Source organism: Streptomyces sp. UG1, from assembly GCF_049974585.1.
Classification (GTDB): Bacteria; Actinomycetota; Actinomycetes; order Streptomycetales; family Streptomycetaceae; genus Streptomyces.
Genome location: NZ_JBNGGG010000065.1, coordinates 1 through 41,020, shown reverse-complemented (window position 1 = coordinate 41,020; position 41,020 = coordinate 1). Strand labels below are relative to the sequence as shown.

Here is a 41,020-nt window from a genome sequence, read left to right as displayed (position 1 = left end):
GGTCCGCTACGAAGCGACCGTGCTGGTCGCAGCCATCAACGAGTGGCTGTGACCAGCACTTTCACAACAGGCCCTAGACCGGAATCCTCGATGACGGCTTGCAGCGCCTTTTCGAAGGCGTGCCGTTCGGCAGCCACCCGGGCCACGCGGGGGTCATCGACGGCGATCGTGTCGTCGAGTGCCTCTTCGGCGGCATCGACACGGTCAGATTCTTCCCGCAGAGCCGGGTGGGTGGCCAGGGCGACGAAGCGGGTGGCCTGGACGGCCGCTCCGAGCGGGCCGAAGATCCGCTCGGTGACCAGCAGGCTGTCCAGGTCCGCCTGGCGCAGGGAGCCCTCCGGCAGGCTCTTGAGGCGGCTGGTGACGACGCCGGAGAGCAGACCCATCCTGCTTCCCTCGGTACGCATGCGCTGCACGACAGTCCGTTGCCGCCGCAGTTCTGCCTCCTGGGCGAGAAGGGTTTCCTCCAGCCGCTCCAGGATGCCCGCGATACCGTCGTCGCTGTCGGCACCGGCGGAAGCCGTGTCGGCGAAGGCCTCACGGATGTCGTCCAGGGCGATCCCGGCGTCGGCCATCTTGCGGATCCACAGCAGAAGGATCATGTCTTCGTAGCCGTAGCGGCGGCGGTCGTCGCCGCCCCGCACGGGCTCGGGGACCAGGCCGATCTCGTGGTAGTGACGGATCGCCCGCGGTGTGGTGCCGACGAAGGCCGCCGCGTCACCGATCTTGACCTGGCGCGGCGGGATGAAGGACGAATACATGAGCAGGGGCCTTCCTCAATGGGGCGGACGTGAGTACACCGGACCACATACCGCTACGGAAGGTGCAACCCGAGATGCTCCGCCCGGCATCCATGCCAGGAGAAGCCCTCCGGCTCCGTAACGATCGGCCCGCCTGTCAGGACAACCGCAGGAGAGCAGGCGGGGTCACAGCCACTGTTGTATCGCTGCGACCTGGACGTCGCCTCAAACCGCACTGCGAGTTTGTCGACGGTCGAAAGCGGGTGTACGGCCACCGCTACGGCCCCGGCGCCTGCGACTGCGCCTGCGACTGCGGACCTGATCGGCCCGCTCGGGAATCGTGCACCTGATGCCGCGTCTGCGCAGGTAAGCGCGATTCGCGCGCGAGGAGTACGCCCTGCCTCCCCGCGCCCACAGTGGTCGGCACCTTGGCCTGCCCACACCGTGCCAGGGCGCCCCGATCGCGTCCAGGACCGGTGCGAACTGTGGGCTCTCACCGCGCTGCCCCGCTGTGATCAGCAAGGACAACGGCTTCTGTCCTTGTTCACACGCCAGTTGGAACTTCATCGTGAACCCGCCTCGCGACCTGCCCAGCCCGTGGTCCGCGGTTCTTCGCGCACACCACCCGGCGGTTCCTTCTGCAGAGCACCGTTCCGACGGGCACCCGTGCCATGCTGATGCGCACGGCAGACCGTCGAGTCGACACTGACTTCCCAGAGGATCAATGAGGCCTGGAACGGATCACTGCGCGCCGTGCGGAACTGGACGAGCTCGAAGAACAGCTGGCCGAACAGCTGGCGGAGGTACGAGCCGAGCGGGACGAACTCGCCGTCGCCGAACGTGTCCTTGACCGGGTGAGCGAGCGGCTCGCCGACGAACGCTCCTCGGCCGCGCCGGCGCCCGGGCAGGTGGGCGGCCGGGCGGTGATGCCGATCCCGCACCGGACGCCGGATGTGGAGGAGACCATGCTCCCGCCGGACTACCAGCGCATCCTGACTGCCGTGCGGAACGCACCTTGGAGGCCTGGTCCGTACACAGGGACGACGAAGTGACATACGACCAGTACACCGCGGAGCTTGCCGTGGGTGCGAGCTCCATGGGAGTTCGTCCGGCCACTGCTGCCTCGTTCAGAGCTGACAGGAAGCGGCTGGACGAGCGAGGAAGCCGATAGGCACGCTGAGCGACGGTGGGCTGGTCAGAGTTGGCCGCTGACGGACTGCAGCACGATGCTCGTCGCGCTGACCGCGATCCACAGGACCGCGCCGAGCAGCAGTGGTCGCACTCCCGAAGCGCGGATGAGGGACCAGTCGAGTGTCAGGCCAATACCGGTCAGGGACACGGTGATCAGGTAAAGGCCAGCCGCCGAAAATGCCGGGGCCCAGGCTGGGGGGATGATCTGGAAAGTGGCGAGGGCCGATGCCGCCAGGAAGCCCGCGATGAAAAGCGGAAACGCCCGCCGGACGGTCAGGAGCACCTTCCGCTCCGGCTGCTCGGCGCCGCCGCGCCGGGACTGACGGACCGCCAGCACCACGCAGATCGGCACGATCATGAGACTGCGGGTCAGCTTGACGACGACCGCGTGGTTTCCCGCAGCGGTTCCGTAACCGTACGCGGCGGCGGCGACCGAGGAGGTGTCGTTGATCGCGGTGCCGCTCCACAGTCCGAAGGCCTGCTGCGAGAGCCCCAGCAGGTGGCCGAGCGCGGGGAAAACCAGTACCGCGGCGATGTTGAACGTGAAGATGGTGCCCACCGCGTACGCCACGCGGGCTTCCGCCGCGCCCACTACAGCGGTGACGGCGCCGATCGCCGAGGCTCCGCAGATGCCCGTGCCCACCCCGATCAGCAGTCGGGATTCCGGATGGACGTTCAGGAAGCGGCCGATGAGCCAGGCGCCGCCCAGTGCCACGGCCAGAGTGCCGAGCATGACCGGCAGCGAACCCACCCCCACGCGCAGTACGTCCCCCAGCGGCAGCCCCGCTCCGAGGACGACGATGGACGCCTGCAACACCTGTCTGCCCGCCACCCGGTAGCCGGGGGTCAGACGCGCGGCGAACCGCGCGGACAGCGCCCCCCGCAGCACAGGGGCGGTGAGCGCACCGGCCAGGATGCCGAACACCGGGCCGCCCACGGTCGGCAGCAGACGTCCCAGCAGAGCAGCGGGCACGGCCAGCAGCGCGACCACGGCCAGGCCGGGCAGAACGGTGCCCGCCGCCTGCCACCGGCGCCGGAGGAAACCGGGGACACGGTGGCCCGGGAGCGTCGTGGGTGTGGGTATCGGCGCCTTGACCCGGGCCACACGGGGCGATTCCATGATCTCTCCTTCGCTGGACTCCCTTCCGCACGATCGCCGCGCCCGGCCGGTCTCGGGTAGAGACCGATTTCCGAGGAGGTCATAAGTGGTGCTGATGGGTCTGCCTCCGGGCACTCCGGAGCTGAAGGTGCTGGACCTGCTGGTATCGGTCGCCGAGACCGGGAGTCTGGGGCAGGCCGCGCTGCGGCACGGGATCAGCCAGCCGGCGGCGAGCATGCGGATCAGCGCGCTGGAACGGCAGCTGCGCCTGGTGCTGCTCGAGCGCGGCCCCAGTGGATCCCGGCTGACCCCGGCCGGTGCCGCTGTCGTGGACTGGGCCCGGCCGGTGCTGGACGCTGCCCGGGCGTTGCTCAGCGGGGTCGCCGCGCTCCACGCCGACCAGGAGGGGCGATTGCGGGTGGCCGCGTCGATGACGATCGCGGATCACCTCGTACCCGGGTGGCTGATCACCCTGCGGACCCGGGCCCCGCAGGTCAGGGTCGCTCTGCGGGTCGGCAACTCCGAGCAGGTCGCCGAGATGGTGCGGTGCCGTGAGGCCGAGCTGGGTTTCGTCGAGGGGCCTCGTGCTCCGAGCGGCCTGCGCTGTCGCGCGATCGGCGGCGACGAACTGGCTGTGGTGGTCGCACCGGGCCACCCGTGGGCACGGCGTCACCGAGCGCTGCCCCTGGGGGCCTTGGCCGCCACTCCCCTGATCGTGCGGGAACAGGGCTCGGGGACCCGCGACACGGTCTGGGAGCTGCTCCGCACGGCAGGTGAACCCGCCGCGCCCGCCGCCGAACTCGGCTCTACGACCGCCATCAAGGCCGCCGTCACGGCCGGCGGCGCGCCCGCGGCCCTGAGCCGCCTCGCGATCTCCGCCGAACTGCACGACGGGCGGCTGATCGACGTACCGCTGGCCGAACCCGGCCTGTTGCGCCGCACGTTCCGCGCCGTCTGGCTCGCCGAGACACCGCCGACGGGTCCGGTCGCCGGCCTCCTCGGCATCGCCGCTCGGCGCCGCTGAGCGCGTCGCCGGAAGTGCGGTACCCACATCTGCGGGCCGTCTGTGGCTGGTCGCGTCGGCCGTGTCCCGCGGTGTGCTGCAGCCATCCGGACGGCCTGCGGCAGGGCGGCGCGGCCGGGCTTCCCGTGCCGCTGCGCGAACCGGTCGCGGCGGCGTGACCCGGGAGGTTCTCGGATGCCGGGCCGATCACCGCCGCCACCTGCGGCATCGCGGAAGCCCGGCTGCAGCACCCGGCGGGACGCCGCTCGGGGGGCGGTGGCCGCATGTCGTATGCCGCCCCGCGGCCCTCTTCGGTGACGCCCGTTCAGCAGCGGACTTGGATGCAGGGGGTCCGGTCCGGAAGCGGCGGGCCGTCGCAACGCCGTGGCCGTCCATAGCACCGGTCCGGCGGTCTCGCGCCGTACGGGTCGCGTCACCGCACCCGTCCCGGCCGACCACCGCCCACCCGTCCCGCACAACCGCCGTCGCACCCTTCACGTACGCGATCGTTGTCGCACCCTTCCGTACGCGGCCGCCACCGCGCCCCATCGCGTCACGCGCGCCGCGGCAAGCGCCATGCCCCTGGCGATATGACCGCAGTCCGCCCCATCGCCCCAGGTCAACTGCTCTCTCAGCCATTCCGGAACTGGCGTAACCGGTGCGAAATGCAGCGCAACGGGTCGGCGTAACAGATCATTCCCAGCATTCCGGCCATGACAGGGACCATCACGGGCGGCGGGGCCGCAGGCAGCCGTATCGCGCCGGTACGGCGCATCCGCGACGTGCTGCGGACGCGCATTCTGGCGGGCGTGTACGGCACCCGGCCGCTGCCCTCCGAGGCGCAGCTGGCGGCCGAGTTCCGGGCCAGCCGCAACATCGTCCGGGACGTCCTGACCCTCCTGCGCACGGAAGGTCTGGTCGACCGGATCCCCGGCGTCGGCACCTTCGTGGTGTCCGGCAAGGCCGTGCACGGGCTGGACCGGCTGCGCGGGCTCGCCGAGAGTTTCGGCACCGGCCCCGCCCGCGTGGTCAATCAGGTACTGCTGGCGGATGCGGTACCCGCCACACCCGCGGTCGCCGAGCGCCTGGAAGTCGAGGCCGGCACCGAGGTGATCGCCCTGGAACGGGTGCGGATGCTCGACGGGGAGCCGCTGTCCCTGGACGCCAGCTACCTGCCGGCCGACGTGGGCCGACCGCTGCTGGAGATGGACCTCGCGCGCAACGACGTCTTCGTTCTGCTCGAGCAGGAACTCGGGCTGCCCTTGGGGGCCGCCGAGCTCTCCATCGAGGCGATCGCCGCCGACCGCACGGTGGCCGACCTGCTGCGCGTGCGCGACGGATTTCCGCTGCTGTTCATCGAGCGGCTGACCTACACGGACTCGGGCCGCCCGATCGATTTGGAGTTCGTCCGCTTCCGCGGCGACCGGATGTCCCTGGCGGGCTGGCTGCACCGCACCCCCGACCCGCTGCCGAACCACTCCTCGCCCGAAAGGGGCTGACCGACGTGCAGATCCCACCCGTGTCGCAACGCCGGGAACTCGCCTGCGACGTCCTCATCGTCGGAGGCGGCACCGCCGGCACCATGGCCGCGCTGACGGCCGCCTCCCACGGCGCCGACGTGCTGCTGCTGGAGAAGGCGCATGTGCGCCACTCCGGGGCGCTCGCCATGGGCATGGACGGGGTGAACAACGCCGTCGTCCCCGGCAAGGCCACCCCCGAGGACTACGTCGCCGACATCACCCTCGCCAACGACGGCATCGTCAATCAGCGCACCGTCTACCAGACGGCGACCCGCGGCTTCGGCATGGTGCAGCGGCTGGAAAGCTACGGCGTCAAGTTCGAGAAGGACGAGCACAACGAGTACGCGGTCCGCAAGGTGCACCGCTCCGGCAGCTACGTCCTGCCGATGCCCGAGGGCCGGGATGTGAAGAAGGTCCTCTACCGCACGCTGCGCGCCCGCCATGTGCGCTCGAAGGTCACCATCGAGAACCGGGTCATGCCGGTACGGGTCCTGGTGCACGGCGGCCGGGCCGTCGGGATCGTCGGATTCGACACCCGCTCCGGGGAGTTCGTCACGGTGTCCGCCGGCGCGGTGATCCTGGCGGCGGGCGCCTGCGGACGGCTGGGGCTGCCGGCCAGCGGGTACCTGTACGGCACGTACGAGAACCCCACCAACGCGGGCGACGGCTACGCGATGGCGTACCACGCCGGGGCGGAGCTGTCGGGGATCGAGTGCTTCCAGATCAACCCGCTCATCAAGGACTACAACGGCCCCGCCTGCGCGTACGTCGCCAACCCCTTCGGCGGCTACCAGGTCAACGCCGAGGGCAACCGGTTCGTCGACTGCGACTACTGGTCCGGCCAGATGATGGCGGAAGTCAAGCGGGAGCTGGACAGCGCCCGAGGACCCATCTACCTCAAGCTGAGCCATCTGCCGGACGCCACCGTCAAGCAGATCGAGGGCATCCTGCACACTACAGAGCGGCCCACCCGGGGCACCTTCCACTCCGGGCGCGGACACGACTACCGCACCCGCGACATCGAGATGCACATCTCCGAGATCGGACTGTGCAGCGGCCATTCCGCCTCGGGCGTGTGGGTGGACGAGCACGCGGCGACCACGGTGCCGGGCCTGTACGCGGCCGGCGACATGGCCTGCGTGCCGCACAACTACATGATCGGCGCCTTCGTCTACGGGGACATCGCGGGCGAGCACGCCGCCGGCTTCGCGGCCTCGGCCGCCCGGCCCGCGCTGCCCGAGGAGCAGATCGCCGCGGCGCACGAGCTGATCTACCGCCCGCTGTCCCACCCGGACGGCCCGCCGCAGCCGCAGGTGGAGTACAAGCTGCGCCGCTTCGTCAACGACTACCTGCAGCCGCCCAAGACGGAGCGCTACCTCACCCTCGGGCTGGAGGCGTTCGGGCGGATGGAGCGGGAGATCGCGGGCATGGGCGCCCGCACCCCGCACGAGCTGATGCGCTGCGCCGAGGTCACCTTCATCCGGGACTGCGCCGAGATGGCCGCCCGCGCCTCGCTGGCCCGCACCGAGAGCCGCTGGGGGCTGTACCACCAACGCGCCGACCGGCCCGAACAGGACGACGCCAACTGGTTCCGCCATCTCAACCTGTGCAAGAGCGAGGCAGGCGAGATGGAGACGCTGACCCGCCCGGTCGCCCCTTACATCGTGCCGGTGCCCGGCTTCACCCGCCCGGACGGGGTGCCCGACCAGCCCGCTCCGGCCGGCGCCGACCTCGCGGCGGTGTGGGGATGAGCGCGACCGGCAAGCCCACGCAGCGGTCGCACCGCATCCTCGCGCTGCTGGAACTGGCGGACGAGGCGCCGACCACCGACGAACTCCGGGAATTCCTCACCGACCCCGAGCCCGACGTGCGCCGTACGGCACTGACCGTCCTCAGCGAGGCCGCCGACACCTGGGAGGAGCCCTCGGCGGTGTTCGCCCGGTCTCTCCTCGACCCGGACGAGGCGGTCCGCCGCACCGCCGCCGACCTCCTCGGCGAGCTGCGCGAAGTACTCGTCGTCGGCGAGGAGTTCGAACGGTCCCTGCGCGAGGCGAGCCGGCACCCGGCCGCCGATGTCCGCATCGCCGGCACCGGCGCCCTGTGGCGCCACCGGCTCACCACCGTCGACGAGTTGACGTCGCTGCTCGCGGACGCGGACGAGACGGTGCGCTGCGAGGTGGTGCTGGGGCTGGTGTCCCTGGACGCGCTCGACGCGCTGGCCGTCGGCGCCGCCGACCCCGTGCCCGCGGTACGCCTGGCCGTCGCCCGGGGCTTGGGCTCCATCGGGGACCCGCGCGGCGCCAGCACCCTCATCGTCCTGGCCGGGGACGACGAACTCCTGGTGCGCGCCGCCGCATTGAGCGCCATGGCGCACACCGGCTGCGCCGACCAGGCGGCGGCCCTCGCCACCGCCGCGCTGACCGACCCGGCCTGGGAGGTCCGCCAGGGCGCGGCGGTGGCGCTGTCCGCCGCCGCGCCGGAGGTGGCGGTCGACGCCCTGATCACGGCGACCCGGGACGCCAACCTCGATGTACGCAAGGCGGCGGTACGGGCCCTCGGGCGCCGTACGACCGACGTCCCGGAGATCCGGGCCGCGCTTCGGGCCGCACTGGACGACGTGGACGCCGATGTCCGCGCCTTCGCCCGGATGAGCCTCGCCGAGTCCCACGGCGCCTGACACACCCGCCCCCGCAACTCCCCGACCCCCGCCGGTAACCCCCCACTTCCCATGACACGCGACCCATGACGGCAGACGACCGCCGAAGGAGACCCTCAGATGGCGCAAGCAGCGAACCGGGTGGATGTACCGGTCACGATCGACGAATCCAAGTGCATCGACGGATGCACCCTGTGCGTGGACATGTGCCCGCTGGACTCCCTGGCCATCCACCCCGACACCGGCAAGGCCTACATGCACGTCGACGAGTGCTGGTACTGCGGGCCGTGCGCGGCCCGCTGCCCGGTCGACGCCGTGACGGTCGACATCCCGTTCCTGCTGCGCTGAGGGGATCCCGCCATGCCCATCGCCTCCTCTCCCGCCGTCCGCAGAGCGGTCGCCCTGCTGGCCGTGCTCGGGCTCGGCTCGTCCGCCGCGGCCTGCGGCACCGGCACGGCGGCGGACGGCTCCACCGTCGTCGTCAACATCGGCTACCAGTCCAAGACCATCAACACCATCACCGCCGGCACCCTGCTGCGCGACCGGAAGACCTTCGAGCAAAGACTCGCCGCCCTCGGCGAGAAGAAAGGGGTGACCTACAAGGTCGTCTGGCAGGACTTCCCCTCCGGTCCCCCGCTGACCGCCCAGATGATCGCCGGAAAGGTCGACATCGGCTCCATGGGCGACTACCCGACCCTGGTCAACGGGTCGAAGTCCGCCGCCTTCGCGGACGCGAAATCGGAGATGGTCGCGGTCACCGGATACAGCCTGCGCGGCTCGCTCAACCAGGTCGTGGTGCCCACCGGTTCCTCCGCGAAGACCCTGAGCGATCTGCGCGGCAAGGTGGTCTCGACCAGCCTCGGTTCGGCCGGCCACGGCATGCTGGTGAAGGCGCTGGACAAGAACGGCATGAGTCCGGACGACGTCAAGCTCCTCAACCAGGAGCCCTCGGTCGGCGCCTCCGCCCTGGAGGGCGAGCAGGTGGCCGCGCTGTCCCAGTTCGTGCCCTGGCCGCAGCTGATGGTCTTCCGCAAGCAGGGGCGCCTGCTCTACGACGGCGGCAGCAACGGCGTCGCCACCTTCCACTCCGTCATCACCCGCTCGGCCTTCGCCGAGGCCCACCCCGAGGTGATGCGGGCCTTCCTGGAGTCGGTGCGGGACACGGCCGACCACCTGAACAAGAACCCGCTGCCGGCCGCACAGCGCATCGCGGAGATCACCGGCATCGAACCCGAGGTGGTCTACCTCTACAACGGGCCGAACGGCCTGGTGACCTTCGACCCCACCATCAAGCAGCCCCTGGTCGAGGCGCTCGCCACCGACCTGCCGTTCCTGAAGGACCTCGGCTCGGTCAAGGACCTGGACCTGAAGAAGTTCGTCAACGACAGCCACCTGCGCGAGATCTACGGCTCCTCCTACGACACGGCCAGTGCGAGCCTGACCAATCCGAACCGGCTCAGCGGCCGGGACCCCGTCTGTGACACCGAGGTCAGCGACCCGCGGACCGCCTCCGAGGTGTGGTTCAAGGGCGCGTCGTCGACCGGTGTCGCCGCCACCCCCACCTGCCTGCTGAAGCAGATCGCCGCCCACGACGGCGCCGAACGCGCCGCCTATGTCCCCGACGCGAAGAGCGGTACCCGGATGTTCGCCACCGCCGCCACCTGGGTGCTCGACCCGGACCGCCCCGAGCGGTCCCGGCTGCTTCCGTTCGCGGTCGCCGCCGACGCGGACGCCTACCTCAAGAGCCATGCGGGTGCCCGCGCACTCGACTACACCGCGGCCCTCGCCGCCGCTTCCTGAGGAGGAAGAGGACGCATGACAACGACCCCCGTCTCCCCTGGGCCCCTGACCCGCCCGGACGACCCCGCGGCCACCCCGCCACACCCGCGCCGCGCGGGCAACCGTCCGCCGGCCGCCGGCCGCGTACGGCTGGGCCGCCCTGCCACCGCCGTGCTGTCCGCCGTACCACTCGGCGCAGCCGTGGGCCTGTGGTACCTGCTCACGGCCAACGACGTCGTGCTGTGGCTGCGCTTCGACAAACTCCCCGGTCCCGTCGAGGTGTTCGACACACTGCGCGCCCAGCTCACCTCCGGCGCCTACTACCGGGACCTGCTGGCCAGTCTGCGCCGCATCCTGCTCGGGTTCGGGCTGGCCGCCGTCAGCGGGGTCGCCATCGGCATCGCGGTGGGCCGCTCCCGGATCGTGCAGGCGCTCGTCCGGCCGCTCATCGAGGTGGCCCGGCCGATCCCGGCGATCGCGCTGGTGCCGCTGGCCATCCTGATGTTCCCCACCGGCGAGCAGGGCATCGTGTTCATCACCTTCTTCGCGGCGTTCTTCCCCGTCGCGGTGAGCACCATCCACGCCATGAAGACCCTGCCCAAGGTGTGGGAGGAGGCGGCGCGCACCATGGGCGCCGGCCAGCTGTCGATCCTCGCGCACGTGATCCTGCCGGGTGCGATGCCCGGCCTGTTCTCCGGACTGTCCGTCGCCATGGGCGTGGCCTGGATCTGCGTGATCAGCGCCGAGATGATCTCCGGTCAGTTCGGCATCGGCTACTACACCTGGCAGTCCTACGGGCTGCTCGACTACGCCGGCGTCGTGGTCGGCATGCTGTCGATCGGCGCCCTGGGCTGGGGCACGGCCTGGCTGGTGGAACGGATCGGGCTCCGCGTCAACCGCTGGCTGCCGAGGGCCGAGCGGTGAGCGTCGGAGCACGGGTCCGGCTGGACGGGCTGAAGCTCGCCTTCGGCGCCATGCCCGCCGCCGAGGTCGACCTCGAGGTGAGCCCCGGCGAGATCGTCGTCCTGCTCGGTCCCTCGGGCTGCGGGAAGTCCACCATCCTGCGGGCGCTGGCCGGGCTGCTGCGCCCGGCCGCCGGCCGGGCCGACGTGGACGGCAGGCCCGTCGGGGCCTCCGGCACCGGGTGCGCGATGGTGTTCCAGGAGGACGCGCTGCTGCCTTGGCGGACGGCGAGCCGGAACGTGGAGTACGCGCTGAAGCTGCGCGGGGTGCCGCGCGGTGAGCGCCGGAAGGAGGCCGGGGACCTGCTCGCCCAGGTCGGCCTGGAGGGGTTCGCCGGGCATCTGCCCGGTCAGTTGTCGGGCGGCATGCGCCAGCGCGTGCAGCTGGCCCGGACCCTCGCCACCCGCCCGCGGGTGATGCTCATGGACGAGCCGTTCGGCGCGCTCGACGCCCAGACCCGCTCGGAGATGCAGCAACTGCTGGTGTCGGTCTGGCGCCAGTACCGCACCACGATCCTGTTCGTCACCCACGACGTCGACGAGGCACTGCTGCTGGCCGACCGCGTCGTCCTGCTCACCCCCCGCCCGGCAAGGATCGCCCGCACCGTCGAGATCCCCAATCCCCGGCGCCCGGGCGCCCAGTTCGAACCGGAGTTCGCCCGCCGCCGCTACGAGATCCTCGCCTCGATGGGCGAGGTGCCGCAGGCCGAACCGGCCGCCTCCTCCGCCGCCAACGGCCCGGCGGACACCAGAGCCCTCACCGGGCCCTCACAGGGGCCCTCAGGAACGGAGTAGCCCGTCATGACCTTCGTCATCGGCGCCGCCTGCGTCGACGTCATGGACCGCGCGTGCGTCGACGAATGCCCCGCCGACTGCATCTACGTCGGCGAGCGCATGGCCTACATCAACCCGGCCGAGTGCATCGACTGCAGCGCCTGCGAGCCCGTCTGCCCGGTCGAGGCGATCACCACCGAGGAGGACGTCGCCCCGGAGGAAGCCGTGTTCGTCACCGAGAACGCGCGCTTCTTCACCGAGGCACTGCCCGGCCGCACCGAACCCCTCGGTGCGCCCGGCGGTGCCGCCGCAGTCGGCCCCCTCGGCGTGGACACCCCCTTCATACAGAACTACACCGCCCCATGAGCCACCCGGCCGCCGCCCCTGCCCTTGACGCCGTACTCGCGGCCAGGACCGTACCGGGCACGGCAGTCCTCGTCGTCGTCCTGCGCGGCGGCCACTGGCCCTACTCCTGCGGACTCGCCCGTACGGTCCGCGCCATGGCCCCGCGTCTGGCGGCCGCCGGCGCCGAAGTACTGCTGCTCGCCGCAGAACCGGCCGCACGCCGGCGAGCCGTATCCGCCGCATGGCGGCTGCCCTTCCGGTGGCTGCCGGAAGCGGTGACCGAACCGGTCGCCCGGGAGCTGGGCACCTGGGATCCGGCCTCCGGCCGGGCACTCGACGCCCTCGGGCTGCTGAGCCCAGACGGCAAGTGGCTGAGGCACCAGAGCTACGACGACCCCGGGGCCGGCGACCCGCCCGAAGCCTTCCTCACCGCACCGCGCCAGGCCGCCCTGCCACCCGCCCCGGTCGGTCGAGCCGTGACCGCATCACACGCCGACCCGTCCGTCATCACCCTCGGACAAGCCGCCGGAACCCTGCTCAGAGCCCTGACCGCAGCCGACCGTCTGGCCCGCCGACTGCCCCCGTCCTCCCCCGCCGCCGAACGGGCCGAGCGAACCCGGGCCCGTCTCGCGCAGTTCCTCGACGCGGTGACGGACGGCACCCCGCCCCGCCGCGAAGGAGGCAGCACCGCACCATGACCGACACCCGCACCCCACCACCCCGGCGCCTCGACCGGGTCGTCATCCGGTTCGCCGGGGACTCCGGCGACGGCATGCAGCTCACCGGCGACCGGTTCACCTCGGCGACGGCGGCCTTCGGCAACGACCTGGCCACCATGCCCAGCTTCCCGGCCGAGATCCGCGCCCCGCAGGGCACCGTCCCCGGCGTCTCCTCCTTCCAACTGCACTTCGCCGACTACGACATCCTGACCGCCGGCGACCGCCCGGACGTCCTGGTGGCGATGAACCCGGCCGCGCTCAAGGCCAACCTGCCGGACGTCCCGCCGGGCGGGACGGTGATCGTCAACAGCGACGAGTTCACCGCCCGCAACCTCAACCGGGCCGGATACCGCACCGATCCCCTGGCCGACGGCACTCTGGACTCCCTCCAGGTGCACCGGGTGGCGATGACGACGCTGACCCTCGGCGCCCTGGAAGCCACCGGCCTGGGCAAGAAGGACGCCGAACGCGCGAAGAACATGTTCGCCCTCGGACTGCTGTCCTGGATGTACCACCGGCCGACGCAGGGCACCGAGCGGTTCCTGCGCGAGAAGTTCGCCCGCAGACCCGACATCGCGCAGGCGAACATCCTGGCCTTCCGCGCCGGCTGGAACTACGGCGAGACCACCGAGGCGTTCGCCGCGACCTTCGAGGTCGCCCCGGCCACCGCCCTCCCGCCCGGCGAGTACCGGCAGATCAGCGGCAACACCGCGCTGGCGTACGCGATCGTGGCCGCCGGAGTCCGCTCCGGGCTGCCCGTCGTACTGGGCAGCTATCCCATCACCCCCGCCAGCGACATCCTGCACGAGGTCTCCCGGCACAAGAACCTCGGCGTGACCACGGTCCAGGCCGAGGACGAGATCGCCGCCATCGGCATCGCCCTCGGCGCGGCCTATGGCGGGGCGCTGGGCGTCACCACCACCTCCGGGCCGGGCCTCGCCCTCAAGAGCGAGACCATCGGCCTGGCCGTGATGACCGAACTCCCCCTCCTGATAGTCGACGTCCAGCGCGGCGGCCCCTCCACCGGCCTGCCCACCAAGACCGAGCAGGCCGACCTGCTGCAGGCGCTGCACGGCCGCAACGGCGAGTGCCCGGTACCCGTCCTCGCCCCGGCCACCCCGGCGGACTGCTTCGACACCGCCCTCGACGCGGTACGCATCGCACTCACCTACCGCACCCCCGTACTGCTGCTGTCCGACGGCCAGATCGCCAACGGATCCGAGCCCTGGCTCGTCCCCCAGGCCACCGAACTGCCGGACCTGCACGTGCAGTTCGCCACCGAGCCCAACGCACCCGACGGCTCCGGCGCCTTCTGGCCGTACCTGCGCGACCCCGACACCCTCGCCCGGCCGTGGGCGGTGCCCGGCACGCCCGGCCTGGAGCACCGGATCGGCGGGCTGGAGAAGGCCGACGGCACCGGCGACATCTCGTACGACCCCGACAACCACGACCGCATGGTGCGGCTGCGCCAGGCCAGGATCGACGGCATCACCATGCCCGACGCCCAGGTCGACGATCCCTCGGGCACGGCCGACGTCCTCGTGGTCGGCTGGGGCTCCTCGTACGGCCCGGTCGGCGCCGCCGTACGCCGCGTACGCCGCACCGGGCGGGCCCTCGCCCACCTGCACCTGCGGCACCTCAACCCGCTCCCGCGCAACCTCGGCGGGATCCTCGCCCGCTACGAACGGGTCGTGGTCCCGGAGATGAACCTCGGCCAACTCGCCGGGCTGCTGCGCGCGAAGTACCTCACCGACACCGTCTCCCACACCAAGGTCGCCGGCCTGCCCTTCACCGCTGAGGAACTGCAGAGCGTGTTCACCGACGTCATCGAAGGAGTCCGCACATGACCGCGATCGACCTCGGGCTGCCCGGCGTGCGCCTGCCCGGCCCCGGTGGCCAGGCACTGGTGCCCGCCGCCGACACGCCGCTGTCCCCGAAGGACTTCCGGTCCGGCCAGGAGGTGCGCTGGTGCCCCGGATGCGGGGACTACGCGGTGCTGGCCGCCGTGCAGGGCTTCCTGCCGCGCCTCGGGGTGCGGCAGGAGAACACCGTCTTCGTCTCCGGCATCGGCTGCTCCAGCCGCTTCCCGTACTACATGAACACCTACGGCATGCACTCCATCCACGGCCGGGCCCCGGCCATCGCCACCGGACTGGCCGTGACCCGGCCCGAGTTGTCCGTCTGGGTGGTCACCGGCGACGGGGACGCCCTGTCGATCGGCGGCAACCACCTGATCCACACCCTGCGGCGCAACGTGAACCTGACCATCCTGCTCTTCAACAACCGGATCTACGGACTCACCAAGGGCCAGTACTCACCCACCTCCGAAACCGGCAAGGTCACCAAGTCCACCCCAGTGGGCTCCGTGGACACCCCTTTCAATCCGGTCTCGCTGGCCCTGGGAGCGGAGGCCACCTTCGTCGCCCGCGTCCTGGACTCGGACCGGGCCGGACTCACCGAGGTGCTCGCCGCCGCGGCGGAACACCGCGGCACCGCGCTTGTCGAGATCTACCAGAACTGCCCGATCTTCAACGACGGCGCCTTCGACGTCCTGCGCCGACCCGATGAGCGGGAACGGCGCCTCATCCGCATCCGGCACGAAGAGCCCATCCGCTTCGGCGTGAACGGGGAGTTCGGGGTGGTACGGGATGGCAGGGGCCGGCTCACGACGGCCCGCGTGTCCGACGTGGGCGAGCAGGCCCTGGTAGTGCACGACGCCACCGAGGAGGACCCGTCGTACGCCTTCGCACTGTCCCGGCTGTCCTCCCAGGACCTCCGTCTCTGCGTCACCGGCGTCTTCCGCTCCGTCAGCCGCCCGGCCTACGACGACCAGGTCCGCGCCCAGACCGAACGCGCCAAGGCCATGACACCGGCCGATCTGCAGTCCCTGCTCACCGGCAAGGACACCTGGACCGTCACCGGCTGACTGCCGCCCGTGCAACACGACCACCCGCACACCACAGGGGAGCCCACCCGCGATGACCGCCCACGCCCATCCGCACGCGCCCACCACCCGCACCGATGACGTGCACCGCGCACTGTCCGGCGTCCTCGACCCGGAGATCCAGCGCCCGATCACCGACCTGGGCATGGTCAAGGACGTCACCGTGGACGCCGACGGCACCGTCACCGTCGTCATCCGGCTGACGGTGGCGGGCTGCCCGCTGCGCGACCGGATCACCGCGGACGTCACCACCGCCGTGGCCGCGCTGCACGGCGTCCGCTCGGTCCGCGTGGAACTGGACGTCATGACCGACGAGCAGCGCACCGAACTGCGCCGGCGGCTGCGCGGTGACTCGGGCGAACCGGTGGTCCCGTTCCGTCGGCCGGGATCCCTGACCCGGATCTACGGCGTCGCCTCCGGCAAGGGCGGGGTCGGCAAGTCCAGCGTCACGGTCAACCTGGCCGCCGCGTTGGCCGCTCGCGGCCTGTCCGTGGGAGTGGTGGACGCCGACATCCACGGCCATTCGGTGCCGCGGCTGCTGGGTGTGACAGCGAGTCCCACCCAGGTCGAGAAGATGATCATGCCGCCACGGGCCGGCGGCGTGAAGGTCATCTCGATCGGGATGTTCACACCCGGCAACGCCCCCGTGGTCTGGCGCGGCCCCATGCTCCACCGCGCCCTGGAGCAGTTCCTCACCGACGTGTACTGGGGCGACCTGGACATCCTGCTGCTCGACCTGCCGCCCGGCACCGGGGACATCGCCATCTCTGTCGCCCAGTTGCTGCCGCACGCCGAGATCCTCGTGGTGACCACCCCGCAGGCCGCCGCGGCCGAGGTCGCGGAACGGGCGGGCGCCATCGCCGTCCAGACCCGACAGCGGGTGGCCGGAGTGATCGAGAACATGGCGGGGATGCGCCTGCCGGACGGCTCGACGATGGACGTCTTCGGATCCGGCGGTGGCCGCCGCGTCGCCGACTCGCTGTCGAGAGCGGTCGGCGCCGGGGTACCCCTGCTGGGGCAGATCCCACTCGATCCCCTCCTGCGCGAAGCCGGCGACGCCGGCACCCCCCTGGTGCTCCGGAATCCGCAGGCCCCCGCCGCCACCGCCCTCCAGGCCGTAGCCGAGAAGCTCGTTGTACGGCCACGAACCCTCGCCGGCTGCCGGATCCCCGTCGGTCTCTCCCCAACCCCGAAGCCGACCGGGACCTGAACGGGTATCTCGAGTAGACACCAACAGCGTCCTCTCACATATGCCTTCGGTCTGCGTCCGGTTCTGCATTGTTTGCACGGACCAAAGCCACCAGCTGTCTCGACCGGTCCGCACCGATCCGCAATTCCTTGCGCAGCGACTCAGCCGAGACCGGGCGCTGATGCAGTTCCCGATGTCGAGCGTCCAGCCGCCGAGCACGCTCCAGCAGCGGATCACCGTCGACACGATCACGAACGCCATTGCTCTCGACGCCCTCGTCAGCGTCGCGCTCCGTCTGCTTCCGGACCGTAGGCCGGTGAGCCAACAGCTCCACTGAAAGCCCGCCCACCACGCCCCGACGGCTTCAGCAGGCCAACCGTCGCCAGCAACAGCAACCCGTCAACCGACAGCGGCCACAACGCCGCGCTCACCTCATCCGCGCCACCCTGCAGGGCAAAATCCCGCTGATGGACGTACCAGGCATACGCCGCAACCCCCGCGACCACCAGCGCACAGCCACATCGCAGCCAGGCATCAAGATCAGGCGACTCGCCCCCCACCGCCCGGCGCGGACCTTCGCTCGGGACAACCCCCACGTCCGAGTCGCCCATCACGCCGACCCATCCCACGCCGCAGGACGGAACCGCCCCTCCACCACCAGCCGCCCAACAAGAAACCGCTGGTCAGCCCTGCAACCATCTGCATGGGGCCCCGCCGGGGGCACTCCGGAATAGGCTCCTGGCCTGCAGAAATACAGGTCCGGAGTTGTACTCGCATGCCAAAGCGCACACGGTCCCCTGCCATCGGCCACGAAGGACAACGCTGCGGACACTCTCATTTCGCCGGTCAATTCGCACAACGAGTGGGACCCGCTGGAGGAGATCATCGTCGGGCGTCTCGACGGCGCAGCGATCCCCTCCAGGCATCCGGTGGTGGCCTGCAACATCCCTCCATGGGCGGCGCGGGCGCAGGGGCTGGTCTCCGGTTTCAAGTATCCGCGAGTCCTGGTCGAGCGGGCGCAGCGAGAACTCGATCAGTTCATCGCTCTCTTGCGGTCCCTCGGCATCACGGTCACGCGGCCGGACCCCGTCGACCACCGGAAACGCTTCGGCACCCCCGACTGGTCATCGCGGGGTTTCTGCAACACCTGTCCGCGCGACAGCATGCTCGTGATCGGCGACGAGATCATCGAAACCCCGATGGCATGGCCGTGCCGGTACTTCGAGACCCACTCCTACCGGCCGATCCTCAAGGACTACTTCCGGCGCGGGGCGCGCTGGACAGCGGTACCGAAGCCGCAGCTCACCGACGAGCTCTTCGAGCCGGAATTCTGCGTTCCCAAGCCCGGCGAGCCCATGCGCTACATCCTCACCGAGTTCGAGCCCGTATTCGACGCGGCGGATTTCGTACGGGCGGGACGCGACCTCTTCGTCACACGGAGCAATGTCACCAATCGGATGGGCATCGAATGGCTGCGTCGCCATCTCGGGCCCGGCTATCGCATCCACGGGATCGAGAGTCTCTGCCGTACGCCCATGCACATCGACAGACGTTCCTCCCGCTCGCCCCCGGCAAGGTCCTCGTCAACCCCGAGTACGTCGACGTCGACCACCTGCCCGACGTCCTGGACTCGTGGGACGTCCTGGTCGCCCCCGAGCCCGACCCGATCGACGAGCGGCTGCTCAGGATCACCTCGATGTGCGGCAAATGGCTCAGCATGAACGTGCTCATGGTCGACGAGAAGCGGGTGATCGCGGAGCGGCACCACACCGGCATGCTGCGCGCGCTGGAGAAGTGGGGGTTCGAGCCGATCCCGTGCGACCTGCTGCACTACGCGCCGTTCGGCGGCTCCTTCCACTGTGCGACGCTCGACGTCCGGCGTCGCGGCTCGCTCGCATCCTATTTCGACTGATCGGCTCACCCGGCGGACCAGGCAGCCGCACCGACCGCGTCTGCACGGTCCTCGCCGACAGTGCACGGTGAGCGGGACGCGGACTGAGCGCCCCCCTCCACCCGGTCCTGCGGCGCTGTCACTGCCCGTCAGTGTGCTCCGGCTCCTCCAGGTACTCGGGGCAGTCGGGGTTGCGGCAGGGGCCCGGACCCCAGACGGGCACAACAACGCCCAAGGTCTTGTGCCGTCTCTTGATGGTCATATCCAGGGGACGCCTGCAGACCGGGCACAGCAGCGTCCCCTGAGGGCCGGTCTCATGCTCGGGTTTACTCATTCTTTAACGATAGGTTGCCTGGTCCGGGAAGGAGACAGGTCGCATGGTCAGTCATCGTCCGCGCGATCGGTACGCCCCGCCGGACCGCTCCACTGCCCCGGCTCTTCGGCAGGTGTCGGCTGGGGTGGCGCGGGTCGCCGCAGACTGAGTACGACGGATACGGCCAGTACGACGACGATGACCGCGAGGCTGATCGGCGAGGGAATCTCCGGGACACTGGGGCTGATCGTCTTGTGGGCCGCTTGGAAGACCAGCTTGACACCGATGAAGCCCAGGATGACCGCCAGGCCCATGTTCAGGTAGTGGAAACGGTCCAGCAGTCCGGCAAGGAGGAAATACAGCGCACGCAGGCCCAGAATGGCGAACGCGTTACTGGTGTAGACGATGAACAGGTCGTGGCTGACGGCGAGAACGGCGGGAACACTGTCGACGGCGAAGACCAGGTCTGCTGCCTCGATCGCGGCGACCACCGCGAGCAGCGGGGTGGCCACGCGTTTGCCGGCCTCCTTGACGAAGAACTTCATGCCCGCGTACTCGTTCCGCACCGGGATGACCTTGCGGAGCAGCCGCAGGGCGAAGCTCTTGCCGGGATCGAAGCCCTCCTCGTCGCCCTTGAGGAGCTTGTAGGTGCTGTAGAAGAGCACCGCCGCGAAGGCGAACAGCACCGCGGTGAAGCGGCTGACCACGGCGACGCCGAGGGTGAGGAAGATCCCGCGGAAGACGAGGGCGCCCATCACGCCGAAGAACAGGACGCGGTGCTGATAGGCACGGGGCACCCTGAAGTAGGCGAAGATCACGGCGAAGACGAAGAGGTTGTCCACCGACAGGCTTTTCTCCAGCAGCCATGCGGTGGTGTATTCGGTGCCGGCCGTCGTGCCGAGTACGAGGAAGACAACCGCGCCGAAGACCAGAGCAAGGCCCACCCACAGGGCGCTCCAGGCGGCAGCCTCCTTGAAGCCGATGACGTGTGCGGCGCGGTGGGCCAGCAGGTCCACCGCCAGCGAAACCACCACGGTCGCGGCGAACGCCACCCACAACCAGAGCGGGACCTCGAGCACGCCGGTCACCTCCCCGCGGCCCACACCGACGCAGGCCCTCAAACAGGAGTCTCCGGCATCGCAGTGCACAGGGCGATCCCCGGGAAGCCGACGGGAGTGGCGCTCCTTGTCCGGGCCTGGTCAGCGGGGGACGGCCCGGCTGGTGATCGCTGCGGGCACCTCCACGACCGCCTGTCGAGCATCGGGCGCAGGAACCGATGGCATGCGCTTGAACAGGACGGTCAGGCCACGGGCCCTGGTGTGCCGGTGGCGATACACCCTCCCCAACGCCGACGCCGTCCGTGACGTCATCGGCGTTTTCGTCGTCCAACACCTCCGGGCACGACGGTGGCGGGTCGATCGGCGGACGAGACCCGATTCTGCAAGGAAAGGCCGGCCTCGCCCGGAGTGCAGCGGCCGGACACCGGCACCACAGTTCCATCGAGAACTCCCAGGTCGGGCCTCTTCCGCGCCCAAGTCACCGAGCTGCGATCGGCGCCGATCGACCACCCGCTCTCTCACGGCGGGAGGTCTCAGGGGGTGCGGTTCCCAACCAAGCTCCGCCTGGCGTACGAGATGATCGCCGCTGCACTGGAGTATCAGCCGTTGGCTTCCTCGTCGCCGCCGGCCTGCCGGTGATCGGCGGCGTAGGCGGCGAATACGCTACGCCGCTCCCCGCCGATGCGCAGATGCCGCTGGTCAAGGGTTCCAGCCAGGTCGTCCAAAGCGGCGGACAGCACACCGGCCGTCAGTCGGTGACCCACCATGGCGGCCAGCGACATGCGGTCCTCGTCTTCCTGGAAGTAGTACGTCTCCGGACATTGGGCGAAGTCGAGGCGAGCATGCACCACTTCGGCGGCGAGACTGTCCAGCGTGGTCGCGCCCGCGGATGATTCCAGAAGGCGCAGATCCGGGTCGGCGCGCCGGAGCAGGGAGAGGCGAACCGCCAGGGCCCTCCTGCGGGCCAGAGCCGGGTAGAGCCCCAGGACCCATGCCACGGTGACCGACAGCAGGACGAACCCGACCAGAGCCTCCCAGCACGAGGGCAAGCGCCCAGGTGCCCACAACAGCGGCCATGCCGAGCGGTCCGACCAGCCCTGCCGTCCACTCTCGCCCAGGGAGCCGGTGGGACAGCCGCCACATCGCGGTCATGATCAGCCGGCCGAGGCCGCCCCGGCGAGTGAGGTGCCAGATCGTTGCCTCGGCTGCTCGGCGCAGACGATTCAGGCGGGGGGCGACCGCCGCGGCGATGCAGACACGGACCATATGGTCCCGTCCTCGTAAGCTGCCCGACCCATCGCGGTCATGGCACTCCACAGTCCGGTGGCGCAGCCATGAATTCATGCCTTCGGCAGGTGTCCGGGAGCGGACATCAGTCCTGCCCGGCCGCCTTTCCCTACTACGTTGGTCTCCGGCTGCGGGTGGCTTGCCCCGGGGAATGCAACCACGATGGAGGGATGCGAGGGCTGTCGTGCGGCGCGAGGTGGCTGCATCCGACGGCCTGGGTGGTGGCGGTGCTGTGCCTGGCCGTCCTGACTGCCGCGGCCACTGTGCGGAGCACCGTGCTCAACGCCGGCTTCTACGGCAGGGTCCTGGAGGAGGAACGGGTCTACGAGCGTCTCTACGACGAGGTACTCGTCGCCCGGCAGAGCGCGACCCTCACCCGGGACCTGCTGGCCCGCCTGCCCGTCCCCGAATCCGCGGCGACCTCCAACCTGAAGATCGTGCTTCCTCCCGAGACGCTGCGGGCCATGGTGAACCAGCAGATCACCGAGGTGATCGCCTACCTCGAAGGCGATCGGGGCTCCTTGCGTCTGAGGGTGGATGTCAGACCACTCGCCGAGAACGTCGGCAGAATCGCCCAGACCTATTTCGGCGACGCGATCGCCTCGATACAGCAGCGGTCCGAGCCCGACTTCCAGGCGTTCGCCAAGCGCCTGGAGCAGACGGTGGCCGAGCTGGTCGCCGGAGAGCGCCCCCAAGGGCTGCCCTCACTGGCCCTCTCCCCCGATCAGGCGGAGCGGGCCACCGCCGTGCTGCTGAGAGTCGCACCGAAGGCAGACCGACGGGAACTCGAGCCGGAGATCCGCACCGCGCTGGAGGGCGGGGATGTGGCCTCCGCACTGGCCGCCGTCGCGCCGGCCGCCGTTTCCGAACGCACGCGTGCCGCTGCCGCCGCGGTACTGCGTGAGGCGGACGGGGGCACGTGGGTCATCACCACCGATCTTCAGGTCTCGGACAAGGTCCTGGATCCGCTCGATCGCATGCGGCTGGCCACCCGTCTGCTGCAGGAGGTGGTGGAGCCGCTCGCCGCCGGAGTGGGTCTCGCCGCTCTGGCCCTGATGTGGTGCTCCGGTCCGCCGGGCATCGCGCGGCGGCTGATGCCGCTTGGCTGGGCGCTGGCCACGGCCGGTCTGTTGATCGCACTGGCGGCTGCCCTCGTCGGCCTGGCGGCGAGCGGCTCGCCGGTCGATGCTCCCTCGTCCTGGCCGCCTGCCGTGGCCCGGCTCATCGACGATGTGCAGAGCACGGCAATCGAGCGACTGCTCACCACGGCCACCTCGGTCGCCACACTTCCGCCGGCCGTGGGAGCCCTGCTCGTCGCCGTGAGCTGGGTCTGGCAGACCCGACCTGTCCTGCCGTCCCTCGCCGCTCCCCGCCTGCGCCGGGCGCTGCCGGGCGCTGCGGTGGCCGCAGCGGTCGCGGTCAGTGTGGTCCTGGCCGTGCAGACGATCCCCCAGTCGGCCCCGCGTATCTGCCAGGGCAGCGCCCGCCTGTGCGACATGCGGTACGACGAGGTCGCCCACCTCACGTCGCACAACGCGATGGCCACGACGGCGCATCAGTTCATCGGCCCCGCGCAGGACCCCGACATCACGGGTCAGCTGAACGCCGGGGTGCGCGCGCTGCAGATCGACACCCATCACTGGGAGCAGCCCAAGGAGGTCGCCGACCGTCTGAGCACCTCGGATTTCTCGCCGCGCCTGCGGCAACAGCTCACCCGCACGCTCGAACAGGTGAACCCGCCTCGAGAGGGCCTGTGGCTGTGCCACTCGGTCTGCGGCGCCGGCGCGGTGGAACTGGTACCCACCCTGCGGGAGATCGGGGACTGGCTGCGAACGCATTCGACGGAGATCGTCACGCTGATCGTGCAGGACGGGATCACCCCTGAGGAGACAGAGGGGGCCTTCGAACAGGCGGGACTGTCGGACTTGCTGTACGAGCCTGCCCCGGACCCCTCCCGTCCGTGGCCGACGCTGGGCGACATGATCGACAGGGGTCGGCGGCTGATCGTCTTCGCCGAACAGGCGGACGGCCCCGCGCCCTGGTACCGCAACTTCTACCGCTACGGCATGGAGACGCCGTTCGCATTCCGCAGCCCAGAGGAGATGACGTGCCGGCCGAACCGTGGCGGCACTGACGGGCAACTGTTCCTGCTCAACCACTTCGTCGCGGTCGGCGGCTCGAACCGGCTGGACGCCGGCCGGGTCAACTCCCGGGAGCATGTGCTGGAAAGGGTGCGGGCGTGCGAGCGGCAGCGCGGAAGGCCAGTCACCTTCATCGCGGTCGACTTCGCGACGGTCGGAGACACACGCGAAGCGGTGGACGTCCTCAACACGCAACGGAGCGAACGGTGACGGCAACCGATTGCGCGCAGGTGCGGCGGTCGCCGACAGCAGGGCTCATGGGGATTCCTCCGCTGCCCGGCACACCGGGCAGGTCAGCCGGCGCGCCGCTCGGTCGTGGATCACCTTGCCCGGGTGCGCGGGCCCGCGCAGCATCTCGCTCTCGGAGCGCACGTGATCGGTGCACACGCCCGCTCCGCAGACGCTGCACACGGCGACCGCGGTTGCCGTACGACCTTGCTGGACACATTCGTGGCAGTCCATGGCCAGGGCCTTTCCTTCGACCGGGAGAGCGAAGGATCAGATGATGCGTCCAGGGCTCTCCCGGGCCGCTGAGACGGCGCTTGTCGAGATTTGTGATTCGTACACTTGAAGGACATGTGGGGACCTGCCTCGGGAGGTACCTCATGGCCCGTAGCCACCGTTTTCACCTGGGACTGAGGCCGACGGTCCTGTGCCCGAGCCGACGGGCGGGGGCTGCCACGGGGCCGGGCCGGCGCGGTGTCCACCCGCTGACGGTCTCACTCGCCAGGGGCGGACGGCCGAAGGTGTGGATCTTCTGAGCACGGGGCTCCCCTTTCGGGTGTGGACGCGGTGCCTAAGTCGCCGCCGTGCCGGGGCCCGTCCTCGCTGGGACTGTCCGGGTCGGCGTTGTGACGCTGGTAGATGTCGGGGATGCCGTCGGCGTTGACGTCGAGGTTCTCCTCTTCGTAGAGCCGCCGGTACTTGCTGTTCCGTGCCCTCAGCAGCACGCACGCCAGGAGGGCGGAGGTCAGGGAGCCGAGGAGGACGGCGGCCTTGATGTGCTCGAGGTCCGCCGGGTCGGGGTAGGCGAGTTCGCCGATCAGCAGTGAGACGGTGAAGCCGATCCCGGCCAGCATGGCCACGGCGACCACGTCCGCCCAGGCGAGTTCCCGGCTCAGGCGGGCTCCGGTGAAGCGGACGGCGAGGTAGGAGCCGCCGAAGATGCCGAGAACCTTGCCGGCGGCCAGGCCAAGGGCCACGCCCAGCGGCTCCGCGCCGGTGATCACGTCCCCGAGCGTGTCGCCGGACACGGTGACGCCGGCCGCGAACAGGGCGAACAGCGGGACGGCCACCCCGGCGGAGACCGGGCGGACGAGGTGCGCGATGTGCTCGGCCGGACGCCGGCCTTCCTCACCGTCCCTCGCCACCCGTAGCAGCAGTCCCATGGCGACTCCGGCCACCGTGGCATGCACGCCGCTTGCGTACGTCAGGCCCCAGATCACCAGCGCGAGGGGCAGGTACCAGTACCAGCCGTGCACACGCCGTCGGTCGTGCAGATGGAAGAACAGCGCCAGCCCGAGTACCGCGCCGATGAGGGCGGGGAAGTTGATCGTCGAGGTGAAGAAGAGCGCGATGACGATGATGGCGCCCAGGTCGTCGACGATCGCGAGCGTGAGGAGGAAGGCGCGCAGCGCGGCGGGCAGATGGGTGTCGATGACCGCGAGTACGCCCAGCGCGAAGGCGATGTCGGTGGCCATGGGTACCGCCCAGCCGTTCCACGTTCCTCCCATGGAGGTGGCGACCAGTCCGTAGACCAGGGCCGGTACGACCATGCCGCAGACCGCCGCGATCACGGGCAGTGCCGCTGTGTGCCGGTGGCGCAGTTCGCCGACCACCAACTCGCGTTTGAGTTCCGCGCCGGCCACGAAGAAGAAGATCGCCAGCAGTCCGTCGGCCGTCCAGTGCGCCACGGAGAGGTCCAGCCCGAGTGCGTCGATGCCGAAGTGGAAGTCCCGTACGGACTCGTATGCATCGCTCAGCGGGCTGTTGGCCCACACCAGCGCCACGGCGGCCGCCGCCAGCAGCACCATGCCCCCGACGGTCTCGGCGCGCAGGGCGTCCAGCATGAACGCACGCTCGGGCAGTGGGAGACGGCCGAGGAAGGTGCGGTTCTTGCGGTTGCCACCGGGCATGGGGTCGGCCCTTCAGTGGTCGAGCAGGGCGTGCCGGTACTTCTCGCCGGCCGTGCTCCTCACGCCTGGAGGAGCCGTTCCAGCAGGTGGTTGGCCGTGACGACGCCGAGGAGGCGGCCGGAGCCTTCGGCACCCCCTTCGACGACAGCGATGAGGGGACTTCGGGTCCGGGCCATCAGCTCGGCCAGTTCCATGGCCGAGCCATCGGGAGCGGCGGCGGGCAGGAAGGGCCGCTCCCTGGGGAGGAGTCCGGCGAGCCTGCGTCCCGCCAGTGCGCGGCACAGGCGATCGGCATGCGGTTCGTCGATCACGGCAGCGAGCACCGGGTCCTCCTGGATGCAGCCGGGGACCAGCGTCCTGACCACATCGCTGGCCGGAAGAATCGCGAACGGCCGACCGGCCGGGTCGACGACGAGCAGTCCCGGCAGCCCGTGGTCGACGAGCAGTCTCACCGCTTCCAGGGCATCGGTATCCGTGGGGACCGATCCGTACGGTTGCGTGAGATCACCTGCATGCATAGGTCTCCCTCCTCGGGAGCACGGTCGCCGACGCCCGTTGCTCGGGCAGCGTCGAAGGGTTGCCTGTCCGGGCCCGGGAGCTGCTGCGCTGGGTGTGGACAGCCACGGCCGGAGCGAGGCCCCTCGCCGGTGGCTCCTGGTTGTCGTCGGCCGGGGGCCGCTTGGTGAAGAACGCCGCGAGGAGCAGGCCCACCAGCGCAGCGGTGATCAGTGCCACAACCAGCCTGCGGCACAGGTCGGACCGTCCGCTGTTGTCCTTGAGTCGGTCCGCGTCATCCGGTTCGTGGGGAAACTGGCGGCTCAGCGCGTCCATCAGCGAGACGAGCCCGGGATCCTCCTGGGCGAGATGACGCTCGATCCCGGCGAGGCGCCGGTCGTCCATCGAGGAGGCCATACCGATCACCTGCCTCCCTTCCGAGCTGAGGACTCCCCGCAGAGTGCGTGGCCGCCGGCAAGGGTCTCGGCCAAGCGGTGCGGGCACCGTTCTGCGCGACTTCGGCAGCGGAAGCATGTCGACCAGGCGCGGCACCTCCATCGGCAGCGGGACCACGAGGATGGGTGAGGCACACCAGGTACCCCTTTGCTCACGTCGGTCTCCAGCAGGCTTTTTACTCACGGGATTACCCTTGCGGCCAGGTCGGACGCCTGCCGAGTTCGAGCAAACAAGGACGTCTCGAACCCCTCCTTTTGCCACCTACCGGCAAAATTGGGAGCATGCCGATGCGAAAGCGCCGCGAGAAGTCGCACACGGCGACACCAGATGCCACCGCGCCCGCACCGCGGGCCGCACCTGCCACCGCAAGCAAGCCTCCGGCTTCTAGGGTGGATGTCAACGATCTCCTGGAGCGCATTTCAGGGGTCGCTCTCCGCAAGCAGCGGCTACGGCCGGAGGAGCTCCAGGCCCTGCAACAGCTCGCCACCGCCGCGGCCGACCGTGGTACAGCTCTGCGGCTCCTGGTCGCCGAATGCGTGGAGTCTGTCTGCCACACCTGGAACGACCTCCCCGGTGGCGGGCGGGCCACAGAGCCTCAGGACCTCAAAGAGGTGGCCTCCGCCATGATCCGGGCGATCGGTGACGCGACGGTGGCGCTGACCGAGGGCTATGAGACCGCCCACCTGGCAGCCATCCGCGGCGAAGAGGCGACGCGTCGGGAATTCATCGGCGACCTCCTTGACGGCCGCACCGACCTCGGCCGGCTCGCCGAGCGGGCGGAACGATTCGGGCTGCGGCTGGTCGGACCGCACCGGGTGACCGTCGCGCGTGCCGAGAGCCCGTTCGAGGCGGGCGACGACACCACCCGCTATGTCGAGGAAGCCCTGACCGCCCGGTTCCGATCGCGGGACGTGCTCATCACCACCAAGGACGGCCTGCTCGTATGCGTGTCACCCGGCGCAGCCCCGGACGTCTCCGACTGCTTCGCCGCCAAGGTGGGCGACGCCGTTGACGAGCCGTACCGGATCGCCGTCAGCCGACCCCGGCCCGGCCCCAGTGGCATCGTCCGCTCCTACCAGGAAGCCCGCAGCACCCTCGACCTCGCCGACCTGCTCGGCCGGACCGCTCCCCTCGTGCATGCCTCGGACCTGCTGGTCTTCCAGGTGCTTGGCAGAGACCGCGCGGCCATCACCGACCTGGTGACCACCGTCCTCGGCGGCCTCCAAGGAGCACGCGGCGGCCCCAAGGCACTCCTGGACACCCTGACCACGTACTTCGCCAGCGGCTGCATGAACACCACCACGGCGCGCCACCTCGGGGTGAGCGTACGCACGGTCACCTACCGACTCACCCGCATCCGCGAGCTCACCGGGCACGACCCCACCGATCCCGAGCAGCGGTACATCCTGCAGACCGCCGCGCTCGGCGCCCGCCTCCTCAACTGGCCCTCACACCCGCTGCAGCCCGCCGAATGATCCGCTTCCCCACCGCACAGGTGAGACCTGAGCGATTGGCCCCCGGTAGCCCAGGAGCCAACGGCCGACGCCGCTTACGCCTCCGGGGCAATGATTGAAGAGCGTTCAAGGCCGGTCGATCCATGCACACGCCTCAAAACCAGGCCACAAGGTGCCCCCAAGCAAAGCCTGCGCCAATCATCGCGAGGGGACCGCCATGACGCAGACCACGAATCGCACCGACACCCCTCCGGGGCGACGCGGGAACACCAGCATCGCGGACGGTGTCGTAGCCAAGATCGCGGGCATGGCCGCGCGCGAGATCCCCGAGATCCACAACCTGGGAGGCGGGATGGCCAGGGCGTTCGGGGCGGTGCGCGACCGCGTACCCGGCGGGGGAAGCGGTGTCACTCAGGGAGTGACAGTAGAGGGCGGGGAGCGCCAGGCAGCCATCTATCTGGACGTGGTCGTCGAGTACGGCGCTTCGATCACGGACGCAGCGGGGGGCGTGCGCACCCATGTCATCTAGGCGGTGGAACAGATGACTGGCCTGGAAGTCGTGGAGGTGAATATCGCCGTGGACGATGTCCACCCTGCCGGACGAGGAAGAAGAGTCGGAGCCCAGCGAGAGGCGGTGGCATGATCAGGCCGTCCTCGCACGCGCTGGAGAACCGGCCGGACAGTCACGGCGTAATGGGACTCGACGACCGAGAGGCCCAGGCCGAGTCGTCATAGCGGGTGTCGACGACGCTGCCGACACGACAGCCGGCCTCCCGCGTTCGGCCCAGCCTCGGGTTCCGGCTTCACCCGGAGCACTGGCGGTCAGCTTGCCTTGCCGCTCGGACGGACCATCCCTGGAGCGGCACGCTGGCTGAGTGGCTGAACCCGTGCGGGTGCGTGGATTGCCTGGCAGTCCCGGGCACAGCCGGCCTGCCCCCTTGAGAGGCGGAGTTCAGGGGGGGCCGGCTTCCTGGCCGGAGTCGGCCGGCTTGGGGGGATGGGCGCGCAGGGAGCCGGGATGGGCCTTGGCGGTCGGGTCGCGTCTGGTCTTCAGCAGGCTTGCCACGGTGACGACCGCGAGGACGAGGGCGATCACGGCGAGGCTGATCGGGGTGGGGATCTCGGGGACTGCCTCGTGCAGGTCGACATGGGCCCAATGCAGGATGAGCTTGACGCCGATGAAGGCGAGGATCAGCGCGAGCCCGACCGACAGATATACCAGCCGGTCCAGCAGTCCTTTGACGAGGAAGAACAGGGCGCGCAGGCCGAGCAGGGCGAAGGCGTTGGCGGTGAAGACGATGTAGGGCTCCTGGGTGACGCCGAACACCGCGGGGATGGAGTCGAGCGCAAAGAGCAGATCGATGCTGCCGATGGCGAGCAGGACGATGAACAGCGGGGTGACCACCCGCCGCCCCTCGACGCGGGTGGTGAGCTTGCCGCCGATGTAGTCATCGCTGATGGGCAGGACCCGGCGGGCGGCCTTGACCATGACGTTGTCCTCGATGTCGGGGTCCTCGTCGCGGTGCCGGAACAACTGCACGGCGGTGTAGATCAGCAGCAGCCCGAACAGCAGGAACATGAACGAGAACAGCGCCAGCAGGGTGGCGCCGAGCGCGATGAAGATCGCGCGCATGACCAGGGCGAGCACGATGCCGAAGGTGAGCGCCTTGTGCTGGTGTTCCGCCGGCACGGCGAAGGTGGCCATGATGATCACGAAGACGAACAGATTGTCCACCGACAGGCTTTTCTCGACGATGTAGCCCGCGAAGTACTCGGTGCCGAACTCTCCGCCGTATCGCGCGGCGAACCAGACGCCGAAGCCCACCGCGACGAGGATGTAGAACACCGACCACGCGGTGGCCTCACCGAAGCCGACCCGGTGCGGGCGCGCGGCGGCCAGGATCAGGTCGACAGCGAGCAGGGCGAGAATCAGGCCGACGGTGACGGCCCAGGTCAGGGCGCCGATGTCCAGCACCGGTCCTCCATTCAGTCGTCGGGCGGGGCCTCGTTCGGCGGGGACGATGTGGTGGTGGCGTCGGTGCCGACCCTAGCGGTGGACCGCAGAACTGGAGGGCGTTTTCCACGTGCGGGAACGCCCGCAGCAGGCAAGCCACCACAGCCGCCATGCGTCTGATCGCACCAGCCACGGCTTCTGTCGCCCTCCTGCGTCCACGAGCGCCGTGGCGTTCGCGATGGCGATGTACTCCTTTTTCGTCGACTCTCACAGAGATGACCCCGAGGCGCAGCTCGCTCCGGGCGTACCTGGGGAACGTTCGTCGACCTCTGCCACCAATGAACGCCCGAGACCTTGCCGACGGCCCGGACAAGCAGCGCAAGGAAAGCAGCATCAACCGGAAGTAAGGGGGAACTGGATGAAAGCTACCAACTTAGGCGCGGTGGCATGGCGGAAGGAGGTCAGGATGGCTCTGTTGCTGTTCCTCATCCTCGTGGCAGTGGTCCTGGGCCTCATCGGTGCCGTGGTCGAGGGGTTGCTGTACCTGCTCGCGATCGGCGTGGTCGTCTTCGCTTGTGCACTCGCCTATGCCGCGATGCGGTTCCGCCGGGGAGGCCGCCGGTACCGCTGAACGCCCGCACGACTCCTTTCGGGCCCTCCGCGAGCCTGGGCCTCCATCACGACGCACCGATCAGCACGACGACCAGCACGACGATCGGTGGCAGACGAACGGCCTTGCCAAGGACGAGAGGCGAGACGACTGGCTCTCGGCCTGCTGTACGGCCACGATGACCAGGGCGGCCCACAGTGCCTGGAGAGGACTTCCGGTCAGCAGGGCGACGGCAACGGCCAGGACGCCGCCGGCGACAGGACCGATGAAGGGGACCGTTGTCGCCCCACCAGTCGGAGACGACGGTGAACGTCGCGACGCGACCGAGGAGGGCGAGTTCAGCGCTGAGGTCAAAGGGTCCGGCTCCGCCACACGGAAGAGGAGCTGAGCCAGGAGGTGACCCGGCTGATGTCGGAGGAGGTGACGATGCCGGCCAGGCGCTTCCCCTCCAGTACGAGCGCACGGTGGGTGGAGTTGGCCTGCAGCTCGGGCACGAGCCGCGCCAGCGGGTCGTCGGGGTGAGGCGTCGGCACGTCGCCGACCGGCACCATCACACGTTCGACGGTGGTGGTCGCTCGCTCGGTCTCCGGGACGTTGTCCGCGCCCTTCAGGGTGACCAGGCCCAGCACGTCCCCGTCGTCGACGACGGGAAAGGCCGAATGGCGGTATCGGTAGCGCGGGTCGGTGAGGAACTCGCTGACCGTGGTGGTGCCCGGGACGGTCACCGGGTCGGGCGTCATCGCGTCGCTGACCGGGATGCCGCTCAGCATTTCGCGAAGTCTCGCCTGCCCGCCTTCCGCCGTGGCCACCGCGATGACGAACCAGCCGATGACGGCCAGCCAGATCCCGCTGAATACAGCCCCGGCGAGGACGAGGTACAAGCCGACAGCGACAAGCACCCACCCCAGTACCCGGCCTGCGGTAGTGGCCACGGCGGTGGCTCGCAGCGGGCTGCCGGTCTTCCACCACACGATCGCCCGCAGCAGCCGGCCGCCGTCCAGCGGGGCGGCGGGCAAGGCGTTGAAGACGGCCAAGAGGATGTTGATCCCCGCCAGCCAGGCCAGCGCCCCCACGACGAGCCCGGCCTCGGTGAATCCCGCCAGAAGGCCGGCCGCCAGGGCGAACAGCACCCCCAGTACCAGGCTGACCAGTGGCCCCACACCGGCGATGCGCAGTTCCGCCCCGGGGGTGGCTGCTTCGCTCTTGAGCCGGGCCAGCCCGCCGAGCAGCCACAGGGTGATGTCGTCCACGGACACACCGTTGCGGCGGGCCACGAGCGCGTGGCTGATCTCATGAGCCAGCAGCGACAACAGGAAGACCACCGCGGTCACTCCTGAGGCAAGCCAGTACTGCCAGGCAGGGCGGTCCGGATGAGCGTCCCGGAAGCCGCCCCCGGCCAGCCCCACCAGGATCACGACGAAAATGACCAGGACGCTCCAGTGCACGCCCACTCGAATACCGGCCACACGACCCAGTGAGAACGTCGCCCGCACAGCAGCCACCTCCCTCGTTCGTCCCCAACGGGTCAGCCCCAGGCTGGTGAGAACGCCGGATCGGGCACACAGACGCGGTCAGGACCCCGCGTACGCGGAGCAGTGCTCCGGTGCCCGGGCTCTGTCAGGCGAGCCCGAGATCGCCCAGGCGGCCCCACAGACGCGGCGGCGCCCCATCGTCGCCCGCGGCGAGGTCCGCCGGCGCCTGTACGCCTTCTTCACACGTCGTCAAGCCGATGCCATCTCGTGCGCCGCCGGGTACCCGGGACCGTCTCCACCGACACGCGGACCGCCGCGCAAGGGGAGCTCCGGCGCAGGCCATGCACTCCACCGGTCGCAGCGATCAAGGCACGGCCACCCACATCACCACCCGGCATGCCTCCGACTGCTGGCCGGCATGAGGCGGACGATGAGGAAGGCGCGGCCGTTCGGGGCCGGCATTCGGGCGCGCTCTGGTGCGTCTGACGCGGACCACCGATCACAAGGTGGTGACCGCGTTCGGCTTCTTCCTCCTGGCCGGCGTGACGGCGATGCTGATGCGGGCGGAACTCGCCCGCCCCGGTGTTCAGTTGGTCACCCTCCACCAGTACAACCAGCTGTTCACCATGCACGGCACGATCATGATGCTGCTGTTCGCGACTCCCATGTTTCGCGGGCTTCGCGAACGCCGTGATGCCGCTACAGATCGGGGCACCCGATGTGGCCTTCCCCCGGGTGAACGCGCTGTCGTACTGGATGTCCTGTTCGGCGGGTTGATGGTCGTCAGCGGCTTCCTGCTGCCGGGCGGGGCGGCCGACTTGCACAGCCCCAGCGAGGGCGGAGGTCTGTGGACCATGGGACTGGTGGTCACCGGGGTCAGCACCACCTTGGGGGCGGTCAACTTCATCACCACCACCCTGTGTCTGCGCGCCCCCGAAATGACGATGTTCCGGATGCCGATCTTCACCTTCCCCGTGCTCACGGCCGCGCTGCTGGTCCTGGAGGCAGAGTTGATCTGGGCGAGCCCGCCGAGCAGTGCCAGCACCCCGAAGACCATGAAGAACAGCCCGCTCGAGGCTGTGGCGAACTGCGGGAGCATCGGCTTGCCGACCACGTTGCGGTTCGTTCGCCCCGGACCCGCCCGCTGCATGATGCCCTGGGCGATCCGCAGGCCGGTCCCGGACAGCAGATCGTCCGGCAGCGAGTAGCCGGCGAAGCCTTCCGCGATGGCGAGCAGGAACAGGGCGACGCCGATCACCCAGTTCCCTTCGCGGGGCTTGCGGAAGGCGCCCGTGGAGAAGATCCGCAGCATGTCTGACGGACCAGCAGCCCGTCGCGCACATCGAAGCTGATGTCCAGGGTAGAAGGACCAGTGGCTGGGGAATGCCTTGCGCACCAGCCCGCCGGCCTCGCTGGCCAGCAACCTGCCGTCGAGTCCTGCGGCGACGCTCCCCGCCGACCGCCGGATCTCGCCTCTCACTGCGTGCGCCTTCAGACGAGTCCGCCGGAGGAAGATCACAGGCAGCCCTCGCTCTCGCGGTTCATGATCAACGATAGGGAGAGCAAGCGGGCATGGGAGCCGGACGCGCCATTGCCCACCGTTGAGGAACCGCCGACGCCCTGCGCCGCCAGGACGCCGGCGGGCGGGATCCGAAGTGTCCACCCGATGAGGCCGGGTACTCACGACGGGCATGGACGCGCTCACAGTCACCCCCGGACACCGCGACTCGCTCCGCCTCGACACCCTCCGTGACCGCACCCCCGGCCCCGGTGAGCTCCTGGTGGAGGGAATCGCGGTGGGGGTGTGCGGTACCGATCTGGAGATCGTCGACGGGACCCACGGACATCCGCCGGAGGGCCGCGACCGTCTCGTGATCGGCCACGAGTCCCTCGGCCGGGTGCTGCGAGCTCCCCCCGGCTCCGGCTTCCGGCCCGGTGACCTGGTGACCGGGGTGGTCCGCCGCCCTGATCCGGTGCCTTGCGGAGCCTGCGCACACGGTCACTTCGACATGTGCCGCAACGGCCGCTACACCGAGCGGGGCATCAAGGAACTCGACGGATTCGCGAGCACCTTGTGGACGGTGGAGGCGGACTACGCGGTACGCCTGGACGCCGTGCCGGCGGGTGTCGGTGTGCTGCTGGAGCCCGCCAGCGTGGCGACCAAGGCGTGGGACCAGATCACGTGTGTCCAGGCCCGTTCCTGGGCCGAACCACGGTCGGTACTCGTCACCGGTGCCGGTCCGATAGGGCTTCTGGCGGCACTGATCGGCGTGCAGCGGGGCCTGGACGTCCACGTCCTGGATCGCGTCACGAATGGGCCCAAACCAAGCCTCGTACGAACACTCGGCGCCGAGTACCACAGCAGCGGGGTCGACCGTGCCATGGACATGACGCGGCCGGACATCGTGATCGAGGCGACCGGAGCCGCCGCCGTGGCGTTCGGGGCCATGGCCGCCATCGGGCCCTACGGCGTGCTGTGCCCGACCGGCCTGTCGCCGGTGGGGCGGACCCTCGAGGTGGACGCAGGTCACCTCAACCGCACCATGGTCATGGACAACGCCGCGGTGATCGGGTCGGTCAACGCCAATCGGGACCACTACGCCCAGGCCGCCACGGTGCTCGCCGCAGCGGATCACGAGTGGCTGGACGGGCTCATCACCCGCAGGCTGCCGCTGTCCCGCTTCCGCGACGCATTCGAACGAGAGCCCGGCGACGTCAAGACCGTGCTGGAACTCGGTCACGGCGGAGGATCGGCCGACGGCTGAGATCCGGGATACGCGGGGCACCGACACGCCTGGCGACTGACCAAACCGTCACCTTTCGGGCGAACTACCGTGTCCTGGGCTTCCGACGGCGCCACGTTTGCTCTCGGGGCGGATGGGGACCCATTGAGGCACCGTCCGCGATGAGTCGAAAGAGCGCCGCCATGCCTCCTTTCAAGGGTCTCACCGGCGGCTGGGCGGCGCTGTGCCTCGCAACCGCACTCGTGGCGGGATGTGCCGATCCCTCGACCGGTTCCGGCACGCCGTCGCCCGACGCGACCGACACCCGCCGGATCCCTCTCACGGTCGTCGAACGCGCCGGCCAGACCATGGCCCTCATACCCGTCACCATCGAAGGCGAGGGTCCTTACACCTTCGTACTGGACACCGGCGCCTCCGCGAGTGTCGTGGACGACGACATCGCCCGGAAGCTGAACCTGCCCAGAACCGGAGAACGGCGGCCCATCAGCGGCGTCATCGGCACCGACCGCGCGCCCGTGGTCGAGGTGCGCGAGTGGCAGGCCGGACAAGTTGCCCTCGATCCGGCCGACATCGTCGTCGTCGACATGCCGGGAGCATCACGGACTCAGCCCTTTGAGGGCCTGCTCGGCTCCGACGTCCTCAGCGGCTTCGGGCGCATCACCATCGACTACGCCGACGAGGCACTGCTGCTCCCCGCAGAGTGAGACAGCCTCGCTGTGGACAGTGTGCGGACCGGCGAGGGTGACCGTGCGGGAGATCCAGCTCTCCGAACGGTCACGCTGTCGCCCCTGGCTTCCGCCTCTCCGCCTATCCGTCCTTCGCCGGTCTCGGCACCACGGCGACGGGACACAGGGCCGTATGCAGCACCTCGCCGCTCACCGAGCCGAGCAGCAGCCTGCGCAGTCCTGTTCTGCCCTGTGATCCGACGACCAGCAGGTCGGCGTCCCTGGACAGCTCCACCAGGGCCGTCGCCGGATGCACCCCCCAGTCGACCCGCAAGCCGACAGGGACTGCCGGGTACCGTCTGGCGAACTCGGTGATCCGCTGCATGAGAAACTGCCGTGCCCTGCTCTCGGACTCCCTCTCCGTCGGCTCGGCCATGCCGCTCCGGCCGGGGAGCAGCGGGGTGCGGTACAGGGCGTGCACCACTTCCAGGTGGGCGGTGCGGCGGGCGGCCTCCGCGAACGCGAACCGAAGTGCCTCCTGCTGGAAATGAACGATGTCGACACCGACGACGACGTTCCTCTTCGGCAGGTCGGCGTCTGCGCCCGGCCGGGTCACCAGCACGGGGCACTCGGCGTGGGTAGCCACCTGGAGGCTCACCGATCCCAGAGGGAGGCGCGGGAAGCCGCCACCGCCGCGATGCCCCAGCACCACGAGTGACGCCTCCGCGGAACGTTTGACCAAGGTTCCGGCCGGGTCACCGAGGGTCAGTTCTCCGGCGGTGCCGATATCGGGACACGCAGACCGGGCAACGGCCTCAAGCCGGTCCACCAGGGCCGCGCCCCGCCGCACGGCCGCACGTGCTTCGGCGTTTTTGGCTGCCGCGTCGCCGAAGGGACTGGGCTGTGGGACGGCATGCACCACATGAAGCGGGGTCGCGTGCAGTGCCGCTTGACGGGCGGCGTACCGTACGAGGGCGTCTTGGTCCTCGGCGTGGTCGACGCCGACGATGACCGGCTGGGTGTCCGTCATCTCGACTCCTCTCGCGGGCGCTACGGCATGTCTGACCAGGTCTGTTCTCCGTTGACGTCAACGGCCGCGGGCGGCGCCAGCCCGTGTGGCTGCGGCGGCTGCTGGTTGCCACCGGGTGCCGACAGGATCGCTGTGAGCAGCAGTCCGAGGATGGCCACGGCAGTGAGTACCACCGCGATCACGGTGGTCCATGAGCGCTCACCACCGTCTTCGGGCTGGTCGGCGAGGTGTTCCTCGGCGGCTCGGTCTGCGGCCGGGCCGTCGGTGTGGTCCAGGAGCCGCTCGTCGGTCTGCGCCGTGAACCGTTCGTCGGCCCGGTCGGTGAACTGGCTGTTGATGGCGTTGATGCGCTGTGCCAGTTCGGGGTCCTCACGCGCGAGACACCGTTCGATCCTGGCGAACGCGTGCTTTTCGTTCATCGGGGAGTTCATCGGTCACCTCGGGGTTCAGAGAAGGGCCAAGCCGCAGGCCGCCCGCCTCCTGGGGCGTGTTCACGAGGATTTCGTCGTGGTGACGGGGGTCTCTTCGGATGGGCGGAGCATGTCGACGAGGCGCAGCACCTCCATGGGGAGCGGGAAGATGAGGGTGGAGTTCCGTTCGCTGGTGATCTCGGCCATGGTGGACAGGATCCGCAGGTGCATGGCCGCGGGGTGGCCTTCGAGGCGGTCGGCGGCGTCGGCCAGGGTTTCGGCGGCCTCGTATTCACCCTTGGCGTGGATGACCTTGGCGCGCCGGTCGCGCTCGGACTCGGCCTGGCGGGCCATGGCGCGGCGCATGGGTTGGGGCAACTCGACGTCCTTGACCTCGACCAGGGTGACCTTGACGCCCCAGGGGTTGGTGACGCGGTCGATGATCTCCTGGAGGCGCTGGTTGGTCTCGTCCCGGTTGATCAGCAGCTCGTCGAGGTCGACCTGGCCGAGGATGCTGCGCAGGGTGGTCTGGGCGACTTGTGAGGTGCCTTTGATGTGGTCCTCGATGGCGACCACGGAGCGGTTGGGGTCGACGACGTTGAAGTAGGTGACGGCGTTGACCCGTACGGTGACGTTGTCCTTGGTGATGACGTCCTGCGGCGGGATGTCCATCGTGATGGTCCGCAGCGAGACACGGATCATGCGGTCGACGAAGGGAATGATCACGAAGAGGCCGGGCCCCTTGGCTCCGATGATGCGGCCGAGACGGAAGATCACCCCGCGTTCGTACTCGGGAACGATCTTGATGGCCATGAGCAGGAGCAGCAGCGCGACGGCCGCCGCGACGATGATGCCGGTCAGTGCACCGTTCATGTTTCCTCCTCCGTGGGCCCCCGCCCCTCACCGGGGCCGGGTGCGTCTTCGACGATGAGCTCGATTCCCTCACGGCCCACCACGCGCACGCGGCTTCCCTCCCCCACCGGGCCGTCGCGTCCGCGCACCGTCCACCACGCCCCGTCGAGCAGAACCTGACCGGCGCCCCCCTCGGCGCGCGTGACCACGCCCTCCCGCCCCACCAGCGCATCCTCGCCGCCCAGGGTGGGAGCGCGGCGTGCCCGCCAGGCGAGGCGGCCCGCAATGAGTGCTCCGCCTCCGACGACCAGTGCGGTGGGCCAGAGCACCGCGGGATCGACGCCGAGCTCCCCCCGGAACAGCAGGATCCCGGCCATCACCAACGACACGGTGCCCCCGGCGGCGAACACGCCGACTCCCGGGGTGAGGACCTCGCCGGCGAACAGCCCGGCGGCCAGCAGAAGCAGCAGCAGCCCGCCGACGTTAAACGGCAGCACACTCAGCGCCACGAACCCGAGCACCAGCATGATGCCGCCGGCGATGCCGGCGAAGCCGATGCCCGGGGCGGCCAGCTCGTACAGCACGGCCAGGGTTCCGATCGACAGGAACAGGAAGGCCAGTTCCGGGCTCGCCAGCCACTGCCGCAGGTTGCCGAAGAACCCCAGGTCGTGCTCGACCACCCGGGCGTCCGCGGTGCGCAACTCCACCTCGCGGGCCGCGTCCTGCGGTCCCACGACGACCGTGCGTCCGTCCAGGTCGTCGAGGAGGGAATCCCGGGAGGGGGTCACCAGGTCGACGACGTTGTCCCGCAGGGCCTGCCGGTCGGCGACCGACGTTCCTTCGCGCACCATGCTCTCGGCGAACTCGGTGTTCCGATCGCGGCGTTCGGCGATCGACACGGCGAACGCGGCCGAGTCGTTGATCACTTTGTCGCTCGCTTCCTCCCCCTGCCCGGTCACCGGTGTTCCCGCGCCGATGTGCGTGCCGGGCGCCATCGCGGCGATGTGCGCGGACATCGTGATGTAGGCGCCGGCCGACGCGGCCCTTGCACCCGAGGGCGTCACGTAAGAGATGACCGGCACAGGCGAGGACAGAAAGTCCTGCACGATCTCCCTGGTGGACACCAACAGTCCCCCCGGTGTGTCGATCTCCACCACGTACGCTGCGTAACCGTCCCGCTCCGCGGTACGCAGCCCCTCCTCCAAGTGGTCCGCGATGACCGGCGTGATCGTGTCGTCCACCCGCGTCACGAGCACCCGCGACTCCTGCGCCGCGCCGGCGGCGGGCAGCCCGAGCACGCACGCCAGGGCGACCAGGAGCGCCCGTGCGAGCATCCCGGTCATGGACCGTGGGCCGCAGCCGGCCACCGCATCCACTCCCTCCCGATGCGCCTCTTCGCGGCACGCAGACCTCCGTTCAACGCCGTGGTCGAGTACCCCCCACTGCGGGGCGTGGGGCGTACGGTGCAGGCGATATACGGCCATCACGGGCATGCTTCTTTGCCGATCTCCGGCAACCGGAGGGGCGGGAATCGGCCCCAGCGGCGCTGCCACCGGGCGGGCACCCGGAGGAGCGTGCTGAACGACGGATCCGGTTTGTCGCCGAGCGGGCGGGGATACCCGGGCCCGGTTGAGGGTGAGCTGCTCGCAGAGACCAGTTCCGAAGCCCGTGGCCCAGGAGGACGACTTCTTCCGGCCGAGACGCCGGCCTTGAGACTGCCCGGTCAGACATCCGTGAGTGGAAGGCAGCGTATGAACCCGGTCGACCTGCCCCCGCCTGTAGTCCGCCGGACCACCGCACAGGTGGACGCCGAGGCTCTGCAACGGGACCTGCGTGTGCGTGTCGACGGCGAGGTCCGCTTCGACACGGGCACGTGTGCGGCGTATTCGACGGACGCCTCGAACTACCGGCAGATGCCCATCGGGGTGGTGGTCCCGCGGACCGTGGAGGCGGCCGAGGAAGCAATGGCGGTGTGCCGGAAGCATGACGCGCCCCTGCTGTCCCGCGGCGGCGGCACCCGCCCGGCCGGAGAGTACTGCAACACCGCCGTCGTTCTCGACTGGAGCAAATACTGCGACAGGCTGGTGTCGGTCGACGCCGACAACCGGCGGTGCGTCGCCGAGCCGGGCATCGTGCTGGACGACCTCAACCGGCAGCTCGCCGGGTACGGCCTGCAGTACGGGCCGAGGCCCGCCACCCATCCGAACTGCACCATCGGCGGGATGATCGGCAACAACGCGTGCGGATCGACGGCCCAGGCGTACGGCAAGGTCGTTGACAACATGCACCGCCTTCAGGTGCTGACGTACGACGGGACCCGCATGTGGGTCGGCCGGACGGAGGCCGCCGAACTGGACCGGCTGATGTCGGGCAAAGGGCGACAGGCCGAGCTGTACCGAGGGCTGGCGGCCCCTGCGGGACCGCTACGCCGGTCTGGTCCGGGAACGTTTCCCCCACATCCCCCGCCGGGTATCCGGCTACAACCTCGACTCGCTCCTGCCCGAGCACGGCTTCGACGTGGCCGGGCTGCTGACGGGCTCGGGGTCCACGCAAGGTGGGCGAGTACCGGGACGTGCCCCTGCCCGCGCGGGTGAGTCAGAGCATCGAGTGGTACGCCGCCAAGCACGGCACCGTCGACGGCTACCTGCTGCGCCACCCGAGCGACCCGTCCCGCACGTTCCCGCACTACCACATCACCAACCAGTGGCAGCGGAAGAAGGCCGGTCAGGTCGACATCCCTGACGGGATGGTCGTCTACGGCATGCGGCACTTCTTCGCCTCCAACTGCCTCACCCACGGCATTCCCATCACCGACGTCGCCGAGTGGATGAGCCTGGTAGAAATGGGCCCAGGCCACGGCGACGGGGGTAGACGACGTGCATGCAGGGCAGGATGGCCAGGCTTCACACAACGCCGGAGACCTCTCGTTGCCCGTTTCGCTGCCTGTTCCGCCGCCCTTGCCCACCACTGCACCACTCCTTCTCCCCACAGGCCAATTGGCATGGGACGCGTTGGAGCACCTGATACTGGCACTGGCACTTGAAGTGGACCGTGCCTTAGACGTCATCTCATTTGGTGAGTCGGCGGTAGCAGATGAGGGTGCAGGCGATGCTGGTGAAGGCCAGGAAGTGC

33 protein-coding genes and 8 pseudogenes are annotated in these 41,020 nt (G+C 69.9%); 23 read left to right on the top strand and 18 right to left on the bottom strand.

Features of this window, described 5'->3' with window-relative positions:
- Positions 1-74: 74 nt before the first annotated feature.
- The 4 genes and pseudogenes from ACP4J3_RS46670 to ACP4J3_RS46655 all read right to left on the bottom strand — a co-directional run.
- Positions 75-761, bottom strand: a pseudogene (locus ACP4J3_RS46670) (MerR family transcriptional regulator); the annotation flags it as partial.
- 204 nt (positions 762-965) lie between these two features.
- Entirely contained in the window at positions 966-1,307 is a 342-nt protein-coding gene (locus ACP4J3_RS46665) for a transposase (protein WP_426543627.1), read from the bottom strand.
- Positions 1,304-1,681: a hypothetical protein gene (locus ACP4J3_RS46660; RefSeq protein WP_426543625.1), complete on the bottom strand. Its 378-nt coding sequence runs from the start codon at positions 1,679-1,681 to the stop codon at positions 1,304-1,306. The genes ACP4J3_RS46665 and ACP4J3_RS46660 overlap by 4 nt, the downstream gene beginning before the upstream one ends.
- Positions 1,682-1,935: 254 nt before the next feature.
- Positions 1,936-3,051: a YeiH family protein gene (locus tag ACP4J3_RS46655; protein ID WP_426543623.1), complete on the bottom strand. Its 1,116-nt coding sequence runs from the start codon at positions 3,049-3,051 to the stop codon at positions 1,936-1,938.
- 94 nt (positions 3,052-3,145) lie between these two features.
- On the opposite strand from ACP4J3_RS46655, the gene ACP4J3_RS46650 reads away from it, so the two are divergent.
- The 13 genes and pseudogenes from ACP4J3_RS46650 to ACP4J3_RS46590 all read left to right on the top strand — a co-directional run bounded on the left by ACP4J3_RS46650 (position 3,146) and on the right by ACP4J3_RS46590 (position 17,258).
- Positions 3,146-4,054 (top strand): LysR family transcriptional regulator, encoded by a 909-nt coding sequence (locus tag ACP4J3_RS46650; RefSeq protein ID WP_426543629.1) that lies wholly within the window; start codon positions 3,146-3,148, stop codon positions 4,052-4,054.
- Between the two features lie 692 nt (positions 4,055-4,746).
- Positions 4,747-5,532: a GntR family transcriptional regulator gene (locus ACP4J3_RS46645; protein ID WP_426543621.1), complete on the top strand. Its 786-nt coding sequence runs from the start codon at positions 4,747-4,749 to the stop codon at positions 5,530-5,532.
- Between the two features lie 5 nt (positions 5,533-5,537).
- Positions 5,538-8,230: pseudogene (locus ACP4J3_RS46640) on the top strand (fumarate reductase/succinate dehydrogenase flavoprotein subunit).
- A gap of 99 nt (positions 8,231-8,329) precedes the next feature.
- Positions 8,330-8,557, top strand: coding sequence for a 4Fe-4S dicluster domain-containing protein (locus ACP4J3_RS46635; protein ID WP_175436735.1), 228 nt, complete (start codon positions 8,330-8,332; stop codon positions 8,555-8,557).
- A gap of 12 nt (positions 8,558-8,569) precedes the next feature.
- On the top strand, positions 8,570-10,009 hold the full coding sequence (locus ACP4J3_RS46630; protein WP_426543619.1) for an ABC transporter substrate-binding protein: 1,440 nt from the start codon (positions 8,570-8,572) through the stop codon (positions 10,007-10,009).
- Positions 10,010-10,024: 15 nt separating this feature from the next.
- Positions 10,025-10,912 (top strand): ABC transporter permease, encoded by an 888-nt coding sequence (locus ACP4J3_RS46625; RefSeq protein ID WP_426543617.1) that lies wholly within the window; start codon positions 10,025-10,027, stop codon positions 10,910-10,912.
- Positions 10,909-11,745: an ABC transporter ATP-binding protein gene (locus ACP4J3_RS46620; protein ID WP_426543615.1), complete on the top strand. Its 837-nt coding sequence runs from the start codon at positions 10,909-10,911 to the stop codon at positions 11,743-11,745. The genes ACP4J3_RS46625 and ACP4J3_RS46620 overlap by 4 nt, the downstream gene beginning before the upstream one ends.
- A gap of 6 nt (positions 11,746-11,751) precedes the next feature.
- Positions 11,752-12,090: a ferredoxin gene (fdxA, locus tag ACP4J3_RS46615; RefSeq protein ID WP_426543613.1), complete on the top strand. Its 339-nt coding sequence runs from the start codon at positions 11,752-11,754 to the stop codon at positions 12,088-12,090.
- Entirely contained in the window at positions 12,087-12,767 is a 681-nt protein-coding gene (locus ACP4J3_RS46610; RefSeq protein ID WP_426543611.1) for a hypothetical protein, read from the top strand. Before fdxA ends, ACP4J3_RS46610 begins: the two co-directional genes overlap by 4 nt.
- On the top strand, positions 12,764-14,635 hold the full coding sequence (locus ACP4J3_RS46605) for a 2-oxoacid:acceptor oxidoreductase subunit alpha (protein ID WP_426543609.1): 1,872 nt from the start codon (positions 12,764-12,766) through the stop codon (positions 14,633-14,635). The genes ACP4J3_RS46610 and ACP4J3_RS46605 overlap by 4 nt, the downstream gene beginning before the upstream one ends.
- Entirely contained in the window at positions 14,632-15,714 is a 1,083-nt protein-coding gene (locus ACP4J3_RS46600; RefSeq protein ID WP_426543607.1) for a 2-oxoacid:ferredoxin oxidoreductase subunit beta, read from the top strand. The genes ACP4J3_RS46605 and ACP4J3_RS46600 overlap by 4 nt, the downstream gene beginning before the upstream one ends.
- A gap of 52 nt (positions 15,715-15,766) precedes the next feature.
- Positions 15,767-16,942: an Mrp/NBP35 family ATP-binding protein gene (locus ACP4J3_RS46595; protein WP_426543605.1), complete on the top strand. Its 1,176-nt coding sequence runs from the start codon at positions 15,767-15,769 to the stop codon at positions 16,940-16,942.
- Between the two features lie 172 nt (positions 16,943-17,114).
- On the top strand, positions 17,115-17,258 hold the full coding sequence (locus tag ACP4J3_RS46590) for a hypothetical protein (RefSeq protein ID WP_426543631.1): 144 nt from the start codon (positions 17,115-17,117) through the stop codon (positions 17,256-17,258).
- On the opposite strand, the gene ACP4J3_RS46585 is transcribed toward ACP4J3_RS46590, so the two are convergent.
- Entirely contained in the window at positions 17,200-17,532 is a 333-nt protein-coding gene (locus ACP4J3_RS46585) for a DUF2637 domain-containing protein (protein ID WP_426543603.1), read from the bottom strand. The two genes, ACP4J3_RS46590 and ACP4J3_RS46585, sit on opposite strands and share 59 nt — an antisense overlap.
- A 186-nt stretch (positions 17,533-17,718) precedes the next feature.
- On the opposite strand from ACP4J3_RS46585, the pseudogene ACP4J3_RS46580 reads away from it, so the two are divergent.
- Positions 17,719-18,833: pseudogene (locus tag ACP4J3_RS46580) on the top strand (amidinotransferase).
- Between the two features lie 360 nt (positions 18,834-19,193).
- On the opposite strand, the gene ACP4J3_RS46575 reads toward ACP4J3_RS46580, so the two are convergent.
- Together ACP4J3_RS46575 and ACP4J3_RS46570 are read right to left on the bottom strand one after the other, a co-directional pair.
- Positions 19,194-20,204, bottom strand: a complete 1,011-nt coding sequence (locus ACP4J3_RS46575) for a TerC family protein (RefSeq protein ID WP_426543601.1) — start codon at positions 20,202-20,204, stop codon at positions 19,194-19,196.
- Between the two features lie 578 nt (positions 20,205-20,782).
- Positions 20,783-21,232 carry a hypothetical protein gene (locus tag ACP4J3_RS46570; RefSeq protein ID WP_426543599.1) on the bottom strand — a complete coding sequence of 150 codons (450 nt, stop codon included), beginning with the start codon at positions 21,230-21,232 and terminating at the stop codon, positions 20,783-20,785.
- Positions 21,233-21,640: 408 nt separating this feature from the next.
- Between ACP4J3_RS46570 and ACP4J3_RS46565 the strand changes: the two genes are divergently transcribed.
- Positions 21,641-23,821 (top strand): PI-PLC domain-containing protein, encoded by a 2,181-nt coding sequence (locus tag ACP4J3_RS46565; RefSeq protein ID WP_426543597.1) that lies wholly within the window; start codon positions 21,641-21,643, stop codon positions 23,819-23,821.
- A 45-nt stretch (positions 23,822-23,866) separates the two neighbouring features.
- Here the strand turns inward: ACP4J3_RS46565 and ACP4J3_RS46560 are convergent, their stop codons facing one another.
- The 4 genes from ACP4J3_RS46560 to ACP4J3_RS46545 form a co-directional block, all read right to left on the bottom strand.
- Positions 23,867-24,073, bottom strand: coding sequence for a DUF2180 family protein (locus tag ACP4J3_RS46560; protein WP_426543595.1), 207 nt, complete (start codon positions 24,071-24,073; stop codon positions 23,867-23,869).
- A gap of 257 nt (positions 24,074-24,330) precedes the next feature.
- Positions 24,331-25,746, bottom strand: a complete 1,416-nt coding sequence (nhaA, locus tag ACP4J3_RS46555; protein WP_426543594.1) for a Na+/H+ antiporter NhaA — start codon at positions 25,744-25,746, stop codon at positions 24,331-24,333.
- A gap of 59 nt (positions 25,747-25,805) precedes the next feature.
- The gene (locus tag ACP4J3_RS46550) at positions 25,806-26,264 is read right to left on the bottom strand and encodes a CBS domain-containing protein (protein WP_426543592.1); all 459 of its coding nucleotides are present in this window, start codon (positions 26,262-26,264) and stop codon (positions 25,806-25,808) included.
- A complete protein-coding gene (locus ACP4J3_RS46545; protein WP_426543590.1) occupies positions 26,251-26,658 on the bottom strand; it encodes a hypothetical protein in 408 nt (135 codons plus the stop codon). Before ACP4J3_RS46545 ends, ACP4J3_RS46550 begins: the two co-directional genes overlap by 14 nt.
- Before the next feature lie 428 nt (positions 26,659-27,086).
- Here ACP4J3_RS46545 and ACP4J3_RS46540 point away from each other — a divergent pair, with 428 nt between their 5' ends.
- Together ACP4J3_RS46540 and ACP4J3_RS46535 are read left to right on the top strand one after the other, a co-directional pair.
- A complete protein-coding gene (locus ACP4J3_RS46540) occupies positions 27,087-28,172 on the top strand; it encodes a PucR family transcriptional regulator (RefSeq protein ID WP_426543588.1) in 1,086 nt (361 codons plus the stop codon).
- Positions 28,173-28,368: 196 nt separating this feature from the next.
- A pseudogene (locus tag ACP4J3_RS46535) lies at positions 28,369-28,786 on the top strand (Asp23/Gls24 family envelope stress response protein); the annotation flags it as partial.
- A 317-nt stretch (positions 28,787-29,103) separates the two neighbouring features.
- On the opposite strand, the gene ACP4J3_RS46530 reads toward ACP4J3_RS46535, so the two are convergent.
- Complete coding sequence (locus ACP4J3_RS46530) at positions 29,104-30,126, bottom strand: TerC family protein (protein ID WP_426543586.1); 1,023 nt, start codon at positions 30,124-30,126, stop codon at positions 29,104-29,106.
- Positions 30,127-30,571: 445 nt separating this feature from the next.
- Between ACP4J3_RS46530 and ACP4J3_RS46525 the strand changes: the two genes are divergently transcribed.
- The gene (locus ACP4J3_RS46525) at positions 30,572-30,736 is read left to right on the top strand and encodes a hypothetical protein (RefSeq protein WP_426543584.1); all 165 of its coding nucleotides are present in this window, start codon (positions 30,572-30,574) and stop codon (positions 30,734-30,736) included.
- 329 nt (positions 30,737-31,065) lie between these two features.
- Here ACP4J3_RS46525 and ACP4J3_RS46520 read toward each other — a convergent pair whose 3' ends face one another.
- The gene (locus tag ACP4J3_RS46520) at positions 31,066-32,181 is read right to left on the bottom strand and encodes a site-2 protease family protein (RefSeq protein ID WP_426543582.1); all 1,116 of its coding nucleotides are present in this window, start codon (positions 32,179-32,181) and stop codon (positions 31,066-31,068) included.
- 482 nt (positions 32,182-32,663) lie between these two features.
- On the opposite strand from ACP4J3_RS46520, the pseudogene ACP4J3_RS46515 reads away from it, so the two are divergent.
- Positions 32,664-33,182 (top strand): annotated as a pseudogene (locus ACP4J3_RS46515) (cbb3-type cytochrome c oxidase subunit I); the annotation flags it as partial.
- A gap of 14 nt (positions 33,183-33,196) precedes the next feature.
- On the opposite strand, the pseudogene ACP4J3_RS46510 reads toward ACP4J3_RS46515, so the two are convergent.
- A pseudogene (locus ACP4J3_RS46510) lies at positions 33,197-33,552 on the bottom strand (cytochrome b N-terminal domain-containing protein); the annotation flags it as partial.
- 326 nt (positions 33,553-33,878) lie between these two features.
- On the opposite strand from ACP4J3_RS46510, the gene ACP4J3_RS46505 reads away from it, so the two are divergent.
- The gene (locus ACP4J3_RS46505; RefSeq protein ID WP_426543580.1) at positions 33,879-34,952 is read left to right on the top strand and encodes a glucose 1-dehydrogenase; all 1,074 of its coding nucleotides are present in this window, start codon (positions 33,879-33,881) and stop codon (positions 34,950-34,952) included.
- A gap of 161 nt (positions 34,953-35,113) precedes the next feature.
- On the top strand, positions 35,114-35,635 hold the full coding sequence (locus ACP4J3_RS46500; RefSeq protein ID WP_426543578.1) for a retropepsin-like aspartic protease: 522 nt from the start codon (positions 35,114-35,116) through the stop codon (positions 35,633-35,635).
- Between the two features lie 103 nt (positions 35,636-35,738).
- Here the strand turns inward: ACP4J3_RS46500 and ACP4J3_RS46495 are convergent, their stop codons facing one another.
- The 4 genes from ACP4J3_RS46495 to ACP4J3_RS46480 all read right to left on the bottom strand — a co-directional run bounded on the left by ACP4J3_RS46495 (position 35,739) and on the right by ACP4J3_RS46480 (position 39,231).
- The gene (locus tag ACP4J3_RS46495; RefSeq protein ID WP_426543576.1) at positions 35,739-36,626 is read right to left on the bottom strand and encodes a universal stress protein; all 888 of its coding nucleotides are present in this window, start codon (positions 36,624-36,626) and stop codon (positions 35,739-35,741) included.
- Between the two features lie 20 nt (positions 36,627-36,646).
- Positions 36,647-37,045 carry a hypothetical protein gene (locus ACP4J3_RS46490; RefSeq protein WP_426543574.1) on the bottom strand — a complete coding sequence of 133 codons (399 nt, stop codon included), beginning with the start codon at positions 37,043-37,045 and terminating at the stop codon, positions 36,647-36,649.
- Between the two features lie 72 nt (positions 37,046-37,117).
- On the bottom strand, positions 37,118-37,909 hold the full coding sequence (locus ACP4J3_RS46485) for a slipin family protein (protein WP_426543572.1): 792 nt from the start codon (positions 37,907-37,909) through the stop codon (positions 37,118-37,120).
- On the bottom strand, positions 37,906-39,231 hold the full coding sequence (locus ACP4J3_RS46480) for an NfeD family protein (RefSeq protein ID WP_426543570.1): 1,326 nt from the start codon (positions 39,229-39,231) through the stop codon (positions 37,906-37,908). The genes ACP4J3_RS46485 and ACP4J3_RS46480 overlap by 4 nt, the downstream gene beginning before the upstream one ends.
- A gap of 408 nt (positions 39,232-39,639) precedes the next feature.
- Between ACP4J3_RS46480 and ACP4J3_RS46475 the strand changes: the two are divergent.
- Both ACP4J3_RS46475 and ACP4J3_RS46470 read left to right on the top strand, forming a co-directional pair.
- Positions 39,640-40,438: pseudogene (locus ACP4J3_RS46475) on the top strand (FAD-binding oxidoreductase); the annotation flags it as partial.
- Positions 40,437-40,718 (top strand): annotated as a pseudogene (locus tag ACP4J3_RS46470) (tyrosine-type recombinase/integrase); the annotation flags it as partial. The pseudogenes ACP4J3_RS46475 and ACP4J3_RS46470, both read left to right, overlap by 2 nt.
- Positions 40,719-41,020: the final 302 nt, after the last annotated feature.

What these genes read in the sequence shown, in the direction of transcription:
- ACP4J3_RS46665 (WP_426543627.1), bottom strand. Translation starts at nt 1,307, where the DNA reads ATGAAGTTCCAACTGGCGTGTGAACAAGGACAGAAGCCGTTGTCCTTG.
- ACP4J3_RS46655 (WP_426543623.1), bottom strand. Translation starts at nt 3,051, where the DNA reads ATGGAATCGCCCCGTGTGGCCCGGGTCAAGGCGCCGATACCCACACCC.
- ACP4J3_RS46650 (WP_426543629.1), top strand. Translation starts at nt 3,146, where the DNA reads ATGGGTCTGCCTCCGGGCACTCCGGAGCTGAAGGTGCTGGACCTGCTG.
- ACP4J3_RS46645 (WP_426543621.1), top strand. Translation starts at nt 4,747, where the DNA reads ATGACAGGGACCATCACGGGCGGCGGGGCCGCAGGCAGCCGTATCGCG.
- ACP4J3_RS46635 (WP_175436735.1), top strand. Translation starts at nt 8,330, where the DNA reads ATGGCGCAAGCAGCGAACCGGGTGGATGTACCGGTCACGATCGACGAA.
- ACP4J3_RS46630 (WP_426543619.1), top strand. Translation starts at nt 8,570, where the DNA reads ATGCCCATCGCCTCCTCTCCCGCCGTCCGCAGAGCGGTCGCCCTGCTG.
- ACP4J3_RS46625 (WP_426543617.1), top strand. Translation starts at nt 10,025, where the DNA reads ATGACAACGACCCCCGTCTCCCCTGGGCCCCTGACCCGCCCGGACGAC.
- fdxA (WP_426543613.1), top strand. Translation starts at nt 11,752, where the DNA reads ATGACCTTCGTCATCGGCGCCGCCTGCGTCGACGTCATGGACCGCGCG.
- ACP4J3_RS46610 (WP_426543611.1), top strand. Translation starts at nt 12,087, where the DNA reads ATGAGCCACCCGGCCGCCGCCCCTGCCCTTGACGCCGTACTCGCGGCC.
- ACP4J3_RS46605 (WP_426543609.1), top strand. Translation starts at nt 12,764, where the DNA reads ATGACCGACACCCGCACCCCACCACCCCGGCGCCTCGACCGGGTCGTC.
- ACP4J3_RS46600 (WP_426543607.1), top strand. Translation starts at nt 14,632, where the DNA reads ATGACCGCGATCGACCTCGGGCTGCCCGGCGTGCGCCTGCCCGGCCCC.
- ACP4J3_RS46595 (WP_426543605.1), top strand. Translation starts at nt 15,767, where the DNA reads ATGACCGCCCACGCCCATCCGCACGCGCCCACCACCCGCACCGATGAC.
- ACP4J3_RS46590 (WP_426543631.1), top strand. Translation starts at nt 17,115, where the DNA reads ATGTCGAGCGTCCAGCCGCCGAGCACGCTCCAGCAGCGGATCACCGTC.
- ACP4J3_RS46585 (WP_426543603.1), bottom strand. Translation starts at nt 17,532, where the DNA reads ATGGGCGACTCGGACGTGGGGGTTGTCCCGAGCGAAGGTCCGCGCCGG.
- ACP4J3_RS46565 (WP_426543597.1), top strand. Translation starts at nt 21,641, where the DNA reads ATGCGAGGGCTGTCGTGCGGCGCGAGGTGGCTGCATCCGACGGCCTGG.
- ACP4J3_RS46560 (WP_426543595.1), bottom strand. Translation starts at nt 24,073, where the DNA reads ATGGACTGCCACGAATGTGTCCAGCAAGGTCGTACGGCAACCGCGGTC.
- nhaA (WP_426543594.1), bottom strand. Translation starts at nt 25,746, where the DNA reads ATGCCCGGTGGCAACCGCAAGAACCGCACCTTCCTCGGCCGTCTCCCA.
- ACP4J3_RS46550 (WP_426543592.1), bottom strand. Translation starts at nt 26,264, where the DNA reads ATGCATGCAGGTGATCTCACGCAACCGTACGGATCGGTCCCCACGGAT.
- ACP4J3_RS46545 (WP_426543590.1), bottom strand. Translation starts at nt 26,658, where the DNA reads ATGGCCTCCTCGATGGACGACCGGCGCCTCGCCGGGATCGAGCGTCAT.
- ACP4J3_RS46525 (WP_426543584.1), top strand. Translation starts at nt 30,572, where the DNA reads ATGGCTCTGTTGCTGTTCCTCATCCTCGTGGCAGTGGTCCTGGGCCTC.
- ACP4J3_RS46505 (WP_426543580.1), top strand. Translation starts at nt 33,879, where the DNA reads ATGGACGCGCTCACAGTCACCCCCGGACACCGCGACTCGCTCCGCCTC.
- ACP4J3_RS46500 (WP_426543578.1), top strand. Translation starts at nt 35,114, where the DNA reads ATGCCTCCTTTCAAGGGTCTCACCGGCGGCTGGGCGGCGCTGTGCCTC.
- ACP4J3_RS46495 (WP_426543576.1), bottom strand. Translation starts at nt 36,626, where the DNA reads ATGACGGACACCCAGCCGGTCATCGTCGGCGTCGACCACGCCGAGGAC.
- ACP4J3_RS46490 (WP_426543574.1), bottom strand. Translation starts at nt 37,045, where the DNA reads ATGAACGAAAAGCACGCGTTCGCCAGGATCGAACGGTGTCTCGCGCGT.
- ACP4J3_RS46485 (WP_426543572.1), bottom strand. Translation starts at nt 37,909, where the DNA reads ATGAACGGTGCACTGACCGGCATCATCGTCGCGGCGGCCGTCGCGCTG.
- ACP4J3_RS46480 (WP_426543570.1), bottom strand. Translation starts at nt 39,231, where the DNA reads ATGACCGGGATGCTCGCACGGGCGCTCCTGGTCGCCCTGGCGTGCGTG.